The 45,685-nt window shown below is 67.2% G+C and carries 58 protein-coding genes and 2 pseudogenes (1 of these 60 only partly in view); 50 read left to right on the top strand and 10 right to left on the bottom strand.

Annotation, left to right across the window (positions count from 1 at the left end; all coding sequences use genetic code 11):
* The 29 genes from tuf to rplQ form a co-directional block, all read left to right on the top strand.
* The coding region (tuf, locus tag F790_RS0103335) for an elongation factor Tu (RefSeq protein ID WP_019590831.1) at nt 1-1,129 on the top strand (1,129 nt) is incomplete at its 5' end.
* 6 nt (nt 1,130-1,135) lie between these two features.
* A complete protein-coding gene (rpsJ, locus tag F790_RS0103330; RefSeq protein WP_018870684.1) occupies nt 1,136-1,447 on the top strand; it encodes a 30S ribosomal protein S10 in 312 nt (103 codons plus the stop codon).
* 107 nt (nt 1,448-1,554) lie between these two features.
* Nucleotides 1,555-2,199: a 50S ribosomal protein L3 gene (rplC, locus tag F790_RS0103325; RefSeq protein ID WP_026332840.1), complete on the top strand. Its 645-nt coding sequence runs from the start codon at nt 1,555-1,557 to the stop codon at nt 2,197-2,199.
* A 5-nt stretch (nt 2,200-2,204) separates the two neighbouring features.
* Complete coding sequence (rplD, locus tag F790_RS0103320; RefSeq protein ID WP_019590829.1) at nt 2,205-2,810, top strand: 50S ribosomal protein L4; 606 nt, start codon at nt 2,205-2,207, stop codon at nt 2,808-2,810.
* Nucleotides 2,807-3,103 (top strand): 50S ribosomal protein L23, encoded by a 297-nt coding sequence (gene rplW / locus F790_RS0103315; protein ID WP_018870681.1) that lies wholly within the window; start codon nt 2,807-2,809, stop codon nt 3,101-3,103. The genes rplD and rplW overlap by 4 nt, the downstream gene beginning before the upstream one ends.
* A gap of 2 nt (nt 3,104-3,105) precedes the next feature.
* Nucleotides 3,106-3,927 (top strand): 50S ribosomal protein L2, encoded by an 822-nt coding sequence (rplB, locus tag F790_RS0103310; RefSeq protein WP_018946635.1) that lies wholly within the window; start codon nt 3,106-3,108, stop codon nt 3,925-3,927.
* Nucleotides 3,928-3,939: 12 nt separating this feature from the next.
* Nucleotides 3,940-4,212, top strand: coding sequence for a 30S ribosomal protein S19 (gene rpsS, locus F790_RS0103305; protein WP_018870679.1), 273 nt, complete (start codon nt 3,940-3,942; stop codon nt 4,210-4,212).
* Nucleotides 4,213-4,222: 10 nt separating this feature from the next.
* On the top strand, nt 4,223-4,564 hold the full coding sequence (rplV, locus tag F790_RS0103300) for a 50S ribosomal protein L22 (RefSeq protein ID WP_018870678.1): 342 nt from the start codon (nt 4,223-4,225) through the stop codon (nt 4,562-4,564).
* A 2-nt stretch (nt 4,565-4,566) separates the two neighbouring features.
* Nucleotides 4,567-5,247: a 30S ribosomal protein S3 gene (rpsC, locus tag F790_RS0103295; protein WP_018870677.1), complete on the top strand. Its 681-nt coding sequence runs from the start codon at nt 4,567-4,569 to the stop codon at nt 5,245-5,247.
* Nucleotides 5,248-5,257: 10 nt separating this feature from the next.
* Nucleotides 5,258-5,671 carry a 50S ribosomal protein L16 gene (gene rplP, locus F790_RS0103290; RefSeq protein ID WP_018870676.1) on the top strand — a complete coding sequence of 138 codons (414 nt, stop codon included), beginning with the start codon at nt 5,258-5,260 and terminating at the stop codon, nt 5,669-5,671.
* Nucleotides 5,671-5,865: a 50S ribosomal protein L29 gene (gene rpmC / locus F790_RS0103285; protein WP_018870675.1), complete on the top strand. Its 195-nt coding sequence runs from the start codon at nt 5,671-5,673 to the stop codon at nt 5,863-5,865. Before rplP ends, rpmC begins: the two co-directional genes overlap by 1 nt.
* 5 nt (nt 5,866-5,870) lie before the next feature.
* Nucleotides 5,871-6,137 (top strand): 30S ribosomal protein S17, encoded by a 267-nt coding sequence (rpsQ, locus tag F790_RS0103280; protein WP_018870674.1) that lies wholly within the window; start codon nt 5,871-5,873, stop codon nt 6,135-6,137.
* Between the two features lie 22 nt (nt 6,138-6,159).
* The gene (rplN, locus tag F790_RS0103275; RefSeq protein ID WP_018870673.1) at nt 6,160-6,528 is read left to right on the top strand and encodes a 50S ribosomal protein L14; all 369 of its coding nucleotides are present in this window, start codon (nt 6,160-6,162) and stop codon (nt 6,526-6,528) included.
* 7 nt (nt 6,529-6,535) lie between these two features.
* Nucleotides 6,536-6,850 (top strand): 50S ribosomal protein L24, encoded by a 315-nt coding sequence (gene rplX / locus F790_RS0103270; RefSeq protein WP_018870672.1) that lies wholly within the window; start codon nt 6,536-6,538, stop codon nt 6,848-6,850.
* 18 nt (nt 6,851-6,868) lie between these two features.
* Complete coding sequence (gene rplE, locus F790_RS0103265) at nt 6,869-7,408, top strand: 50S ribosomal protein L5 (RefSeq protein WP_018946630.1); 540 nt, start codon at nt 6,869-6,871, stop codon at nt 7,406-7,408.
* 13 nt (nt 7,409-7,421) lie between these two features.
* Nucleotides 7,422-7,727: a 30S ribosomal protein S14 gene (gene rpsN / locus F790_RS0103260; protein WP_018870670.1), complete on the top strand. Its 306-nt coding sequence runs from the start codon at nt 7,422-7,424 to the stop codon at nt 7,725-7,727.
* A gap of 12 nt (nt 7,728-7,739) precedes the next feature.
* Nucleotides 7,740-8,132, top strand: coding sequence for a 30S ribosomal protein S8 (rpsH, locus tag F790_RS0103255; protein ID WP_018870669.1), 393 nt, complete (start codon nt 7,740-7,742; stop codon nt 8,130-8,132).
* Between the two features lie 10 nt (nt 8,133-8,142).
* A complete protein-coding gene (gene rplF, locus F790_RS0103250) occupies nt 8,143-8,673 on the top strand; it encodes a 50S ribosomal protein L6 (RefSeq protein ID WP_018870668.1) in 531 nt (176 codons plus the stop codon).
* A gap of 10 nt (nt 8,674-8,683) precedes the next feature.
* Nucleotides 8,684-9,037, top strand: a complete 354-nt coding sequence (gene rplR / locus F790_RS0103245) for a 50S ribosomal protein L18 (RefSeq protein ID WP_018870667.1) — start codon at nt 8,684-8,686, stop codon at nt 9,035-9,037.
* A 24-nt stretch (nt 9,038-9,061) separates the two neighbouring features.
* Nucleotides 9,062-9,568 carry a 30S ribosomal protein S5 gene (gene rpsE, locus F790_RS0103240; protein WP_018870666.1) on the top strand — a complete coding sequence of 169 codons (507 nt, stop codon included), beginning with the start codon at nt 9,062-9,064 and terminating at the stop codon, nt 9,566-9,568.
* 2 nt (nt 9,569-9,570) lie between these two features.
* Complete coding sequence (gene rpmD, locus F790_RS0103235; RefSeq protein WP_018870665.1) at nt 9,571-9,750, top strand: 50S ribosomal protein L30; 180 nt, start codon at nt 9,571-9,573, stop codon at nt 9,748-9,750.
* A gap of 1 nt (nt 9,751) precedes the next feature.
* A complete protein-coding gene (rplO, locus tag F790_RS0103230) occupies nt 9,752-10,183 on the top strand; it encodes a 50S ribosomal protein L15 (RefSeq protein ID WP_018870664.1) in 432 nt (143 codons plus the stop codon).
* Nucleotides 10,184-10,185: 2 nt separating this feature from the next.
* Nucleotides 10,186-11,538, top strand: a complete 1,353-nt coding sequence (secY, locus tag F790_RS0103225; protein ID WP_019590827.1) for a preprotein translocase subunit SecY — start codon at nt 10,186-10,188, stop codon at nt 11,536-11,538.
* A gap of 15 nt (nt 11,539-11,553) precedes the next feature.
* On the top strand, nt 11,554-11,667 hold the full coding sequence (gene rpmJ / locus F790_RS14120; RefSeq protein WP_018935185.1) for a 50S ribosomal protein L36: 114 nt from the start codon (nt 11,554-11,556) through the stop codon (nt 11,665-11,667).
* 65 nt (nt 11,668-11,732) lie between these two features.
* Complete coding sequence (gene rpsM / locus F790_RS0103220; RefSeq protein ID WP_018870662.1) at nt 11,733-12,089, top strand: 30S ribosomal protein S13; 357 nt, start codon at nt 11,733-11,735, stop codon at nt 12,087-12,089.
* Between the two features lie 21 nt (nt 12,090-12,110).
* The gene (gene rpsK / locus F790_RS0103215) at nt 12,111-12,500 is read left to right on the top strand and encodes a 30S ribosomal protein S11 (RefSeq protein ID WP_018870661.1); all 390 of its coding nucleotides are present in this window, start codon (nt 12,111-12,113) and stop codon (nt 12,498-12,500) included.
* Nucleotides 12,501-12,515: 15 nt separating this feature from the next.
* Nucleotides 12,516-13,136 (top strand): 30S ribosomal protein S4, encoded by a 621-nt coding sequence (gene rpsD / locus F790_RS0103210; RefSeq protein ID WP_018870660.1) that lies wholly within the window; start codon nt 12,516-12,518, stop codon nt 13,134-13,136.
* A gap of 30 nt (nt 13,137-13,166) precedes the next feature.
* A complete protein-coding gene (rpoA, locus tag F790_RS0103205) occupies nt 13,167-14,156 on the top strand; it encodes a DNA-directed RNA polymerase subunit alpha (protein ID WP_019590826.1) in 990 nt (329 codons plus the stop codon).
* A 42-nt stretch (nt 14,157-14,198) separates the two neighbouring features.
* Entirely contained in the window at nt 14,199-14,582 is a 384-nt protein-coding gene (rplQ, locus tag F790_RS0103200) for a 50S ribosomal protein L17 (protein ID WP_018870658.1), read from the top strand.
* A 103-nt stretch (nt 14,583-14,685) separates the two neighbouring features.
* On the opposite strand, the gene uvrA is transcribed toward rplQ, so the two are convergent.
* Nucleotides 14,686-17,538 carry an excinuclease ABC subunit UvrA gene (gene uvrA, locus F790_RS0103195; protein ID WP_026332839.1) on the bottom strand — a complete coding sequence of 951 codons (2,853 nt, stop codon included), beginning with the start codon at nt 17,536-17,538 and terminating at the stop codon, nt 14,686-14,688.
* A gap of 157 nt (nt 17,539-17,695) precedes the next feature.
* On the opposite strand from uvrA, the gene F790_RS0103190 reads away from it, so the two are divergent.
* The 7 genes from F790_RS0103190 (at nt 17,696) to lnt (ending at nt 24,952) form a co-directional block, all read left to right on the top strand.
* The gene (locus F790_RS0103190; protein ID WP_019590824.1) at nt 17,696-19,066 is read left to right on the top strand and encodes an MFS transporter; all 1,371 of its coding nucleotides are present in this window, start codon (nt 17,696-17,698) and stop codon (nt 19,064-19,066) included.
* 114 nt (nt 19,067-19,180) lie between these two features.
* A complete protein-coding gene (ssb, locus tag F790_RS0103185) occupies nt 19,181-19,681 on the top strand; it encodes a single-stranded DNA-binding protein (RefSeq protein ID WP_019590823.1) in 501 nt (166 codons plus the stop codon).
* Nucleotides 19,682-19,712: 31 nt separating this feature from the next.
* Nucleotides 19,713-21,065 carry a tRNA (N6-isopentenyl adenosine(37)-C2)-methylthiotransferase MiaB gene (miaB, locus tag F790_RS13690; RefSeq protein WP_019590822.1) on the top strand — a complete coding sequence of 451 codons (1,353 nt, stop codon included), beginning with the start codon at nt 19,713-19,715 and terminating at the stop codon, nt 21,063-21,065.
* A gap of 7 nt (nt 21,066-21,072) precedes the next feature.
* Nucleotides 21,073-22,044, top strand: a complete 972-nt coding sequence (locus tag F790_RS0103175) for a PhoH family protein (protein ID WP_019590821.1) — start codon at nt 21,073-21,075, stop codon at nt 22,042-22,044.
* The gene (gene ybeY / locus F790_RS0103170) at nt 22,034-22,540 is read left to right on the top strand and encodes an rRNA maturation RNase YbeY (protein ID WP_019590820.1); all 507 of its coding nucleotides are present in this window, start codon (nt 22,034-22,036) and stop codon (nt 22,538-22,540) included. Before F790_RS0103175 ends, ybeY begins: the two co-directional genes overlap by 11 nt.
* Nucleotides 22,530-23,441, top strand: coding sequence for an HlyC/CorC family transporter (locus F790_RS0103165; RefSeq protein WP_019590819.1), 912 nt, complete (start codon nt 22,530-22,532; stop codon nt 23,439-23,441). The genes ybeY and F790_RS0103165 overlap by 11 nt, the downstream gene beginning before the upstream one ends.
* Nucleotides 23,438-24,952 carry an apolipoprotein N-acyltransferase gene (gene lnt / locus F790_RS0103160; RefSeq protein WP_019590818.1) on the top strand — a complete coding sequence of 505 codons (1,515 nt, stop codon included), beginning with the start codon at nt 23,438-23,440 and terminating at the stop codon, nt 24,950-24,952. The genes F790_RS0103165 and lnt overlap by 4 nt, the downstream gene beginning before the upstream one ends.
* A gap of 62 nt (nt 24,953-25,014) precedes the next feature.
* Here the strand turns inward: lnt and F790_RS0103155 are convergent, their stop codons facing one another.
* Together F790_RS0103155 and F790_RS0103150 are read right to left on the bottom strand one after the other, a co-directional pair.
* Nucleotides 25,015-25,584, bottom strand: a complete 570-nt coding sequence (locus F790_RS0103155; protein WP_019589167.1) for a zinc ribbon-containing protein — start codon at nt 25,582-25,584, stop codon at nt 25,015-25,017.
* A gap of 190 nt (nt 25,585-25,774) precedes the next feature.
* Nucleotides 25,775-26,617 carry a DUF2189 domain-containing protein gene (locus F790_RS0103150; RefSeq protein ID WP_018870648.1) on the bottom strand — a complete coding sequence of 281 codons (843 nt, stop codon included), beginning with the start codon at nt 26,615-26,617 and terminating at the stop codon, nt 25,775-25,777.
* A 189-nt stretch (nt 26,618-26,806) separates the two neighbouring features.
* On the opposite strand from F790_RS0103150, the gene leuS reads away from it, so the two are divergent.
* Genes leuS through F790_RS0103110 form a run of 8 tightly spaced genes read left to right on the top strand, consistent with a single transcriptional unit; the run spans nt 26,807 to nt 34,454 of the window.
* A complete protein-coding gene (gene leuS, locus F790_RS0103145; protein ID WP_019590817.1) occupies nt 26,807-29,398 on the top strand; it encodes a leucine--tRNA ligase in 2,592 nt (863 codons plus the stop codon).
* Nucleotides 29,395-29,907: an LPS assembly lipoprotein LptE gene (lptE, locus tag F790_RS0103140; RefSeq protein ID WP_018870646.1), complete on the top strand. Its 513-nt coding sequence runs from the start codon at nt 29,395-29,397 to the stop codon at nt 29,905-29,907. Before leuS ends, lptE begins: the two co-directional genes overlap by 4 nt.
* A gap of 1 nt (nt 29,908) precedes the next feature.
* Nucleotides 29,909-30,943: a DNA polymerase III subunit delta gene (holA, locus tag F790_RS0103135; protein WP_019590816.1), complete on the top strand. Its 1,035-nt coding sequence runs from the start codon at nt 29,909-29,911 to the stop codon at nt 30,941-30,943.
* A gap of 3 nt (nt 30,944-30,946) precedes the next feature.
* Nucleotides 30,947-32,251 (top strand): glutamate-5-semialdehyde dehydrogenase, encoded by a 1,305-nt coding sequence (locus F790_RS0103130; protein ID WP_019590815.1) that lies wholly within the window; start codon nt 30,947-30,949, stop codon nt 32,249-32,251.
* Between the two features lie 21 nt (nt 32,252-32,272).
* Nucleotides 32,273-32,920 (top strand): nicotinate-nucleotide adenylyltransferase, encoded by a 648-nt coding sequence (gene nadD, locus F790_RS0103125; RefSeq protein ID WP_018870643.1) that lies wholly within the window; start codon nt 32,273-32,275, stop codon nt 32,918-32,920.
* 11 nt (nt 32,921-32,931) lie between these two features.
* Nucleotides 32,932-33,336: a ribosome silencing factor gene (gene rsfS, locus F790_RS0103120; protein WP_026279561.1), complete on the top strand. Its 405-nt coding sequence runs from the start codon at nt 32,932-32,934 to the stop codon at nt 33,334-33,336.
* 15 nt (nt 33,337-33,351) lie between these two features.
* The gene (rlmH, locus tag F790_RS0103115; RefSeq protein WP_019590814.1) at nt 33,352-33,822 is read left to right on the top strand and encodes a 23S rRNA (pseudouridine(1915)-N(3))-methyltransferase RlmH; all 471 of its coding nucleotides are present in this window, start codon (nt 33,352-33,354) and stop codon (nt 33,820-33,822) included.
* Between the two features lie 17 nt (nt 33,823-33,839).
* Nucleotides 33,840-34,454: a nucleoside triphosphate pyrophosphatase gene (locus tag F790_RS0103110; protein ID WP_026332837.1), complete on the top strand. Its 615-nt coding sequence runs from the start codon at nt 33,840-33,842 to the stop codon at nt 34,452-34,454.
* Here the strand turns inward: F790_RS0103110 and F790_RS0103105 are convergent.
* The 4 genes and pseudogenes from F790_RS0103105 to F790_RS0103095 all read right to left on the bottom strand — a co-directional run.
* Nucleotides 34,455-35,480: pseudogene (locus tag F790_RS0103105) on the bottom strand (sigma-54 interaction domain-containing protein); the annotation flags it as partial. It lies immediately after the preceding gene.
* A gap of 144 nt (nt 35,481-35,624) precedes the next feature.
* Nucleotides 35,625-35,834: pseudogene (locus F790_RS14985) on the bottom strand (response regulator); the annotation flags it as partial.
* 71 nt (nt 35,835-35,905) lie between these two features.
* Nucleotides 35,906-37,519, bottom strand: coding sequence for a PAS domain-containing sensor histidine kinase (locus F790_RS0103100; RefSeq protein ID WP_019589174.1), 1,614 nt, complete (start codon nt 37,517-37,519; stop codon nt 35,906-35,908).
* A 26-nt stretch (nt 37,520-37,545) separates the two neighbouring features.
* Entirely contained in the window at nt 37,546-37,794 is a 249-nt protein-coding gene (locus tag F790_RS0103095) for a PP0621 family protein (protein WP_019569257.1), read from the bottom strand.
* 107 nt (nt 37,795-37,901) lie between these two features.
* Here F790_RS0103095 and F790_RS0103090 point away from each other — a divergent pair, with 107 nt between their 5' ends.
* A complete protein-coding gene (locus F790_RS0103090; RefSeq protein WP_198004654.1) occupies nt 37,902-38,435 on the top strand; it encodes an RNA pyrophosphohydrolase in 534 nt (177 codons plus the stop codon).
* Nucleotides 38,436-38,458: 23 nt separating this feature from the next.
* Nucleotides 38,459-40,726: a phosphoenolpyruvate--protein phosphotransferase gene (gene ptsP, locus F790_RS0103085; RefSeq protein ID WP_018870635.1), complete on the top strand. Its 2,268-nt coding sequence runs from the start codon at nt 38,459-38,461 to the stop codon at nt 40,724-40,726.
* An 18-nt stretch (nt 40,727-40,744) separates the two neighbouring features.
* On the opposite strand, the gene F790_RS0103080 is transcribed toward ptsP, so the two are convergent.
* Both F790_RS0103080 and F790_RS0103075 read right to left on the bottom strand, forming a co-directional pair.
* Nucleotides 40,745-41,260 (bottom strand): CopD family protein, encoded by a 516-nt coding sequence (locus F790_RS0103080; protein ID WP_019590810.1) that lies wholly within the window; start codon nt 41,258-41,260, stop codon nt 40,745-40,747.
* Nucleotides 41,261-41,322: 62 nt separating this feature from the next.
* Nucleotides 41,323-41,841: a peroxiredoxin gene (locus F790_RS0103075; RefSeq protein WP_019590809.1), complete on the bottom strand. Its 519-nt coding sequence runs from the start codon at nt 41,839-41,841 to the stop codon at nt 41,323-41,325.
* Nucleotides 41,842-41,939: 98 nt separating this feature from the next.
* Between F790_RS0103075 and argC the strand changes: the two genes are divergently transcribed.
* The 4 genes from argC (at nt 41,940) to erpA (ending at nt 44,608) form a co-directional block, all read left to right on the top strand.
* On the top strand, nt 41,940-42,992 hold the full coding sequence (argC, locus tag F790_RS0103070; protein WP_019590808.1) for an N-acetyl-gamma-glutamyl-phosphate reductase: 1,053 nt from the start codon (nt 41,940-41,942) through the stop codon (nt 42,990-42,992).
* Nucleotides 42,993-43,064: 72 nt separating this feature from the next.
* Nucleotides 43,065-43,739: a DUF6776 family protein gene (locus tag F790_RS0103065; protein WP_231384382.1), complete on the top strand. Its 675-nt coding sequence runs from the start codon at nt 43,065-43,067 to the stop codon at nt 43,737-43,739.
* On the top strand, nt 43,736-44,170 hold the full coding sequence (locus F790_RS0103060; RefSeq protein WP_019021390.1) for a polymer-forming cytoskeletal protein: 435 nt from the start codon (nt 43,736-43,738) through the stop codon (nt 44,168-44,170). Before F790_RS0103065 ends, F790_RS0103060 begins: the two co-directional genes overlap by 4 nt.
* A 54-nt stretch (nt 44,171-44,224) precedes the next feature.
* Nucleotides 44,225-44,608: an iron-sulfur cluster insertion protein ErpA gene (gene erpA, locus F790_RS0103055; protein ID WP_018870629.1), complete on the top strand. Its 384-nt coding sequence runs from the start codon at nt 44,225-44,227 to the stop codon at nt 44,606-44,608.
* 65 nt (nt 44,609-44,673) lie between these two features.
* Here the strand turns inward: erpA and F790_RS0103050 are convergent, their stop codons facing one another.
* A protein-coding gene (locus tag F790_RS0103050; protein ID WP_081619202.1) for an anhydro-N-acetylmuramic acid kinase crosses the window boundary here: on the bottom strand, nt 44,674-45,685 show its 3' portion. 101 nt of this gene lie beyond the right edge of the window; 1,012 of the gene's 1,113 nt are visible here — the last part of the coding sequence; its start codon lies off the right edge, out of view; the stop codon is at nt 44,674-44,676.

Raw genomic sequence — 45,685 nt, 5'->3', positions numbered from 1 at the left:
GGACCACGGGAAGACGACGCTGACGGCGGCGTTGACGGTGGTTCAGGCGAAGAAGTACGGCAGCGATGCGCGTGCCTTTGACCAGATTGACAACGCGCCGGAAGAGAAGCAGCGCGGTATCACGATTGCGACGGCGCACGTGGAGTACGAGTCGGACACGCGCCACTATGCGCACGTGGACTGCCCGGGTCACGCGGACTATGTGAAGAACATGATCACCGGTGCGGCGCAGATGGACGGCGCCATTCTGGTGGTTTCGGCGGCGGACGGTCCGATGCCGCAGACGCGGGAACACATCCTGCTGTCGCGCCAGGTGGGCGTGCCGCACATCGTGGTGTTCCTGAACAAGGCGGACATGGTGGACGATCCGGAGCTCCTGGAGCTGGTGGAGATGGAAGTCCGCGATCTGCTGTCGAGCTATGATTTCCCGGGTGACGACACCCCGGTGGTCACCGGTTCGGCGCTGAAGGCGCTGGAAGGTGACGAAAGCGAGATGGGCGCCCAGGCGATCCACAAGCTGGTGGACGAGATGGACCGCTTCATCCCCGAGCCGGAGCGCGCGGTGGACGGTGCGTTCCTGATGCCGGTGGAAGACGTGTTCTCGATTTCCGGTCGCGGTACCGTGGTCACCGGTCGCGTCGAGCGCGGCGTGGTGAAGGTTGGCGAGGAAGTGGAGATCGTGGGTCTGCACGACACGCAGAAGACCACGGTGACCGGCGTGGAGATGTTCCGCAAGCTGCTGGACCAGGGCGAGGCCGGCGACAACGTGGGCGTGCTGCTGCGCGGCACCAAGCGCGACGACGTGCAGCGCGGTCAGGTGCTGTGCAAGCCGGGTTCGATCACGCCGCACACCCAGTTCGAGGCGGAAGTCTACATCCTGAACAAGGAAGAGGGTGGTCGTCACACGCCGTTCTTCAACGGGTATCGGCCGCAGTTCTATTTCCGCACGACGGACGTGACGGGTTCGGTCGAGCTGCCGGAGGGCACCGAGATGGTGATGCCGGGCGACAACGTGAAGATGACGGTGTCGCTGATCAGCCCGATCGCCATGGAAGACGGTCTGCGTTTCGCGATTCGCGAAGGCGGCCGCACCGTGGGCGCGGGCGTCGTCTCCAAGATTATCGAGTAAAGATCCATGGCTAATCAGCGTATTCGAATTCGGCTCAAGGCCTTTGACCACCGTCTCATTGACCGGTCAGCGGCCGAAATCGTGGAAACAGCGAAGCGGACCGGGGCGCGGGTCAAGGGCCCCATTCCGCTGCCGACCAAGCGGGAGTCGTACACGGTGCTGACCTCCCCGCATGTCAACAAGGACGCGCGGGATCAGTACGAGCTGCGTACCCACAAGCGCCTGATGGACATTATGGATCCCACGGACAAGACGGTGGACGCGTTGATGAAGCTGGACCTGGCCGCTGGGGTCAATGTTCAGATTCGACTTAACTAAGCGGAAACTTTCTGTCATAATATTGGGCTTTCCGTGGCCCGGCGTTCGGCGCCGGGCCACGACTTTGGGGCGCAGGGCCGCGCCAGCGATTACGAAGGGGTTGGAAAATGGCTCTTGGACTCATTGGTCGCAAGCTTGGAATGACGCGCGTGTTCACCGAAGAGGGCGCGTCGGTGCCGGTCACGGTGCTCGAGGTGGACAATAATCGCGTGGTCCAGGTGAAGCGTGCCGACAGCGATGGCTACGACGCGGTGCAGGTCACGGCCGGCTCGCGCAAGCCGCAGCGGGTGAACCGCGCGGCGAGCGGGCACTTCGCCAGGGCCGAAGTCGAACCCGGGCGGGGGCTCTGGGAGTTCCACCTCGATGGTGAAGACGCCGAGGGCCTGAGCCCGGGCGACGCGATGACCGTCGATCGGTTCGAAGAGGGCCAGATGGTCGACGTGACCGCGCAGAGCAAGGGCAAGGGTTTCCAGGGGACGGTGAAGCGGCACAACTTCCGCACCCAGGACGCTACCCATGGTAACTCGCTGGCCCATCGGGCGCCGGGATCGATCGGGCAGAACCAGAGCCCGGGTCGGGTGTTCAAGGGCAAGAAGATGGCGGGCCAGATGGGCGCCGAGCGAAAGACCATTCAGAATCTCAGTGTGGTCCGGGTCGATGCGGATCGCGGACTGCTGCTGGTCAAGGGTGCCGTTCCCGGTCCGTCCAGCGCGGACGTGATGATCCGGCCGGCAGTCAAGGCGAAGGGTTGATAACGATGCAGATGACAACAGCCGATACCGGGGCCAGTGTGGAGCTTTCGTCCGCCTGCTTCGAACGCGAGTTCAATGACTCGCTGGTTCACCAGGCCGTGGTGGCGCAATTGGCGGCCGCCCGCCGCGGTACCCGCGCACAGAAGACTCGTTCGCAGGTTTCCGGCGGTGGCATCAAGCCGTTCCGCCAGAAGGGGACCGGCCGTGCCCGTGCCGGTACGATCCGCAGTCCGCTGTGGATTGGTGGCGGCAAGGTGTTTGCGGCCCGCACGCGGGATTTCTCGCAGAAGCTGAATCGCAAGATGTATCGCGCTGCGCTGGCGTCGATCCTTTCCGAGCTGGTGCGGCAGGAGCGGCTGAAGGTCGTTTCCAGCTTTAGCGTGGATAGCGGCAAGACGCGTGATGGCGTCGCCGCGCTGCGTAAGCTCGGGATGGAGTCCGGTCTGGTCGTGCTCGATGCCGAGGATGAGCGGACCGACCGGGCATTGAGGAACGTGCCGCGCGTGGATGTGGCGACCCTGGGCGAGATCGGTCCGGCCAATCTCGTCGGAGCCGAAACCGTGGTGATGACCGAAGCGACCGTGCGTCGGATCGAGGAGTGGTTGGCATGAATGGCCGTCTGATGCAGGTAATCCAGGGCCCGGTGGTGTCGGAAAAAGCGACGATGGCCGGGGAGGTCGGGCAATACGTGTTCAAGGTGTTGCCCGATGCAAGCAAGGCCGAGGTGAAGGCTGCCGTCGAGCAGCTCTTCGAGGTGCGCGTGGAAGGCGTGCGCACGCTGCGGCAGCAGGGCAAGACCAAGCGGTTCGGTCGTCAGTTCGGACGGCGGAATCACTGGAAAAAGGCCTATGTGTCGCTGGCCCCGGGCGAAAGCATTGACATGGGTGAAGGGGAGCAGCTCTGATCATGGCTATTATCAAGACCAACCCCACGTCGGCCGGTCGGCGGCACACGGTGCAGATTCGCGGAGACGGTCTGCATCGAGGCGAACCATATCCGGGCCTGGTCGAAAAGAAGCAGCGGACCGGCGGGCGCAACAACACCGGCCGCATCACCTCGCGGCATATCGGCGGCGGGCACAAGCAGCGCTACCGTACGGTCGACTTCAAGCGGACGAAGGACAATATCCCGGCTCGCGTTGAGCGGCTGGAATACGATCCGAACCGCAGTGCTCACCTGGCGCTTCTGCTGTATCGCGATGGCGAACGTCGGTATATCATTGCGCCGCGCGGGCTGAAGGTCGGGGATACCGTTTCGAGCGGCTCGCAGGCACCGATCCGGCCCGGCAACGCCATGGCGCTGCGGTCCATTCCGGTGGGCACCACAGTGCACGGCATTGAGCTGAAGCCTGGCAAGGGCGCGCAGCTGGTGCGCTCGGCCGGTGGCAGCGCGCAGGTGGTGGCCCGAGAAGGGCAGCTGGCAACGGTCCGGCTCGCGTCCGGAGAGATGCGCCGCATTCAGTCCGAGTGCCGGGCCGTGGTCGGCGAAGTCGGACACTCCGAGCATTCCCTGCGCAAATTCGGCAAGGCCGGCGCACGTCGCTGGCAGGGCAAGCGCCCGACGGTCCGCGGTACGGCGATGAACCCGGTCGACCATCCGCATGGGGGCGGTGAAGGCCGCAACTTCGGTCGCCATCCGGTAACCCCGTGGGGGCGCCCGACCAAGGGCTTCAAGACCCGTAACAACAAACGTACCGACCGCATGATTGTGCGTCGGCGCAAGAAGTAACGGAGCACGAGCATGCCGCGTTCACTGAAGAAAGGCCCGTTCGTTGACCATCACCTGCGCCAGAAGGTGGAAGTGGCGGCGGAAAAGAACGACCGTCGTCCGATCAAGACCTGGTCCCGGCGTTCGATGATCATTCCGCAGATGGTGGGTCTCACCATCGCGGTGCATAACGGGCGGCAGCATGTCCCGGTGCTCATCAACGAGAACATGGTTGGCCACAAGTTGGGCGAATTCGCCGCGACCCGGACCTTCAAGGGTCACATCGCCAACAAGAAATCGCGCTGAGGACGGTTTGATGGAAACGATCGCAAAACTCCGGTTCGCGCGGATGTCGCCGCAAAAGGCGCGGCTGATTGCTGACCAGGTTCGCGGCATGCCGGTGGAAAAGGCGCTGAACGAACTCACGTTCAGCCGCAAGAAACCGGCGGCCATCGTCAAGAAGGTTCTGGAATCGGCCATCGCGAACGCCGAAAACAACGACGGCGCCGACATTGACGAACTGCGCGTGTCGCGGATCCAGGTCGACGAAGGGCCGGTGCTGAAGCGCATGCAGGCCCGCGCGAAGGGCCGCGGCAACCGTATTCTTAAGCGCACGAGCCACGTGATCGTGGGTGTCAGCGAGAAGGGGGCGAAGTAAGCATGGGTAACAAGGTACATCCGACCGGCATTCGCCTCGGCATCTCGCGCCCGTGGTCCGCCACCTGGTATGCGGACGGCGAGGATTTCGGTGATACGCTGAACAACGACATCCAGCTGCGGGAGTTCCTCCTGAAGCGGCTGAGCCATGCGTCCGTGAGCCGTGTCATCATCGAGCGCCCCGCGAAAGCGGCGCACATCACGATTCAGACGGCACGTCCGGGTATCGTGATTGGCAAGAAGGGCGAGGACATCGAGAAGCTGCGCCGCGAAGTGGCGCGCGAGACGGGTCTGGACCAGGGTTCGGTCAAGATCAACATCGAGGAGGTCCGCAAGCCCGAAATCGAGGCCCAGCTGGTGGCCGAAGGTATCGCCCAGCAGCTGGAGCGCCGCATCATGTTCCGTCGGGCGATGAAGCGGGCGGTGGGTAACGCGGTGCGCCTGGGGGCGGAAGGCATCAAGGTGCATGTTTCCGGTCGCCTGAATGGCGCCGAAATCGCCCGGTCCGAGTGGTATCGGGAGGGTCGTGTTCCGCTGCATACGCTCCGGGCGGATATCGACTACGGATTCGCCGAGGCGCGAACGACTTACGGAATCATCGGCGTGAAGGTCTGGATCTTCAAGGGTGAGGTCTTCAGCCTGGAGCCCACCGAAGGCCGCCGCGCCGCGGCCAACGCGAGCTAGGACATAAGCCATGTTGCAGCCAAAAAGAACCAAGTTCAGGAAGCAGTTCAAGGGGCGCAACCGCGGTATGGCGTCCGTGGGCGCCAAGGTGAGCTTCGGCGAGTACGGGCTCCAGGCGGTCGAGCGCGGTCGGGTGAACGCCCGGCAGATCGAAGCCGCGCGGCGGGCGATGGTCCGTCACATCAAGCGCGGCGGCAAGATCTGGATTCGGGTGTTCCCCGACGTTCCGGTAACCAGCAAGCCCCTGGAAGTCCGCATGGGCAAAGGCAAGGGCGGCGTCGAGTACTGGGTATGCAAGGTCCAGCCGGGCCGCATGCTTTACGAGATGGAAGGGGTCAACGAGGATGTCGCGCGCGAGGCGTTTCGACTCGCCGCTGCGAAGCTCCCCGTCAAGACCGTGTTTACGCGTCGGCAGGTGATGTGATGAAAACGTCCGAACTCAGGAACAAGTCCGATCAGGAACTCGGCAGCGAGCTCGAGGCCCTGTACAAGGAACAGTTCGGTCTGCGCATGCAGCAGGCCGTCGGGCAGCTTTCGCGTCCCGACCGCATGAAAACCGTGCGGCGCGATATCGCCCGGATCAAGACGCTGATGAACGAACGCAGAACGGCGGGTTAACGAAGATGAACCAGGAAACGACGAAAACCCAGCGCTCCGTTGTGGGTCGCGTGGTCAGCGACAAGATGGACAAGACCCGCACGGTCGTGGTTGAACGGCGCGTTCGGCACCCGCTGTATGGCAAGTTCATTCGCCGGTCGACGAAGCTCCGCGTCCATGACGAAGAGAACGTGTCGAAGGAAGGCGATCGCGTACGGGTTCGGGAGTGCCGGCCCATGTCGAAACAGAAGCGCTTTGCCCTGATCGAAGTGGTCGGGCGCGACGCGCTGTGAACCGGATCCCGGGAGAACATCCATGATTCAGATGCAGACCGTCCTTGAAGCCGCCGACAATTCCGGCGCGCGCCGCATGCAGTGCATCAAGGTCCTGGGCGGATCCCATCGGCGTTATGCGCGGATCGGGGACGTCATCAAGGTGTCCGTCAAGGACGCCATTCCCCGGGGCAAGGTCAAGAAGGGCGACGTGTACAATGCCGTGGTCGTGCGTACCGCATCCGGTGTTCGTCGTTCCGATGGTTCGGTGATCCGGTTCGACCGTAATGCGGCGGTGCTGCTGAACAGCCAGTACCAGCCGGTCGGGACCCGTATCTTTGGCCCGGTGACCCGTGAACTGCGTGGAGAGAATTACATGAAGATCATTTCTCTCGCGCCGGAAGTGCTTTGAGGACGTCATGAAAAAGATTCGCAAGGGTGACGATGTCGTCGTGATCGCCGGTAAGGACAAGGGCCGGCGCGGCACGGTGATCAAGGTGCAGGACGACAAGGTCCTGGTGCAGAACATCAACATGGCGAAGAAACATCAGAAACCGAATCCCCAGCAGGGCGTCAGCGGCGGCATCATTGAGAAGGAGATGCCCATGCATATTTCGAACGTCATGCTGTACAACCCGGCGACCGCCAAGGGTGACCGGGTCGGGATTCGCACGCTGGAAGATGGCCGAAAGGTTCGGGTTTATCGCTCGAACGACGAGGTCGTGGACGCTTAACTGCAGGAATATCGGTTTATGGAACGCTTGAAAGAAGATTACGAGTCCAGGATCAAGCCGGCCCTGCAGGAGCAGTTCGGTTACGGCAACGTCATGGAGATCCCGCAGGTCACCAAGGTCACCCTGAACATGGGTCTTGGAGACGCGGTTGCTGACAAGAAGATCATCGAGCACGCGATGGGTGACATGACCGCCATCGCGGGGCAGAAGCCGGTCGTGACCCGGGCGCGCAAATCCATTGCCGGATTCAAGATCCGCGACGGGTATCCGATCGGCTGCAAGGTGACGTTGCGGCGCCGCCAGATGTACGAGTTTCTGGATCGTCTGATCAACATCGCGCTGCCTCGTGTGCGCGATTTCCGCGGCTTCAGCCCGAAGGCGTTTGACGGCCGCGGTAATTACACCCTCGGGGTGAAGGAACAGATCATCTTTCCGGAGATCGATTACGACCGCGTCGATCGCCTCCGGGGGATGGACATTACGATTACGACCAGCGCCAAGACGGACGCGGAAGCCCGGGCTCTCCTGGAGGCCTTCAACTTCCCCTTCCGGCAGTAAAGAGGTAAGAGGAATGGCCAAGGTATCGATGGTCCAGCGTGAGCGTAAGCGTGAACGCCTGGCGAAGAAGCACGCCGAGAAACGGCAGGAACTCAAGGCGATTCTCGTCGACGAGAACCGGTCTGGCGAGGAACGTCTGGAGGCGATGAACAAGCTGCAGAAGCTGCCGCGTGACTCCAGTCCCGTGCGGCAGAAGAATCGCTGTGCCGTGACCGGTCGGCCGAAGGGTTACTATCGCCGGTTTGGCCTGGGCCGAAACAAGCTTCGCGAGTACGCCATGAAGGGCGAGATTCCGGGGCTGCGCAAGGCGAGCTGGTAAGGAGAAACCGCCATGATGACCGATCCGATCGCCGACATGCTCACCCGGCTGCGCAATGCACAGCGCGCCGACAAGGAGCAGGTGTCGATCCCGTATAGCAAGAACAAGGAAGCGATTCTGCGTGTGTTCGCGGACGAGGGCTTCATCGCCGATTACCGCTCGGAAGGCGAAGGTGCTCGCAAGGTGTTGATCGCCACCCTGAAATATTTCCAGGGCCAGCCGGTGATCGAAACCGTACAGCGCATCTCGCGGCCGGGGCTGCGGATTTACCGCGGCAAAAACGAGCTGCCCCGCATCAATGCCGGTCTGGGTGTGGCCGTGATCTCCACGCCGCGCGGCGTGATGAGCGATCGCGCCGCACGCGAGATCGGTCAGGGCGGCGAAGTGCTCTGCAAGATCTACTGAGGACGATTCGATGTCTCGCATTGCAAATCTGCCGCTGGAGCTGCCCAACGGGGTGTCCCTCGATCAGCAGGGCGACCGCATCACGGTCAAGGGGCCCAAGGGGGAGATTTCCCTCTCCGTCCCCGAGACCGTGCTGGTCTCCGTCGAGGACAATACCGTGACCGTTCAGCCCAGCGAGAAGGCGAAGACCTACGCGATGGCCGGAACCATTCGGTCGCTGCTCGGCAATCATGTCCATGGCGTCAGCCAGGGCTTCGAAATCGTGCTGGAGCTGGTCGGGGTTGGATACCGGGCACAGGTTCAGGGCAAGAACCTGAATCTGACCCTCGGATTTTCACATCCGATCGACTTCTCGATTCCGGAAGGCGTGACCGTCGAGGCGCGTTCGCCCACCGAAATCGCGGTGCAGGGGCATGATCGTCAGAGCGTCGGCCAGGTGGCCGCCGATATCCGCGCGCTGCGTCCCCCGGAGCCCTACAAGGGCAAGGGCGTGAAGTACAAGGACGAGCGTATCCAGCGCAAAGAAGCCAAGAAGAAGTAGGTAGGCACCAGTGGACAAGAAACAGGCCAGAATCAAGCGGGCACGTCGGGCGCGGTACAAGATTCGCGAGCAGGGCGTTCACCGTCTCTGTATCCATCGCACGCCGCGGCACATGTATGCACAGCTCATCGCCCCCAATGGCGACAATGTGGTGGCCGCGGCCTCCACGGTCGAGAAGGACCTGCGTGATGCGGGTACCTACACCGGGAATGCGGATGCTGCCGCGCGCGTGGGTCAGAAGATTGCCGAGCGTGCGCGCCAGGCGGGTATCCAGGAAGTCGCATTCGACCGTTCCGGCTTCCGCTTCCATGGTCGGGTGAAAGCCCTGGCCGATGCTGCCCGCGAGGGCGGGCTCCAGTTCTAGCAGACGGACCCAGCGGAGATAACAATGGCACGTAATGATGTAAGTGAAGCCACCGATGGGCTCCAGGAAAAGCTGATCGGCGTCAACCGAGTCGCCAAGGTCGTCAAGGGCGGCCGGCAGTTCCGGTTCGCCGCGCTGACCGTGGTGGGCGATGGCGAAGGCCGTGTCGGCTTCGGTTATGGCAAGGCGCGCGAGGTCCCGCAGGCGATTCAGAAGGCGATGCAACAGGCGCGCCTCGAGATGCGGGATGTGGCGTTGCAGGAGGGCACCCTGCACTACGCCGTGAACGGACGCCACGGGGCGGCGAAGGTCTACATGCAGCCGGCATCCGAGGGTACCGGTATCATCGCCGGTGGCGCGATGCGCGCGGTCCTGGAGGTCGCGGGCGTCAAAAACGTGCTGGCGAAATGTGTCGGATCCCGCAACCCCATCAACGTGGTGCAGGCGACAATCAACGGACTGGCCATGGTGAACTCGCCCGAACTGATCGCGGCGAAACGCGGCAAGTCGGTCGAAGACGTGAAGAGCTGATCATGAGCAAACTCAAAGTCAAACTCGTGCGCAGTCCGGCGAATCGGATCCGCAGCCACAAGGCGACGGTTCGGGGGCTCGGCCTGCGCAGGATGCACAGTACCTCGGTGATCGAGGCGACGCCCGAGAATCTGGGGATGGTGCGCAAGGTGCGCTATCTCCTGGACGTAGAGGAAGTCTGAAATGCGACTGAATGAGATTGCGAGTCCGCAGGGTGCCCGTAAGGCCGGGAAACGGGTCGGTCGCGGTATCGGCTCCGGCCTGGGAAAGACCGGCGGACGTGGCCATAAAGGGCAGAAGTCTCGCTCCGGCGGGTTCACCAAGACCGGCTTTGAGGGTGGCCAGATGCCCCTGCAGCGTCGGCTGCCCAAGGTCGGCTTCCGCTCGCGTCGCCAGGCCGAAACGGCCGAAGTGCGCCTGAACGAACTGAACCGCGTTGGCGGCGAGGTCAGTCTGGAGACGCTGAAGCAGGCGGGTGTGATCCCGGCTGAGGCGCGTGCGGCGAAGATCTTTGCCTCGGGCGAGGTGTCCGGCGCGGTCACCGTCCGTGGTGTCCGGGTCTCCAGGGGTGCGCGCGCGGCGATCGAGGCCGCGGGCGGCAGCGTCGAGGTCTGATAATGGCGCGCGGACCGGCAGCCCGAGCGGGTGGTGGAGGCGGACTGACCGGCTTCACCGAGTTGCGCAAACGCCTGCTGTTCGTGCTGGGCGCGCTGGTGGTTTATCGGATCGGGACGTTCATTCCGGTGCCGGGCATCAATCCGGTCGCGGTTCAGCAGTTCTTTGAACAGCAAAGCGGCACCATCCTGGACATGTTCAACATGTTCTCCGGTGGTGCGCTGGAGCGACTGTCGGTCTTCGCGCTTGGCGTGATGCCGTATATCTCGGCGGCCATCATCATGCAGCTTCTGGCCGCGGTGGTGCCGTCTCTGCAGCAGCTGAAAAAGGAAGGGGAAGCCGGCCGCCGAAAGATCACCCAGTACACCCGGTATGGCACCGTGGTGCTGGCTCTGTTTCAGAGTATCGGGATCGGTATCGCGCTGAACGGGCAGACCATACAGGGCATGCCCATGGCGCTGAATCCGGGTCCGATCTTCATCTTTACGGTGGTTGTGTCGCTCGTTACGGGAACGCTGTTCCTCATGTGGCTGGGTGAACAGATCACGGAACGGGGCATTGGCAACGGCATTTCGATCATTATCTTCGCCGGGATCGTGGCGGGGCTGCCGGGCGCGATTGGCGGAACCCTGGAACTGGCGCGGACGGGCGAACTGGCTGCTGCCTTCGTGGTGATCCTGCTGATCCTGGCCCTGGCGGTGACCGCGTTCGTGGTCTTCGTGGAGCGCGGCCAGCGGCGAATCACGATCAACTATGCCAAACGGCAGGTGGGTCGCAAGATGGTGGGTGGACAGTCGTCCCACCTTCCGTTGAAGCTGAACATGGCGGGGGTGATCCCGCCGATCTTCGCGTCGAGTATCATCCTCTTCCCGTCGACGCTGGGTCAGTGGTTCGGACAGGCCGAAGGGATGGACTGGCTGCGGGAGATCTCGACCACGCTGGCGCCCGGACAGCCGTTGTACGTGGGCTTTTATGCCGCGGCGATCATATTTTTCTGTTTCTTCTATACCGCGCTGGTATTCAATTCGCGGGACACGGCGGAGAACCTGAAAAAACAGGGTGCGTTCATCCCCGGGATCCGTCCCGGTGTGCAGACGGAGCGCTACATTGACGGGGTGATGACCCGGCTGACAGCGGTGGGCGCGGTGTACATCACCGCAGTGTGTCTGCTGCCCGAGTTCCTCATCCTGTACTGGAACGTGCCGTTCTACTTCGGCGGTACGTCGCTGCTGATCATCGTGATCGTGGTCATGGACTTCATGGCGCAGCTGCAGTCGCACCTGGTATCGCATCAGTATGAAGGCCTGATGAAGAAGGCGAATCTCAAGGGTTTCGGCGGGACCGGGATCCGCTAGCACAGGAGAAGGAAAATGAAGGTACGCGCATCCGTTAAGCCGATTTGCCGCAACTGCAAGGTGGTGCGTCGCAACGGGACCGTCCGTGTGATCTGTACGGAAGCCCGTCACAAGCAGCGCCAGGGCTGAGCTTGGCCGCTGACCGAAACGCTGATACTATAGTCGGCTTTGCCGAATCTTGATGGAGAAGTTGGATGGCTCGCGTCGCTGGAATCAATATTCCTGATCAGAAGCATACGGTGATCGCACTGACGTCGATCTATGGCATTGGTCCCACGCGTGCCCGGCATATCTGCGATTCCGCCGGGGTGCGTCCGGAGATGAAGGTGAGGGATCTCACCGATGCCGAGGTGGATGCGCTGCGGGCCGAGGTCGACAAGTTCCCGGTTGAAGGGGACCTGCGGCGCGAGATCAGCATGAACATCAAGCGGCTGATGGATCTCGGTTGCTACCGGGGCGTGCGCCATCGTCGCGGCCTTCCGCTGCGCGGGCAGCAGACGCAGACCAACGCGCGCACCCGCAAGGGCCCGCGGCGTCCGATTCGCAAGTAACACGACTGGGAATACAGGTTAATGGCACAAGCGCAGACCCGGACCAAGAAAAAGGTCCGCAAGAACATCGCCGAGGGCGTCGCGCATGTCTATGCGACGTTCAACAACACGATCATCACCATCACCGATCGCCAGGGCAATGCGATCAGCTGGGCGACGTCCGGCGGGTCCGGCTTTCGCGGTTCACGCAAGTCGACGCCCTTTGCCGCGCAGGTGGCGGCCGAGCGCGCCGGCAATGCAGCGGCGGAGCACGGGGTGAAGAACCTGGACGTCGAGGTCCGCGGCCCGGGGCCGGGGCGCGAGTCGGCGGTGCGTGCGCTGAATAACGCGGGTTTCAAGATCACGAACATCAGTGACGTGACACCGATCCCGCACAATGGTTGCCGGCCGCCCAAGAAGCGGCGCGTCTGAGGCTGGAGTCGAATTATGGGTCGTTATATTGGACCGAAGTGCAAACTGAGTCGTCGCGAGGGTGCCGATCTCGGTCTGAAAAGCCGGGCGCGCGCACTCGAGACGAAGTGCAAGCTGGATCAGCCGCCGGGGCAGCATGGCGAACGCCGCACGCGGCTTTCGGATTATGCGGTCCAGCTGCGGGAGAAGCAGAAGCTGCGCCGGACGTACGGTGTGCAGGAAAAGCAGTTTCGTAACTACTACCACAAGGCTGCGCAACGAAAGGGTTCGACCGGCGAGAATCTCCTGAAGCTCCTCGAAGGCCGTCTGGATAACGTGGTCTATCGCATGGGCTTCGGCTCGACGCGCTCCGAAGCGCGCCAGCTGGTGGCGCATCGCGCGATTCTGGTCAATGGCCGGGTTGTAAACGTGGCGGCCTATCAGGTTCAGCCGGCGGATGTCGTCAGTGTTCGCGAGAAGGCCCGCAAACAGGTTCGGATCCAGGATTCGATGACCCTGGCCGAGCAAAGCGGTCTGCCCGAGTGGGTGGAGGTCGACAGCAGCAAGTTCGAGGGCACCTTCAAGGCGGTGCCGGATCGTGCGGATCTGCCGGCCGACATCAACGAGTCGCTCGTCGTCGAGCTTTATTCGAAGTAACCGCCAGCGGGCATTTCGCCGGGAGCATCAATGCAAGCCAACGAACTGGTCAACAAGCAGCAGATCGAGGTCGAGTCCGAGGCGCGGAATCAGTCGCGCGTGGCGCTCGAGCCGCTGGAGCGGGGATTCGGGCACACGCTCGGCAATGCGCTGCGGCGGGTGCTGCTGTCTTCGATCCCGGGTGCGGCGATCGTCGAAGCCCGCATCGAGGGCGTGCTGCACGAGTACACGACCATTGAGGGTGTGCAGGAAGACGTCGTGGACATCCTGCTTAACCTGAAGGGTGTGGCGCTGCGCATGCATGCGCGGGATGAGTCGACGCTCACGCTGAAGAAAAAAGGGCCGTGTACCGTGACCGCCGCGGACATCCAGATGGACCATGACGTGGAAGTGGTCAATCCGGAGCACGTAATCGCCACCATCAACAAGGACGTTGAGCTGGACATGACGCTGACGGCGCGGACGGGGGAAGGCTACGAGCCGGTCACCGCGCGCCAGAGTGGCGGGGAGACGGACGAGACCGGGATTGGTCGTCTGCAGCTGGACGCGACGTTCAGTCCGATTCGGCGTGTGGCGTATCGGGTGGAAAGCGCCCGCCTGGCCCAGCGTACGGACATGGATCGGCTGGTGCTGGAGCTGGAAACGAACGGGGCCATCGCTCCGGACGATGCCGTTCGGCAGGCAGCGACGATCCTTCAGGGGCAACTTGCGCCGTTCGTCGATCTGCAGGAAGAGGCCGCCGAAACCGCGACCGGTGGTGCCAGCGCGGTGGATCCGGTGCTGCTGCGCCCGGTGGACGAGCTGGAGCTGACAGTGCGCTCGGCGAACTGCCTGAAGGCCGAGAACCTGTACTACATCGGTGATCTGGTCCAGCGTACGGAAGTGGAACTGCTGCGTGCCCCGAATCTCGGCAAGAAGTCGCTGACCGAGATCAAGGATACGCTGGCGACCCACGGGCTGTCCCTGGGCATGCGGCTGGAAAACTGGCCGCCGCCGGGTCTGCGGGACGAGAACGAGTAATCAGTGGGCGTCACACGCCAATAGCATTCAGAGGATAGTCCAATGCGTCATCGTCATTCCGGCCGGCAGCTCGGCCGCAACAGTTCGCACCGCAAGGCCACCATGCAGGCGCTGACGAATGCGCTGTTCCGGCACGAACTGATCAAGACCACGCTGCCCAAGGCGAAGGAGCTTCGCCGGGTAGCCGAGCCGTTGATCACCCTGTCGAAGAATGACAGCGTGCATGCGCGGCGCGAGGCCTTCTCCCGCCTGCGGGACAAGGAAACCGTGGGCAAGCTGTTTACCCAGCTGGGCCCGCGTTACCAGGAACGTCCCGGGGGGTATCTGCGTATCCTCAAGTGCGGGTTCCGCGCAGGAGACAATGCGCCGATGGCCTACGTGGAGCTGGTGGACCGTCCGATGCCGGACGAGGAAGAGGCAGCCTGACGCCACGTCGGCCGTCGCTGTGAGAAGAGGCCGCCCTTCGGGGCGGCCTTTTTTCGTTTCGGGGGGGTAGTCTGGTCCGCGGCCCGAGTTTGCGCCGGCCGCGTCAGGCAGGGGCATCCTCGGTGGTGGGCCAGGGTGTGAGCATCGGGCCGAGGAAGTGGCCGGTATGGCTTGCGGGGGTGGCCGCGACGGTTTCGGGTGTTCCGGCGACGATCAGCTGCCCGCCCCCGCTGCCGCCCTCGGGACCGATGTCCACCAGCCAGTCGGCCGTCTTGATGACGTCCAGGTTGTGTTCGATGACCACGATGGTGTTGCCGTGGTCGCGCAGGCGATGGAGGACGCGAAGCAGCTGGGCGATATCCTCGAAGTGGAGACCCGTGGTGGGTTCGTCGAGGATGTAGAGGGTCTTGCCGGTGTCGCGTTTGGACAGTTCGCGGGCGAGCTTGATGCGCTGGGCTTCGCCGCCGGAGAGGGTGGTGGCGTTCTGCCCGAGCTGGATGTAGGAAAGCCCGACCTCCATCAGCATTTCGAGCTTGCGATGGATAACGGGGACCGGCTGGAAGAAGTCCAGCGCTTCTTCCACGGTCATTTCCAGGACTTCGTGGATGTTCTTCCCCTTGTAACGAACCTCGAGGGTCTCGCGGTTGTAGCGCTGGCCGCGGCATACGTCGCAGGGCACGTAGACGTCCGGGAGGAAATGCATCTCGACCTTGATGACGCCATCACCCTGGCAGGCCTCGCAGCGCCCACCGCGCACGTTGAAGGAAAACCGGCCGGGCTTGTAACCGCGTGAACGGGCCTCGGCGGTGGCGGCGAACAGCTCCCGGATGGGGGTGAACAGGCCGGTGTAGGTCGCGGGGTTGGATCGTGGCGTGCGGCCGATCGGGCTCTGGTCGATGTCGACCACCTTGTCGATTCGTTCAAGCCCTTCGATGCGGTCGTGTTCGGCGACCGGATGCCGCGCGTTGTGCAGGGTGTTGGCCGCGGCGGGATACAGGGTGGCGTTGACCAGCGTCGACTTTCCGGAACCGGAGACCCCGGTCACGCAGGTGAACAGCCCCAGCGGGAATTCAAAGTCGCCGCCGCGCAGATTGTTGCCGCGCGCGCCGCGTACCCGAAGCGTATGGTCCGGATCGGCGGCGTGGCGCTGTTCGGGGATCGCGATACTGCGCCGTCCGGAGAGGTAGGCGCCGGTCAGGGAATCTTCGCTGGCGGCGATCTCGGCGGGCGTGCCCGCGGCCACGACTTCGCCGCCATGGCGGCCGGCCCCGGGCCCGATGTCGAGGACATGATCGGCTTCGCGGATGGCGTCCTCGTCATGCTCCACCACGATGACCGTGTTGCCGAGGTCGCGCAGGCTGGCCAGGGTGTTGAGCAGGCGCGCGTTGTCCCGCTGGTGCAGGCCGATGGAGGGTTCGTCGAGGATGTACATCACGCCGACCAGTGCCGAGCCGATCTGTGACGCCAGGCGGATGCGCTGGGCTTCGCCACCGGAGAGGGTTTCGGCGGAACGATCCAGCGTCAGGTAGTCCAGACCGACATCCACCAGGAAACCGAGCCGGGCGGCGATCTCGCGGACGATTTTTTCCGCGATGCGTGCGAAACGCCCCGGCAGCTCGAGGTCGCCGAAGAAGGCCTGGGCGCCGGCGACGCTCATGTGCGTGATCTCCGGCAGGGTGTGGCCCTTGACGAACACGTTGCGCGCGGCGGCATTGAGACGCGTGCCATGGCACGAGGGGCAGGGCTGCTCGTTGAGATAGCGCCCCAGTTCCTCGCGCACGGCCGCCGAATCGGTCTCGCGATAACGCCGTTCGAGGTTGGGGATGATGCCCTCGAAGACCCGGTGGTCGGTGCGCAGGCGCCCGTTCGCGGCCGGGGTGCTCAGGGGGATCTCCTCGGCACCGGAGCCGTGCAGGATCACGGCCCGGACCTCCGCCGGCAGGTCCTTCCACGGCGTCTCCACATCGAAGCCGTAGTGGCGGGCCAGGCTGTTCAGGAGGCTGAAGTACCAGGCGTTGCGGCGATCCCAGCCGCGAACCGCGCCACCGGCCAGGCTGACCTCGGGCTGGGCGACCACACGCTCGGGGTCGAAGTACTGGTGCACGCCCAGGCCGTCACAGGTGGGGCAGGCACCGGCGGGATTGTTGAAGGAGAACAGGCGCGGTTCCAGTTCGCGCAGCGCATAGCCGCACACCGGGCAGGCGAAGCGGGCCGAGAAGGTCATCGGTTCGCGTTCCGGCTGGTCCATCCAGGCGACCAGTGCCAGGCCGTCGGCCAGCTCGGTCGCGGTCTCGAAGGATTCGGCCAGGCGCTGCCGCAGGTCCTCGCGGACCTTGAAGCGGTCGATGACGATCTCGATGTTGTGCTTGCGTTTGGGGTCCAGCTCGGGCAGGGCGTCCAGTTCGTGGATCTCGCCGTTGATGCGCGCACGCAGATACCCGTGGGCACGCATGGATTCCAGCAGCTTGTGGTGTTCGCCCTTGCGGTCGCGCACCACCGGCGCCAGCAGCATCAGCTTCTCGCCTTCGGGCATCTCCAGTACCTGGTCGACCATCTGCGAGATGGTCTGTGCGGCCAGGGTCTCGCCGTGATCCGGACAGCGCGGCTCGCCGGCGCGGGCGAACAGCAGGCGCAGGTAGTCATAGATCTCGGTGATGGTGCCGACGGTCGAGCGGGGGTTGTGCGAGGTGCTTTTCTGCTCGATGGAGATGGCCGGGGACAGACCGTCGATCTGGTCGACATCCGGTTTTTCCATCATCGACAGGAACTGCCGCGCGTAGGTCGACAGGCTCTCGACGTAGCGTCGCTGGCCCTCCGCGAACAGGGTGTCGAAGGCCAGCGACGATTTTCCCGACCCCGAGACCCCGGTGATCACGATCAGCCGCTCGCGCGGCAGTTCGATATGCAGGTCCTTGAGGTTGTGGGTGCGCGCGCCGCGGATCTGGATGTTCTGCATCATGGGACGACGGATACTCCGGAGTCGTTGGGAAGGGCAGCCGGCGGCTGCCAGCCGGCCATGGTAACACCCGGTCACGGCCCGCCGGAGGCCCGGGGCTCTGGTAGACTCCCGTCCGCGTTCGTTCACCGGCGTGCCATTCAGGAGTCCTGACCACATGAATGCCCGCGAGTTGCGAGCCACCTCCGGACTGGCGGCCATCTACGGCGTGCGCATGGCCGGCCTGTTCCTGATCCTGCCGGTGTTCATGCTGCACGCCGACGACATCCCGGGTGCCACGCCGCTGCTCGCCGGGCTGGCGCTGGGGATCTACGGTCTGACCCAGGCGGCCCTGCAGATTCCGTTCGGTCTGCTCTCCGATCGCCTCGGCCGCAAGCCGCTCATCGCGGCCGGCCTGGGCCTGTTCGTGCTCGGCAGCCTGGTGGCGGGACTGGCGGAGGATATCCACGGGATCATCCTTGGCCGGGCCCTGCAGGGAGCGGGTGCGGTGGCCGCAGTGGTGCTGGCGCTGACCGCCGACCTGATCGCCGAGGAACGCCGGACCCGGGCGCTGGCGGTGATCGGCCTAACCATCGGGCTCACGTTCACCGTCTCGATGGCACTGGGGCCGCTGCTCGATCGCGGCGTCGGTCTTTCCGGCATTTTCCTGGTTGCGGCGGGGCTGGGGGTGCTGGCACTGCTGATCCTCCTGTTGTGGGTCCCGTCGCCGGGTCGAATGCGCCAGCATCCGGACATGGTCCCGCAATGGGCCATGCTGCCGCGGGTGCTGGCGGACCCGGAGCTCGCGCGGCTCAATGCCGGGATCTTCATCCTGCATCTGGTGCTGGCGGCCAATTTTCTGGTGCTGCCGACGTACCTGGTGGCGGGGGCCGGCCTGCCGGCGGCCGAACACTGGGCCTTCTACCTGCCGGTGTTGCTGGCCGGCTTTGCGTTGATGCTGCCGGGGGTCATCCTCGGCGAGCGGCGCAGGCGCATGCACGGCGTGCTGCTGCTGGCGATTGCCCTGCTGGTGCTCGTGCAGACCGGCCTGGCCCTGGCTTTCCATCTTGACGGCGGCGTTTGGTGGCTGGCGCTGTTGATGGTCGGCTTTTTCGCGGCCTTCAACCTGCTGGAGGCGGGGCTGCCCGCGATGGTGTCGCGCGCGGCCCCGCTGGCCCACAAGGGCACCGCGATGGGCGGGTTCGCGACCGCCCAGTTCCTCGGGATCTTTGCCGGTGGCGCGCTGGGCGGGGTGCTGCTGGGTCTGGGCGGGCCCGTGACGGTCCTGCTGGCCAGTGTGCCGGCGCTGGTGATCTGGCTCTTGCTGGCTCGCGGGGGCAGCCCGGAGCATTACGTGACCCGGACGCTCGCGGTGCCGACGGTCTGGGAGGGGCAGCCGGGGAGGCTGCTGAGTGAACTGCGCGGCTGTCCCGGCGTGGCCGAGGTCGCGCTGTCGCCGGATGCAGGCTCGGTTTATGTGCGTCTGCATCCCGATGTGCAGGCGGACGGATCGCTGCGGGAACGCCTGGAGCGCGGTCCGGCCGGGTGAAGCCCGCGCTCGCGCCGCGCGGCGACCCGCGTCACGCGGGCGGGTTCTGTTGCGCCCGTCAGCGCCTGCTACACTATCGACTCGATTAACCCGTGCCCGACACAAGGAGTTCCCATGGCCCGCGGAGTCAACAAGGCGATCATTCTCGGCAACCTCGGTGCCGACCCCGAAAAGCGCGAAACGCCCGGCGGGGCGACCGTCACCAACTTCCGCGTGGCCACCACGGAGCAGTGGACCGACAAGCAGAGCGGGGAGCGGCGCGAAAACACCGAATGGCACCGGGTCGTGATGTTCGGCCGTCTGGCCGACATCGCCGCGCAGTATCTGTCCAAGGGCTCCCAGGTGTACATCGAGGGCCGGATCCAGACCCGCAAGTGGCAGGGGCAGGACGGTCAGGATCGCTATACCACCGAGATCGTCGCCAGTGACATGCAGCTGGTCGGTGGACGCGGCGGCGGTGGCGCCGGCGGTGCCGCCGGCGGTGCCGCTGCCGGTGGTGGCTACGGCGGTTACGACCCGGGCCCCGGTGGCGGTGGCGACGGCTTCGGGGGCGGTTCGTCCTCCCCGTCGTCCGGTCCGGGCGGCTCCTTCGATGACGATGACGTCCCGTTCTAAAAGGCACATCAGCTGAGGTGGCCGACACGCAATGACCCGCAAGATCTACATCCAGACCCACGGCTGTCAGATGAACGAGTACGACTCCGACCGCATGCTGGACGCCCTGAAGGCGGACGGCGGCGCGGAGCGTACAGAGGATCCCGAACAGGCCGATGTCCTGCTGCTGAACACCTGTTCGATCCGCGAGAAGGCCCAGGAGAAGGTCTTCTCGCTGCTGGGCCGCTGGCGCGCGATCAAGGAGCGCCGGCCGGGGATGGTGATCGGGGTCGGCGGCTGTGTGGCGAGTCAGGAGGGCGAGGTCCTGCGTCAGCGCGCGCCGTACGTGGATCTGGTGTTCGGGCCGCAGACCCTGCACCGCCTGCCGGAGATGATCCGCGAGGCGCAGCGGGCGCGGGCCCCGGTGGTGGACATCTCGTTCCCCGAGATCGAGAAGTTCGACCGCCTGCCCGAACCGCAGGCCGAGGGCCCCACGGCCTTCGTCTCGGTGATGGAGGGCTGTTCCAAGTACTGTTCGTTCTGCGTGGTGCCCTATACCCGCGGTGACGAGATCTCGCGCCCCTTCGACGACGTGATCGCCGAGGTGGTGGCGCTGGCCGAGCAGGGGGTGAAGGAGATCAACCTGCTGGGGCAGAACGTCAATGCCTATCGCGGTCCGATGGAGGACGGCGACACGGCCGATCTTGCGCTGCTGATCCACTACGTGGCGGCGGTGGACGGGATCGAGCGCATCCGCTTCACCACCTCGCATCCGGTAGAGTTCTCCGACTCTCTGATCCAGGCCTTCGCCGACGAACCCAAGCTGGTCAGCCACCTGCATCTGCCGGTGCAGAGCGGCTCCGACCGGATCCTGGCGCAGATGAAGCGCGGGCACACCATCCTCGAGTACAAGGCGAAGATCCGTCGCCTGCGCGAGGCGCGCCCGGACCTGGATCTGTCGTCGGATTTCATCGTCGGTTTCCCCGGCGAGACCGACGCCGATCACCGGGCGACCATGGACCTGATCGAGGAACTGCACTTCGATTTTTCCTTCAGCTTTATCTACAGCGCGCGTCCGGGCACGCCGGCGGCTTCGCTGCCCGACGACGTCCCCATGGCGGTGAAGAAGGCACGGCTGGCGGAGCTGCAGGCCGTCATCGAACGCCACGGCCGCGAGCGCAACGAGTCCATGGTGGGGGGGATCGAGCCGGTACTGGTGGAGGGCCCGGCGAAGCGCAATCCGGACGAGCTGGCCGGGCGCACCGCCAACAACCGCATCGTGAATTTCCCCGCCGACCCGTCCCTGATCGGGCAGATGGTGTCGGTGGAGATCACCGAGGCCCTTGCCCACTCCCTGCGCGGGCGCCGGGTGGTCGAACCCGTTGCCGCCGCCGCGACCGCCTGAACCCGGCATGGCAAACCGACTGGATTTCACCCTGGAACCGGGCGACCAGGAGACCCTGGCCCGTCTGTCCGGCCCGCTGGATGCGCACCTGCGTCTGATCGAGAACCGTCTGGGCGTCGCCGTCCACAACCGGGGGCCGCGCTTCAACCTCACCGGGCCCAGCGCCGCGGTGGATGCCGCCGGCGCGCTGATCCACGATCTGCATCGCATGGCGCAGGAGGAGCCGGTCTCCCTGGAGCAGGTCCACACCGCCCTGCAGGAAGCCAATGTCGAGGCCCTGGCCGACAGCTCATCCGACACACCCGATCCGGTGCTGCGGCTGAAACGCGCCGCGATCCGCGGGCGCGGTCCGCGCCAGTCGCGGTATATCGCCGGGATCGGTCGCAACGACCTGACCTTCGGCATCGGCCCGGCAGGCACCGGCAAGACGTTCCTCGCGGTGGCCGCGGCGGTGGCCGCGCTGGAGCGGGACCGCGTCCAGCGCCTGGTACTGGTGCGCCCGGCGGTGGAGGCCGGCGAGCGCCTGGGATTCCTGCCCGGGGACCTGGCGCAGAAGATCGATCCCTACCTGCGGCCGATGTACGACGCCCTGTACGAGCTGATGGGATTCGATCAGACCGCGCGCCTGATGGAACGCCAGGTGATCGAGGTCGCGCCGCTGGCCTACATGCGCGGGCGCACCCTGAACGAGGCCTTCATCATCCTCGACGAGGCGCAGAACACCACCGTCGAACAGATGAAGATGTTCCTCACCCGCATCGGCTTCGGCTCGACCGCGGTGGTCAACGGCGATGTGACCCAGGTGGACCTGCCGCGCGGGCAGCATTCCGGCCTGCGGCATGCGATCCGCATCCTCGAGGGCGTGGAGGGCGTCGGCATCCACCACTTCCGCGGCGAGGACGTGGTCCGCCATCCGCTGGTGCAGCGCATCGTGCAGGCCTACGATGCCCACGAAGAGGAGCGTGGCGATGACGCTTGAGGTCGCGGTGCAGTATGCAGTCCCGCGGGCCGGAGTGCCCGCGGCGCGGCGTCTGCATGCCGCCGCCCGCGCGGCCTGGCGCGGCGAGGCCGCGACCGGCGTGACCCTGCGGATCGTGGATGCCGACGAGGGGCGCGAGCTGAACCGGGCCTTTCGTGGTCGTGACCGGGCCACCAACGTGCTGTCGTTCCCGGTGCCGGAGGACATGCCGCTCCCGCCGGAGGCCGGCCCGGGCGGTCTCGGCGATATCGTGCTGTGCGATCCGGTGCTGCAGCGCGAAGCGCGCGAGCAGGGCAAGCCGGTGGCCGACCATTACACCCACATGGTGGTGCACGGGATGCTGCATCTGCAGGGGTTCGATCATCAGGACGCTGACGAGGCGGCCGAGATGGAGGCCCTGGAAACCGCGATCCTGGCCGGCCTCGGACTTGCGGACCCGTACCGCGTGCCGGAGACCCGGTGCGCGGGCGGTGCACGGAGTGTTCATGGCGCCTGAGCCCGGGGCCGCCACTGGCGGGTTGTCGCTGTGGCGGCGCCTGCTGGAGCCGCTGCTGCGCCGTCTGCGGCGCGAGCCGCGCAGCCGGCGGGAGCTGGTCGAGACCCTGCGCGGGGCGCAGGAGCGCGAGCTGCTGGATCCCGAGGCGCTGACCATGCTGGAGGGCGTGCTCAATGTCGCCGACATGCAGGTGCGCGACATCATGATCCCGCGCGCGCAGATGGAGGTGGTGCGCCGCGATGCCCCGCTGTCGGAATTTCTGCCCGACGTGGTGGCGTCGGCCCACTCCCGGCTTCCGGTGGTCGGCGACCATCGCGACGAGGTGGTCGGGATCCTGCTGGCCAAGGACCTGCTGCGGTTCTTCGGGGATCCGGACGACGCGGCCTTCGACATGCAGGAAATCCTGCGCCCGGCGGTGTTCGTGCCCGAGAGCAAGCGCCTGAACGTACTGCTGAAGGAATTCCGCCTGAGCCGCAATCACATGGCCATCGTGGTCGACGAATACGGCGGGGTCGCCGGGCTGGTGACCATCGAGGACGTGCTGGAACAGATCGTCGGCGAGATCGAGGACGAGCATGACGTCGAGGACTATCTGACCCAGATCATGCAGCACCCAGGCGGGCGCTACACCATCAAGGCGCTGACCCCGCTGGACGAATTCAACGCCTATTTCCAGACCGCCTACGACGAGGATGCCTTCGATACCGTGGGCGGGCTGCTGCTGTCGCATTTTGCGCATGTGCCGCACCGCGGCGAGACCCTGACCCTGGATGGCATGGAATTTCGCGTGCTGCGGGCGGACAATCGCCGGCTGCATCTGGTGGAGATGCGTCTGGTGGGGCCGACACCCGCGGAACCCGCCTCCGGGGGCGACACCGCTTCGGAGGAGGCGCCGCGATGAGCGGGCTGCCGCTGCCCGACCTGAGCGGCCGCCGGGTCGGTGGTCTGCTGGCCCTGCTCGCGGGGGCGTTCGCGGTGCTGGCGTTCGCGCCGGTGGGGCTGTTCACCGCCGCGCCGCTGGCGCTGGCGGTGTGGTTCGGGCTGCTGGTGCGGGTGCAGGGACGGCCACGCCGTGCCGCGTGGTTCGGCTGGCTGTTCGGGCTCGGATTCTTCGGCGCCGGCACGTCCTGGATCTTCAACAGTCTGCTGGTGTTCGGCCAGGCCCCGCTGGTCGTGGCCAGCGTGATCACGGTGGCCTTCGTGCTGGTGATGGCGCTGTACCCGGCCTTGTTGAGCGCGCTGGCCGCGCGCTTCCTCCCGCTGCACCGGATGGAGGGCATCCTGGCGCTGGCGGGCGGGCTGGTGCTGCTGGAACTGGCGCGCTCCTGGCTTTTTTCCGGGTTCCCCTGGCTGCTGTTCGGCCATGCCACGCTGGAGACGCCGCTGGCGTCCTGGCTGCCGCTGGGCGGCGAGCTGGCAGCCAGCCTGATGGTGGCGCTGATCGCCGCCGGGCTGGTGCTGGCGGCCGGGCGGCGTTCGCGCGGCATCGGCGTGGGGCTGGTGGCGGGCGTGGTGGTGGTCTCCGCGGCCCTGCTGCCGTTGCAGTGGACCGAGCCCGACGGCGAGCCGGTCAGCGCGACGCTGGTGCAGGGGAGCATCGAGCAGGAGCGCAAATGGGCCCCGGACGGTATCCGGCACTCGCTGGAAGTGTATCGCGAGCTGACCGCGCAGGCCGAGCCGGCGGATCTGGTGGTGTGGCCGGAAACCGCGATCCCCGCGCTGACCGGCGAGGTGGCCGGGGCGCTGGAGCAGGTGGCCGCGGAGCTGCCGGGCGAGGACGCGCAGCTGGTGACCGGGCTGTTCGACGGCCACCGCGACGGGGATATCCATAACGCGATCCTGACCTACCCGGGCGGGGCGGCCTACCACAAGCGGCAGCTGGTGCCGTTCGGCGAGTACATCCCGCTGCGCGAGCAGCTTGCGTGGCTCGACCGGCTGCTGATGATCCCGATGTCCGATCTGGCCCGGGGGGAGGATGACGGACGGATCACGCTGGCGGGGCGCACCGCCGGGGCAAGCATCTGCTACGAATCGGCCTATGCCCGGCACATCCGTTCCGCGCTGCCGGAGGCCGGCTTCCTTGTCAACGTGTCCAACGATGCGTGGTTCGGCGACAGCCTGGCGCCGGCCCAGCACCTGCAGATCGCGCGGGTGCGGGCGGTGGAGACCGGACGTCCGATGCTGCGCGCGACCAATACCGGGGTATCCGCACTGATCGATGCGGACGGCCGCCTGATCGATGCCACGCCGCTGTTCGAGCCGACGACGCTGCATGGCGAGATCCAGCCCCGCAGCGGCATCACCCCGGCCGCGGCGATGGGCGAGGGGCCGGCGGTGCTGGCCGCACTGGTGCTGGTGGTGCTGGGCGCGGCGGTCGGTCGGCGGCGGACCGGCGCCGAAGACCAGGACTGACCGCCGCCCCGGGTTTGCTCGACCCGGGTTCCTCCACCCGACTACCCCCCGCTCCACGGAGGTCAGCCGGCGTCCGCCTCCGGCGGCGGTCCCCGACGAAACGCCGTGTGGTGACACTGCGCGCAGGGCGGGATGCGCCCGACCTTCTCCATGTGCAGCGGGTGTCCGCAGTGCTTGCAGACCAGTTCCCCGGGGCCCGTAATCTCGCCGGTGTGCCATTCGCCCATCACCTGTGCGCGGGCCGTCAGCTCGGTGATCTCCACCCGGGTGCGATCGGCGATGCGCTCGAGGGCGTTCTTGATGCTGGCCTCGATCAGGCCGATATCGATGCGCAGCCAGCTGCGCCAGTCCTCGCTGCGTGCGTCGATGTAGGCACCCAAGTCCTGCAGGTCGCGCTGCAGGTACTCCATCACCTCGTGGGCCTCTTCGCGCGTCAGGTCGGTGGCATTATGTACCCGGTCGCGTGCGCCCTCGAGCGCCTGGCTGATGGCCTTGCCGGTGCGTTCCTCCAGTTTCTCGAGGTCCTCGGTGACCTCGTGCAGCATGCGGTGGTAGGCATCGCTCAGGCGCGATTCGCGTTCATGCTGGTCCTCTTCCTGCCCGCCCTCGGGATTCCTGTTCTTGTCGCTCATCGGCATCACTCCGGATTCATCGGTGCTCGGAGGTACGTTAGCACGAGCATGCCCCGAAACGGGCGCGCGGCCGGGTCTTCCTGTCGCCCGTAGACAGAACGGGGCGCATCCCCCGGCCGGGCGTGCGCCCCGTGGAGTGATACCCCGTTACCCGCCGACGCGTCCGTGAGTGCCGGTAACGGGGCCTGCGTCAGGTCGTCGGTGCCGCCTCCTCCGGGGGTTCGACCAGGTCGCGGTAGGCGTGCCACATGGCGTAGCCCAGCCAGGGGAACACGACGATCAGGGCCAGCAGAGCGGTGGCCACCGAGACTGCGAACAGAACGGTGATCAGCGCGGCCCAGATCAGTGTGGCGGCCGGGCTGGTGCGCAGGGCCTTCAGGCTGGTGCCCATCGCCGTCATGAGTCCGGTCCGGCGGTCCAGCAGGGTCGGGATCGTGACCACCGAGAGCGCCAGAACCACGACCGCGAGAGCGGCACCGGCGACGACCAGGCCGGCCAGCGAGATCAGTCCGCTGGTGCTGCCCAGCAGGACCGGAAGGGCCTCGTGCAGCGGGCCCAGGAGTCCGGCGTGGCCGACGTTGAGGACCCCCATCCACAGCCACACGAAGGCGGTCCAGGCCAGGAAGATCGAGGCCAGCAGGGCGGCGAAGGCCCAGATGGCACCGCCGGTTGCCTCCAGCGCGCCGAAGCCCGAGCGCAGGCCGACGGTCTCGCCCCGTTCGATGCTCCGGGCCAGGCCGTTGAGGCCGGTGGCGAGGACAGGTCCGACCAGAAGGAAGCCCGTGAGGGCGGCGACCCCGGCCCACGGCCAGGACCAGAGCACACCCATGATGACGGCTCCGATCGCGGTCACCATCAGGCCGTGCAGCAGTCCGGCCGGGGCATGCCGCAGGTCGTTCCAGCCGGCACTCAGCCAGCGCAGCGGGCGGCCGGCCTCGATCCGGCGTACGCCGGGCGTCGCCTCCTCGTACCCGTGGCGGGGGCGGATTTCGGAAAGGTCGTCCGGATAACGGCGCTGGATCAGGGAGATCATGCTGCACCTCCTTCGCATCGGTCGATGCGTCAAGGGTATGTATCCTGAAGTCTAGATGGCCGTGCGCGGCGTTGCGGTTGCGCGCGACGGAACCATTCGGCAGATCCGGGACTGTCTGGAAGGGGGGCGGGGTGACTGGTATTCTGCGCGGTTCTTCGTTCGCGGCGGCAAACAGCACAGGTGAGGCCCATGCAGGAGCATTATTCCCCGGAACAGGTGGAGACCGAGGTCCAGCGTCGCTGGGACGAGACCGGCTGTTTCCGGGCGCGGGAAGATGCCGCGGGAGAACCCTTCTACTGCCTGTCGATGTTCCCGTACCCGTCGGGCAAGCTGCACATGGGGCATGTGCGCAACTACACCATCGGCGACGTGATCGCGCGGTTCCAGCGCATGCAGGGCAGGAGCGTGCTGCAGCCGATGGGCTGGGACGCCTTCGGCCTGCCGGCGGAGAACGCGGCGATGCAGAACAATGTGCCGCCGGCGACATGGACGCGCCAGAACATCGAGCAGATGCGCACCCAGCTCCAGCGCCTGGGCTTTGCCTATGACTGGTCGCGCGAGTTCGCGACCTGCGATGCCGATTATTACCGTTGGGAGCAGTGGCTGTTCGTGCGCCTGCTGAAGAAGGGCCTGGTTTATCGCAAGAAGGCGACCGTGAACTGGGACCCGGTGGATCAGACCGTGCTTGCCAACGAGCAGGTGATCGAGGGGCGCGGCTGGCGCTCCGGCGCGCCGGTCGAGCGCCGCGAGCTGCCGCAGTGGTTCCTGCGCATCACCGACTACGCAGACGAGCTGCTGGAGGCCCTGGACGACCTGGACGGCTGGCCGGATCAGGTGCGCACCATGCAGCGCAACTGGATCGGGCGTTCCGAGGGTGTGGAGCTGGAGTTCGCGGTGGAAGGCGGCGAGCCGCTGAACGTGTTCACCACGCGCCCGGATACCCTGTTCGGCGTCAGCTACATGGCGCTGGCGCCGGAGCATCCCACGGTGCAGGCGCTGGCGCAGAACGATCCGGAACTGGCTGCGTTCGTGGACGAGTGCGGCCAGGGCGGGGTGGCCGAGGCGGACCTGGCCACGATGGAGAAGAAGGGCCGCGCGCTGGGCTTCACCGCCCGCCACCCGCTGACCGGCGAGGATGTCCCGGTGTGGGTCGCCAACTTCGTGCTGATGGAATACGGCACCGGCGCGGTAATGGCGGTGCCGGCACACGACGAGCGCGACCACGAGTTCGCGACGCAATATGGCCTGCCGATCCGCCAGGTGATCGCCCCGGCCGACGGGGGCGAGTGCGACGTGCAGGTCGCCGCGTTCACCGAACCCGGCGTGCTGGTGAACTCGGGCGATTTCACCGGGCAGGACTCGGAGGCCGCGAAGGCCGCGATCGCCGATCATCTGGAGCAGGCCGGACTGGGCCGGCGCCGGCGCAACTACCGTCTGCGCGACTGGGGCATCTCGCGCCAGCGCTACTGGGGCTGCCCGATCCCGGTGATCCACTGCGACGACTGCGGCGCGGTGCCGGTGCCGGAAGAGGATCTGCCAGTGCGCCTGCCGGAGGACGTGATCCCGGACGGGGCCGGCTCGCCGCTGGCGCGCATGCCGGAATTCTACGAGGCGACCTGCCCGCAATGCGGCAAGCCGGCACGCCGCGAGACCGATACCTTCGACACCTTCTTCGAGTCCAGCTGGTACTTCGCCCGCTACGCCTGCGCCGACAACGACACGGCGATGCTCGACGAGCGCGCCGATCACTGGCTGCCGGTGGATCAGTACGTCGGCGGGATCGAGCACGCGGTACTGCACCTGCTGTATGCGCGCTTCTTCCATAAACTGCTGCGCGACGAGGGGCTGGTGGGCTCCGACGAGCCGTTCACCCGGCTGCTGACCCAGGGCATGGTGGTGGCGCCGACCTTCTACCGCGAGCGCGGCGATGGCGGGAAGGACTGGATCAACCCCGCCGACGTGGAACTGGAGCGCGCCGAGGATGGTTCGGTGAAAGCCGCACATCATCGCGAAGACGGGCAGCCGGTGGCGATCGGCGGCATGGAGAAGATGTCCAAGTCGAAGAACAACGGCGTGGACCCGCAGGCGCTGATCGAGCGCTTCGGGGCCGACACCGCGCGGCTGTTCACCATGTTCGCCGCCCCGCCGGACCTGTCGCTGGAATGGTCGGACTCCGGCGTGGAGGGCGCGCAGCGCTTCATCCGCCGCCTGTGGCGCGCGGTGCGCGAACATGTCGGGGGCCCGGCGGCGTCGCCGCTGGATCCCGAAAACCTGTCCGAACCGGCGGCCGAGCTGCGGCGCAAGCTGCACGACACCATCGCCAAGGTCACCGACGACATCGGTCGGCGCCAGACCTTCAATACCGCGGTGGCGGCGAACATGGAGCTGCTGAACGAGCTCGGGCGGCTGCCGGAGGAGGCCGAGGGCGCCATCGCGGTCCGCCAGGAGGTGCTCGAAGGCATCGTGCGCATGCTGGCCCCGATCATTCCGCACGTGACCCAGGTGCTGTGGGAGGCGCTGGGCCATGACGGGCTGGTGGCCGATACCCGCTGGCCGCAGGTCGACGAGGCCGCCCGTCAGGCCGCCCGCGAGACCCTGGCGGTGCAGGTCAACGGCAAGCGCCGCGCGGAGATCGCGGTACCGGCCGGCGCGGACCGCGAGAGCGTGGAGCGTATCGCGCGGGAAGACGAAAACGTCCAGCGCCATCTCGAGGGGCAGGGCATTGTGAAGGTGATCGTGGTCCCCGGACGCCTGGTGAATTTCGTGGTCAAGCCGCAATGACCCGGTTCCTGCCGCGTCTGCTGGCGGTGCTCGTGCTGACGGCCTCGCTGGCCGCCTGCGGGTTCCAGCTGCGCGGCACCGGGGGCTGGCCGGCGGAACTGGACCCGGTGGAGATCCGCGGCCTGCAGCCGCGCGACTCGCTGTACCAGGAACTGGCCCGGGGCCTGCGTGCCTCCGGGATCGAGATCGTGGACGAGCGCCCGGAAGAGCGGGGCGCGACCCTGGAGATCCGCTCGGTGGACGATTCGCGGCGCGCGCTGTCGGTGTCCGATCAGGCGCGGGTCAGCGAGTACGAACTGACCCGCAGCCTGCGCGTGCGTCTGCGCCCGGCCGATGGTGAAGCGATGGACCTCGAACCGCTGCGTGCGTCGCGCACTTACGTCTATGACGAGACCGCCGTACTCAGCCGCTCGGAGCGCGAGGAGGACCTGCGGGCCACCATGAACCGCGATCTGGTCGCCCTGCTGCAGCGTCGGGTGCGGGCGCTGACCCGCGAGGACGGTGACTGAGATGGCTGCCGTGGATCCGGCCCGCCTCGGCCCGCTGCTGCAGAAGGGCGTGGCCCCGCTGTACATGCTGCTGGGCGAGGAACCGCTGCAGACCATCGAGGCCGCCGATGCGATCCGGGCCGCCGCCCGTGAGCAGGGTTTCGACGAGCGCACGGTGCTGGATTTCTCCGCCCAGTCCGACTGGTCGGCCCTGGATGCGGCGCTGCGTGACCGCTCGCTGTTCGCCAGCCGCACGCTGGTGGACCTGCGTCTGGCGACCGGCAAGCCCGGGCGCGAGGGCGGGGAGAAGCTGAAGGCCTGTGCGGCGGCGCCGCAATCCGACACCGTGCTGCTGTTGCAGCTGCCGCGCCCGGACCGCGACATGCGCCGGGCCGCCTGGTTCAAGGCCATGGAGTCGGCCGCGGTGGTGGTGCATGCACGGCCGGTACCCCCGGATCGCCTGGGCGGCTGGATCCGCGAACGCCTGGCCCGCCACGGGCTGCGGATTACCGACGAGGCCCTGCAGCTGCTGGCGGCCCGGGTGGAGGGCAACCTGCTGGCGGCGCGCCAGGAGATCGAAAAGCTGGCACTGGCCGGGGTGCGGGAGATCGATCTCGAGACCCTGTCCGAGTCTACCGCGGATGCCGCGCGCTTCGACCTGTTCGGCCTGTCGGCAGCCGCCCTGCGCGGCGAGACCGGCCGCGCCCTGCGCATGCTGGAGGGGCTGCTGGACGAAGGTCAGCCGGAGCCGCTGATCCTGTGGGCGCTGGCGCGCGATGCCCGGCTGCTGGTACAGGCCCTGGAACGCCGGGCCGCCGGGGCGAACGACCGCGACGCCTTCCAGGGCAGCTTCGGCGAGCAGCAAAAGGCCCTGCGCCTGGCGGCGGGACGCCTGGACGTGGCGCGGGCGCGTGACATCCTGTGCCTGGCCGCCCGCGTGGACCGGGTGATCAAGGGGCAGGAATCCGGCAGCCCGCGGCGGCTGTTGCTAGACTTGGTGGCCCGGATCGCCGGGCAACCGCTCACCCTTTCCGTGCCCGAACTCGAGACCGTCTGAACCATGAATGCCGTGACCGACGAAGACAACGCCATCGACGCCGACCTGTTCGAGCGCATGCAGGCCCTGGGCCGCGCCGCCCGCGCGGCCTCGCGCCACATGGCCGAGGCCGAACCGGGTGCCAAGAACGCGGCGCTGCAGGCCATCGCCGAGGGGATCGCCGAGCGTCGCGCGGAGCTGGCCGAGGCCAACGAGCGCGACCTGGAGGCGGGTCGTGCCCGCGGGCTGGACGCGGCGATGCTGGACCGTCTGGCGCTGACCGATGCGCGCATCGACACCATGATCGAGGGCTGCCGGCAGGTCGCGGGTCTGCCGGATCCGGTGGGTACCATCTCCGACATGGCCTATCAGCCCAGCGGGATCCAGGTGGGCCAGATGCGGGTGCCGCTGGGGGTGATCGGTATCATCTACGAGTCGCGGCCCAACGTGACCATCGACGCGGCGGCGCTGTGCCTGAAGTCGGGCAATGCGGCCATCCTGCGCGGGGGCTCCGAGGCGGCGCATTCCAATCGCGCGCTGGCCGGCATTATCCAGTCCGGACTGGCGGCGGCGGGGCTGCCGCGCGAGGCGGTGCAGATCGTCGACACCACCGACCGTGCCGCGGTGGGCGCGCTGCTGCGCATGCCCGAGTACGTGGACGTGATCGTGCCACGCGGCGGCAAGGGGCTGATCGAACGCATCAGCCAGGAGTCGCAGATCCCGGTGATCAAGCATCTGGACGGGGTGTGCCACGTGTACGTGGACGCCGCGGCGGACCCGGACAAGGCGCAGGCGGTGGCGGTGAACGCCAAGACCCATCGCTACGGCACCTGCAACACCATGGAGACCCTGCTGGTGCACGCCGACCGTGCCGAGGGATTCCTGCCGGCGGTGGCGGCCGAACTGGACGGGCTGGGGGTCAGCCTGCGCGGCTGCGCCCGCACCCGCGCGGTGCTGGCCGACGGCGGGCCGGAGGTCGCCGAGGCTGGCGAGGAGGACTGGGCGGCCGAATACCTGGGGCCGATCCTGGCGATTCGCGTGGTCGATGATCTGGACGCGGCGATCGAGCACATCAACACCTGGGGGTCGCACCACACCGACAGCATCGTGACCGAAAACTGGGGGCATGCGCGGCGCTTCCTGCGCGCGGTGGATTCCAGTTCGGTGATGGTGAATGCTTCCACCCGCTTCGCCGACGGCTTCGAGTACGGGCTGGGCGCGGAGATCGGGATCTCCACCGACAAGCTGCACGCGCGCGGGCCGGTGGGGCTGCACGGCCTGACCACCCTGAAATACATCGTGTTTGGCGACGGCCATGTGCGTGACTGAGCGCGGCGGGAAGGTGGCGGCTTGATCGGGATCCTCGGCGGGACCTTCGACCCGATCCATTTCGGTCATCTGCGCCCGGCGCTGGAGGTGCAACAGCACCTGGGGCTGGAACGGGTGCACTTCGTGCCCTGCCACGTGCCGCCTCATCGCGCCAGTCCCGGGACTTCGGGCGAGGACCGCCTGGCCATGGTGGAGCGCGCGGTGGCCGGTGTGGAGGGTTTCGTCGCCGACCGGCGCGAGCTGGACCGCACCGGGCCGTCCTACACCGTGGACACCCTGCTGACCTTCCGCCGGGAGCTGGGTGACGATGTGCCGCTGGTGCTGATCATGGGCATGGATGCCTTCGCCGGCCTGTCGTCCTGGCACCGCTGGGAGACCCTGTTCGAGCTGGCGCACGTGGCGGTGTCGCATCGCCCCGGAAGCCCCGCCTCGCAGGACCTGGGCGACGGCCCGGGAGGCGCGGTCACTGACGATCCCGCCGTGTTGCGGGCGAGTCCGGCCGGCCGGGTGTACTTCCAGCCGGTGACCCAGCTGGATATCTCCGCTACCGCCATCCGGGCCCAGCTGCGCGAGGGGACCAGCCCCCGCTTCCTGCTGCCCGGGGCGGTCGAACGCTACATACAGGAGCGCGGGCTTTACCGGTCCGCCGCAGGAAACGCATCGATATGACATCCGAGACCATGAACAGCGAACAGTTGCTGGAGCTGACCATCGAGGCGCTCGAGGACATGAAGGCCCGCAACATCCGCAGCATCGACGTGCGCGGCAAGACCACCCTGGCCGATTTCATCGTGATCGCCTCGGGGACCTCCGGGCGCCACGTGCAGTCCACCGCCGAGAACGTGGCGACCGAGGCCAAGCACCGTGGCATCCAGCCGCTGGGCGTGGAGGGCCAGGAGGGCCAGGAATGGGTCCTGGTCGATCTCAACGACGTGATCGTCCACGTGATGCTCCCCGAGACCCGCGATTTCTACAACCTGGAAAAGCTGTGGCTGGCCGAGGAAGAGGCCGCGGAGGGGGACGGGGCCGATGGCGGCATGGAGGATGATCCCGGCCTGCAGCGGGTCCGCCGGCTGCGCGGCTGAAGCGGAGCGCCGGCGATGCGTCTGCATCTGATCGCCATCGGCCGCCGCATGCCCGACTGGGTCGCCTCCGGCTTTGCCGAATACCGGGACCGGCTGCCCCGCGAATGGGGTTTCCAGCTGCACGCACTGGCGACCCCGGCGGGTTCGAAATCCATGGACGCCACGACCCGCCTGCGGCGCGAGGGCGAGGCCCTGCTCAAGGCGGTGCCCGGGGGTGCCCGGATCATCACCCTGGATGAACGCGGCCGTGAGGTGGACACCCGCGGACTGGCGCAGCGTCTGGCAGGCTGGCAGGACGACGGGCGCGACGTCGCGCTGCTGATCGGCGGCGCCGACGGCCTGGATACCACCGTGCGCGAGCGGGCCGAGTGGGCCTGGTCGCTGTCGCCGCTGACCTTCCCGCACATGCTGGTGCGGGTGCTGGTGGCGGAGCAGCTCTACCGCGCCTGGTCGTTGCTCAACAATCATCCCTATCACCGCGCCTGAGTCGCGCGGCGTCCGCCATGTCCTTTGCCGCTCCCGGAAACCGCCCCGACGCCTTGCCCCTGCTGCTGGCCTCGGCGTCTCCCCGCCGGCGTGAACTGCTGACGCAGATCGGCGTGGTGCATGAGGTGGCCGCGATGGATGTGGACGAGACCGCTGCGCCCGACGAGGAACCCGGTGCCCTGGTCGAGCGTCTCGCGGGGGTCAAGGCGGAAGCCGCGCGTGACCACGCCCGCCGGGGGCAGTGGGTTCTGGCGGCGGATACGGTCGTGACGATCGACGGGGAGGCGCTGGGCAAGCCCGCGGACGAGGCTTCGGCCGCCGCCATGCTGCAGCGGCTGTCCGGCCGCGAACACCGGGTGATTACCGGCATGGCACTGCTGCGCGATGACGGCCCGGTGTGCACCGGGCGCGGCGAGACGCGGGTATGGATGCGCCCGCTGGACGCGCGCGACATCGCGGCCTACTGGGCCAGCGGCGAGCCGCGCGACAAGGCGGGGGGTTATGCCCTGCAGGGGCGGGGTGCAGCCTTTGTCGAACGCATCGACGGTTCCTGCAGCAACGTGATCGGCCTGCCCCTGTTCGAGCTGGAGCAGTGGCTGAACGACCTGGAGGGCCCGCCCGCCCGTGCCTGACTATTCGATTCCGAGTTTCTTCAGACGGTAGCGCAGCTGGCGGAAACTGAGCCCCAGTAACCTCGCGGCCGCGGTGCGGTTGCCGCCGGTCTGGTGCAGGGCGGTCTCGATCGCCTGGCGCTCCTGGTCGGCGAGGTGATCATCCAGACCCACATCCTCGTAGCGGATCGACGGCGGGGTGCGGCGCTCCTTCACCCCGGGGGGCGGGGTGCCCGGGTTGTCTGCGCCGGGGCCGGCGCGGCGGTCCCCGTCGTTGTGCTCCGGGGTCGGGGCGGTGGCCGGAAGATCGATGTTCTCGGCGTGGATCGCCGCGCCCTCCGCGAGGGTGGCGGCGCGCTCCAGGATGTTCTCCAGCTCCCGCACGTTGCCCGGGAAGGGGTGGCGCTCCAGCAGCTCCTGCGCGTCCGGCGCGAGTTCGCGGGCCTCCAGGCCCCATTGTTCGGCGATTCGCTGCAGCATCACGGTGGCCAGGCCGGGAATGTCGCCGTCGCGTTCGCGCAGCGGCGGGACCCGCAGTTCGATCACGTTGAGACGGTAATAGAGGTCCTGGCGGAAACGGCCTTCGCGCACGGCGCGCTCGAGGTCGTGATGGGTCGCCGACAGGATGCGCACGTCCACCGGAATCTCCCGCGAGCCGCCGACCGGCTTGATCGCGCGCTCCTGGATCGCGCGCAGCAACTTGACCTGCATCGCCAGCGGCAGGTCGGCGACCTCGTCCAGGAACAGGGTGCCGCCCTCGGCCGCCTGGAACAGCCCGGGGTGGTCCTGGGTGGCCCCGGTGAAGGCGCCCTTGCGGTGGCCGAAGAACTCGCTCTCCATCAGTTCCGCCGGGATCGCGCCGCAGTTCACCGGCACGAAGGGGCGGTCGGCGCGCGGCCCCAGCCGATGGATCTCGCGCGCCACCAGTTCCTTGCCGGAACCGGATTCTCCGGCGATGAACACCGGCGCCTGGGAGCGCGCCAGCTTGCGTATGGTGGCGCGCAGTTTCTGCATGGGTTCGGAGTCGCCCAGCAGCGGGCTGTCGGGGTCTTCGGTCGCGCTGCAGCGGGTCGGCGTCGAGCCGCACGCCGCCTCCGTGGCCGGCGCGGATTCCATGCGCAGGGCGCTGTCGATCAGTTCGCGCAGCTGCTTGAGGTCGACCGGCTTGCTGACGAAGTCGAACGCGCCCAGCTTGAGGGCCTGCACCGCCGTATCGACACTGCCGTGTGCGGTGATGACCGCCACCGGCAGCTCCGGGCGGGTGGTCTGGATGTGACGCACCAGGTCCAGCCCGTCCCCGTCCGGCAGGCGCATGTCGGTCAGGCAGAGGTCGAAGTCCCGCTGCGCCAGCAGCTGCCGTGCCGGGTCCAGCGCGCCGGTCGTTTCGGCCTCCAGGCCCATGCGCGCGAGGGTGATCTCCAGCAGTTCGCAGATGTCGGGTTCATCGTCGACAACCAGCACGTGCTTGATGCTCATGACGCCGATCCCTGGTGTTGTTCGTCGGGGGCAAACAGGATGCGGAAGCAGCCCCCGGAGGGTGCATGCGCGTATTCCAGCGAGGCCCCGTTGTTTTCGCACAGCATGCGCGAGATGTACAGGCCCAGGCCGGAGCCGCCGGAATGGCCGGAGACGAAGGGCTCGAACAGCTCCTTCTCGGTTTCCGGATCGATGCCGGGGCCGGCGTCCAGCACGTCGAGGCTGACCACGCGGGCCACCTGGCCGGAACCACCACGCAGGATGATGGGCGGGCTGTCGGGCCGGTCGTGCCCGCCGTGCACCCGGGCATTGCCGCACAGGTTCCACAGCACCTGGTTGAGCTGCGACGGGTCGAACAGCACCACGGAGTCGGCGGGTTCCACGTTCACGTGCAGTGATTCCCGCGGTATCTGCAGCGCACTGCAGAATTCCTCGGCGAAGCGTTCGAGCTCGTCGCGCAGGTTGAGCCGCTGGCGTTCGCCCGATTCGCGACGCGAGAGGCTGAGGACGTTGGCGATCAGGCTGTTCACGCGGTCGCTCTGCTTGTCGATGATCGCCAGCAGGCGCTGGTCGGGTGCCGAAAGGTCGGGCGATTCGCGCAGCAGCTGGGCGCTGTGGGAGATCGCGCCCAGCGGGTTGCGGATCTCGTGCGCGATACTGGCGGTCAGGCGCCCGAGGGCCTGCAGCTTGCTTGCCTGGGCCTGGCGGCGCAGTTCGGCGGCGTCTTCCAGGATCAGCAGGGTACCCTGATCGCCCTGGTTGCCCAGCGGGGCGAGGCGGACCTGCAGGGCCGGCTGTTCCTGGTCGCCGGGCAGGTGGCGGGTGCGGCTGGCCGGCCCGGTTTCTTCCTGCCATTCGCGCACGGCCCGGGCCAGGCGCGGCGAGATCGACGACAGGTGTCGACCCGGGCGGGGCGGGAGGAGCTGGCGCGCCGCCTCGTTGATGGAGCGGATGTAGCCCCGGGGATCGATTGCCACCACGCCGGCGCTCATGCGCGCGATGATCTGGGCGTTGAGTTCCGCCAGGCTGGCGAGATCGACCTCCTGCTGTTCGACCTGGGCGCGGCTTTCGTCGGCCCGCCGGCTGAAATGATGGGCCAGCAGGGTGCCGGCCAGCAGCGCGGCCCCCAGCAACCCGGCCTGGGTCAGGCTGTCGAGATCGCCCAGCGTGATCAGGATGGCGAGGCCTTCTGCCCCCAGCAGGCCGGCGGTCACGGCAGCGGCCAGCGGGAGCCCCAGGCGACCCGCCGACAGCAGGGCGGTGGCCATCACCGCGGGGATCAGCAGCAGGCCGATGCCGGTGTGGACGCCCCCGGCAACCACCATCAGGGCGAGCAGGCCCGCGGCATCCCCGGTGCCGCCCAGCAGGATCATGCGGCGGAACTGTACGACGCGCTCGGGTTCGCGGTTGCAGTGTTCGGCAAACGTCGCCATGAATACCGAGAACACCAGGTAGCCGCCGGCCAGTGCCGGATAGACTTCGGGGACCGCGGGGGCCACGCCCACCGGCAGGCCCGGGAACAGGCCCATCAGGAGCAGGACCAGTGCGACGAACACCCGGTACAGGGCGTACAGACGACTGGAGCGCTGGGTGTCGCTGTCGATGACCATCGATCAGGGGTTCCCCGTGACGGTGGTCAGCCGCGGCCGGAAGGTCCGGCGTCGGCATGTTGCCGCGAGCAGTAGCAGAGGTCGCCGTCGCAAACCGCCTGGTCCTCTGGCACGTGTACCCCGCAGTGGGCACAGCGGACCATGGCGCCACTTTCGCGCAGGCTTTCCGGAGGTTCGTCGCGGCGCACGCGGCGGCGCTCGCCGCTGGAGCGCACGAGGGTGCGTACGGCGAGAAAGATGGCAACGATGGCAATGATCAGCAGGAGCAGCCTCATGCCGCGAGTCTAAAACAATGTGCACCCGCATGCCTTCCGCGGGTCTTTGCCGCATTGCAGGGGGTGTGGAACAATGCGGGTAAACGAGAAGCGTCTGGTTGCGGCAAGTGATTGATTGCGATGGATTTCGTCCCAATGTAGGCATCATCCTGTGCAACCGGGAGCGGCAGTTGTTCTGGGGCAAGCGCGCGGGTCAGGACGCCTGGCAGTTTCCGCAGGGCGGCATCCGCACCGACGAGACGCCGGAAGAGGCCCTGTTCCGTGAACTGCGCGAGGAGACCGGGCTGCTGCCGGAGCATGTGGAACTGCTGGGCAGCACCCGACGGTGGCTGCGCTACAGGCTGCCGGAACGCATGATCCGGCGGCATCGCAACCCGGTGTGCGTGGGGCAGAAACAGCGCTGGTTCCTGCTGCGCATGACGGGCGAGGAGAGCAATGTAATGCTGGATGCGATGGATACGCCGGAGTTCGATTCATGGTGCTGGATTGACTACTGGCGGCCGGCGCGCGAAGTGGTGCACTTCAAGCGCAATGTCTACCGCCGGGCGCTGTGCGAACTGGTGCCACTGATGTTCCCCGAGCTGCAGCGCGAAGGCGATGCGGCACCGCCATCCTGCAATCCGCCCGCGGTGCCGCGTTGAACGCCCCCGTGAACCCGCCCTCCATGCTGCAGGTCCTGCGCCGCGTGGTGCAGGAGGTCAATGGTGCGGCGGACTTCTTCGAGGCCCTGCACATCATCGTGACCCGGGTGAAGGCGGCGCTGGATATCGATGTCTGCTCGATCTACCTGAAGTCGCCGAGCTCCGGGCGCCTGGTGCTGATGGCCTCGGAAGGCCTGCATGCCGAATCGGTGGGGCAGGTGGAGATGGACCCGTCGGAGGGGCTGGTCGGGCTGGTCGCGTCACGCGCGGAGCCGGTCAACCTCGACAGCGCCCAGGACCATCCGCGGTTTCGCTATTTCCCGGAGACCGGCGAAGAGCGCTTTCTCGCCTTCCTGGGCGTGCCGATCATCCACCAGCGCAGCATGCTGGGGGTGCTGGTGGTGCAGCAGCGCGAGGCCCGCCGGTTCGACGACGAGCACGTGTCCTTCCTCATCACCCTGGCCGCGCAGCTGGCCGGGGCGATCGCCTATGCCGAATTCAACGACGAGATCTCCAGCGAGACCCCGCTGATCGGTCACCAGAACGTGGAGGCCACGGGGATCCCGGGGTCGCCGGGCGTGGCCATCGGGCATGCCGTGGTGGCCTATCGGCTGGCGGACCTGGATTCCATCCCCGATCGCGAGGGGGCCGGCCCGGAGGCCGAGCTGGAACGCTTCCGCCAGGCGGTCAGCGATACCCGCGACGAGATCCAGGACCTCAAGCAGCGCATGGGCGAGGCCCTGGGGCCGGACGAGCAGGTGCTGTTCGACGCCTACCTGATGCTGCTGGGCTCGGATTCCCTGGTGCACAAGACCGAGGGCCGGATCTCCGCGGGCCAGTGGGCCCCGGCGGCGCTGCGCGACACCGTGCGCGAGAGCGTGCGGGTGTTCGAGGACATGGAGGACCCCTACCTGCGCGAACGCGCGGCGGATGTGCGTGACCTCGGACGCCGCGTGCTGTCGCATCTGCTGCCGGCGGATCGCAGCCAGGACGAGTTCCCCGACGGCGGGATCCTGGTGGGGGATGACCTGACCGCATCGCATCTGGCCGAGGTGCCGATCGAGCGTCTGGGCGCGATCGTGTCCGCGCAGGGCACCGGCTCCTCGCACATCGCCATCCTGGCGCGGGCGCTGAACGTGCCCGCGGTGATGGGGGTGTCGGATCTGCCGGTGGGGCGGCTGGAGGATCGCGAGATCCTGGTGGACGGCTATCGCGGCCGGCTGTTCGTGAACCCGAATGCCGAGCTGCGCGCGGAGTTCGAACGCCTGGTGCGCGAGGAGCGCGAGCTGGCCGAGGATCTGCGCGCGCTGGCCAGGGATCCCGCGGCGACCCGTGACGGCCACCCGGTGCCGGTGCTGGCCAACTCCGGCTTGCTGGCGGACATCAAGCCTTCACTGGAATCGGGTGCCGAGGGCGTCGGGCTGTACCGCACCGAGGTCCCGTTCATGATCCGCGACCGTTTTCCCGGCGAGGAGGAGCAGGTCCGGCTGTACGAACAGATCGTCGCCTCCTTCGACCCGATGCCGGTGACCCTGCGGACCCTGGACATCGGCGGGGACAAGGCGCTGCCGTACTTCCCGGTGCAGGAAGACAACCCCTTCCTCGGCTGGCGCGGCATCCGTATCTCGCTGGACCACCCGGAGATCTTCCTGACCCAGCTGCGGGCGATGCTGCGGGCGAGCCGCGAGCACGACAACCTGCAGATCCTGTTCCCGATGATCTCGGCGCTGGACGAGCTCAAGGGGGCGATGGCCCTGCTCAACCGGGCACGCGAGGAACTGCTGGACGAGGGCTACCGCATCCCGATGCCGAAGGTCGGGGTGATGGTGGAGGTCCCCGCCGCGGTGTACCTGGCGGAGACCCTCGCGCGGCGGGTGGACTTCCTGTCGGTGGGCACCAATGACCTGGTGCAGTACCTGCTGGCGGTGGACCGCAACAACGCCCGCGTCGCCAACCTCTACGACACCCTGCATCCGGCCTGCATCCGTGCGCTGGAAGCGGTCGCCGAGGGGGCGCACCGGGCCGGCAAGCCGGTCTCGGTGTGCGGCGAGATGGCGGCGGATCCGGCGGCGGTGATCCTGCTGGTGGGGATGGGGATCGACAGCCTGAGCGTGAGCGTCTCGGCGATCCCGCGGGTGAAGTGGGTGATCCGTTCGTTCTCCACCGATCGTGCCGAGGCCCTGCTGGCGCAGTGCCGGCTGCTGGAAAACCCGGAACAGATCCGCTCCCTGCTCAACAATGCGCTGGTGCAGGCCGGGCTGGGCGGGCTGGTGCGCGCCGGCAAGACCTGACCCGCCGACGCGGTTGCGTCAGTTCCGCGCGCGGCGCCAGGCGGCCACCGCGGCCGAGATCACGAACAGCAGCAGGATGGCGCCGATGCCGATCAGGGCATCGGTGATCGAGCGGTTGACGGCCAGGATCACGATGCCCACCAGTGCCGGGACCGGCAGTTCATTGAACCAGCGATACCAGGTGTGGCCGCGGGTGTTGCGGTCCGCGGCGAAGTCCGCCACCAGCTTGCCGCACCACAGGTGATAGGCGATCAGCGCCGCGATCAGCGTGAGCTTGAAGTGCATCCAGGGCTGTTCCAGGTGCACCGGCACCAGAGCCAGCATGATGCCGCCGAAGATCACCGTGATGATCCCCCCCGGTGTCATGATCCCGTAGAACAGCTTGCGTTCCATGACCTTGAAGCGCTCGTTGCCGGGCGCGTCCTCGGTCATTGCGTGGTACACGAAAAGCCGCGGCAGATAGAACAGCCCCGCGAACCAGGTGACCATGAAGATCAGATGAAGGCTGAGGAACCAGGAGTAGGCGTCGTGCATGGTGGCGTCCTTGTTGCGCCCGCAGCGGCGTTACGGGCCGGGTGTCCGACGCGGGCGCCGGCTCAGGAGAGCCAGCGCTCCAGATGGTCGCGGATCTGGTCGAAATCGGGTTCGCCGAGCTTCTGGTAAACGATCCGTCCGCGGGGCGACACCAGGAACGTGGTCGGTGTCAGGCGAACCCCGCCCCAGGTGCTCGCCAGGTCGCCGGCCTCGTCGTGGATGACGGTGTAGGCGATCTCGCGATCCTCGCTCATCGAGCGTACCCGGCTTTCGCGGTCGTGTGCCATGGCGATGGCCACGATATCGAATCCGCGGTCACGGAAATCGGCGTGCAGTTCATTGAGGGTGGGGATTTCGCGGATGCATTCCGGGCAGTCGGTGGCCCAGAAGGAGATCAGGACCGGGCGGCCGTCATAGTCGTCGAGTGACACCGCCTCGCCTTCGAGATTGCTGGCGGCGAAGCCGGGGGCTTCGCGCACGCCATCGCCGGTGGTGATCCACGCCGCGCCGACCGCGATCAGCACAAGGATGATGAAGACGCCGCCGATCGCGGCCTTGCGGTCCAGTTTGAGCTTGCTCATGTTTCCGGTTCCCGTGACTCGTCAAGGAGGCGTTGTTACTGACCTCGAAATGCGTACCGCGTTCCGCCGCGGGGCGCGAGCCGGTATCATGCCGCAGCATGACTTCCGTAACCAACAACAAGCCCACCCGTGTCGGGGTGGTCGGGGCCACCGGCTACGCCGGCGTCGAACTGTTGCGCATCCTCGCCGGACATCCGGCGGTGGAGCTTCACGCGGTGACCTCGCGCAGCGAGGACGGCACCCCGGTCGCCGATCTGTTCCCCAGTCTGCGCGGGGTGCTGGATGCGGTCTTCCGGGCCCCGGAGCCGGAGCTGCTGGCGGAGTGCGATGTGGTGTTCTTCGCCACGCCGCACGGCGTGGCCCATGCGATGGCCGGCGATCTGCTCGCGCGCGGCGTGCGCGTGATCGACCTGTCGGCGGACTTCCGCATCCGCGATCCCGAGCTGTGGAGCCGGTGGTACGGCCAGCCGCACGGGGCGCCGGAATACCTGGGCGAGGCGGTGTACGGCCTGCCCGAACTGCACCGCGGACGCATCTCCGAGGCGCGTCTGATCGCCGTGCCGGGCTGCTACCCCACCGCGGTGACGCTGGCCCTTCTGCCCTTGCTCGAGAACAACCGGGTGGATGTGTCCGACATCATCGCGGATGCCAAGAGCGGGGTCAGCGGAGCGGGCCGGCAGGCGCGTATCGGCGGGCTGTTCGCCGAGGTGCAGGAGAATTTCCGCGCCTACGCCAGCGGCGGACACCGGCACTGGCCGGAGATCCACCAGACGCTGGCGGAGGTGGCCGGCGCGGACGTGGGGCTGATCTTCCAGCCGCACCTGGTGCCGATGACGCGCGGGATCCTGGCCACTCTCTATCTGCGTCCGCTGGATGACGGCGACTGGGAGGCGCTGTTCCGGGAACGCTACGCCGGCGAGCCTTTCGTGGATGTCATGCCGTCGGGGTCGCATCCGGAGACTGCGTCGGTGCGGGGGACCAACCAGTGTCGTCTGGCTCTGGCCACGCCGCCGCACAGTGGCCGCCGCATGGTGATTTCGGCCATCGACAACCTGGTCAAGGGTGCGGCAGGGCAGGCCGTGCAGAACATGAATCTGATGCTGGGACGCCCGGAAACGGAGGGGCTGGAACTGGTTCCGGCCTTCCCTTGATCCATGCGATGGCGACGGCGTCCGCGGGTTCCCGCCCCGCGACGGTTGCGGGGGCACCCCCTGCGCCGCGCGGTGGCGCCCGTTCTCGTGCTGATGATGGTGGGTGCAGCGGGCGTATGGTGGTGGTTGAACGCCGGAGTGCCGCAGTCGACGGAGGTGACCCGTGAGCGGGACGCGCGTCTGCTCGAACTGCAATCGGCCTTGCAGGAACTTGCGCAGGAGCGTGATGCGGCCGTGCGCGAGCGGCTGCGCAGCGAGCGGCACCGTGAGGTGGTCGAGGCGGAACTCGCGGCCTGCCGGCGCGATGCCGAAGCCCGCGAAGCCGAACTGCTGGTGCTGCGCGAAGAGCTGGCGTTCTACCAGCGGCTGGCGGACGATGCCGGAGGCGACCGCATCGGGCTGCGCAATATCGCGGTGCACGAGACCGGCATCGAGGGTGAATACGAACTGATTTTCCAGGTGCACCGCGCCGGTCTGCGCGGAGAGGTCCCGGTGAGCTGGGACCTGGAGCTGGAAGGCGAACGCGACGGGGAGCGCGTGAGTCAGGGGACCGATGACCTGGGGCCGGACCTGCAGTCCGGGCGCAGCTTTGATCTGCGATTCCTGCGCACGGTCCGGGTGCGCCTGGTGCTGCCGGAGGGTTTCGGCCCGCAACGGCTGTCCATTAGAGTGGATCCCGAAGAGGACGGGCCGGACCGGATCGAAGAAACAAGAGGATGGGCCGCGGCCCGGAGGGCGAGTGAATGATGGGACGCAAGCGCAGGCAACGGGCCCGCCGGGTCGACACCCTGATCGGCGAGAACACCGCGATCCACGGCGACCTGGAATTCAGCGGCGGGCTGCATCTTGAAGGCCGGATCGTCGGAGACGTGCGGGCTTCGACCGACGGCTCCGCGGTGCTGGTGGTCGACGAGAAGGGGCAGATCGAAGGGCAGGTCGCGGTGCCGCATCTGGTACTGAACGGCAGTGTGCGCGGCGATGTCCATGCCGGAGAGCACGTGGAGCTGGGCGAGAAGGCGCGGCTGGAGGGGAATCTCTATTACAGCGTGCTGCAGATGGCGGAAGGCGCCTCGGTGGACGGACAGCTGCGGCGCCGGGATGCGGACGCCGCGCTGGAAGGCGAGGCACCATTGACTGCCCTGACCGATGACACGCTTACGACGCGTAACGATTCTTGACTCCGGCGGTCAGACTTCATAGCTTGGCAACGAAATGATCACAGGAGACACCGCATGTCCGAAACGATGACGTCCAACGCGCAGGCCGAGACGGATGACATGGACATCCCCAGCCCGCTGGTGTTTACCGATGCCGCCGCAAGCAAGGTGAAGGGGCTGATCGAGGAGGAGAACAACGACAACCTCAAGCTCCGCGTCTTCGTCAGCGGTGGCGGCTGCTCCGGTTTCCAGTACGGCTTCACCTTTGACGAGACCGTCGGCGATGGCGACACCGTGGTCGAGAACGGCGGGGTGACCCTGCTGATCGATCCGATGAGCTTCCAGTACCTGGCCGGCGCCGAGATTGACTACACCGAAGGCCTCGAAGGCGCCCAGTTCGTGATCCGCAACCCGAACGCGACCACCACCTGCGGCTGCGGTTCCAGCTTCTCGGTCTGACCCGGCGGCCAGATCCGCGCACTACAGGCCCGGTCCGGCAACGGACCGGGCCTTTTTCATGCCATTTATCCCCCGGGGATCACGCACCCGAGGATGCGGGGGCCGCGGGCCCCGGTGACCGCCGGCAGGTTTCCGCTCTGATGATGCAGGGTCCGGAACGCCAGCCATGCAAAAGCGGCGCCTTCGACCTGTTCCGCCGGAATGCCGCAGGCATCGGTGAGTTCGATCCGGGTCTGCGGCAGGGCGGCCGCGAGCCGTTCCAGCAGAAAGCCGTTACGCGCGCCCCCTCCGCAGATCAGTACGTCTTCCGGTGCGTTGCCCGGTCGCACGAGTTCCCGGGCGATCGCGTGTGCCGTCAGCTCGGCCAGGGTTGCCTGCACGTCCGCCGGCTTCGCGGTGGACAGCGTTTGCCCGCCTCGAGCCACGAGCCACGCGGGCGAAAAATGTTCGGGCCCGGTGCTCTTGGGCGGCGGACGCTGGAAGTAGGGGTCCGCCAGCAGGGCCTGCAGCAGTTCCGGGTGCACCTGCCCGGTGCGCGCCCATGCCCCGTCCGCGTCATATTGGCAGCCCCGGTGGTGCCGCACCCAGTGATCCAGCAGGGTGTTGCCGGGGCCGCAGTCGTGGCCGCTGACCTCGCCGTCAGGTGGCAGCCGGGTCACGTTGCTGATGCCACCGATGTTCACCACCGCCCGGTCATGACCCGGCTGCGCGAAGCGGGCCGCGTGGAACCCGCAGGCCAGCGGTGCGCCTTCTCCGCCGGCGGCGATGTCCCGCTGACGGAACATAGCCACCGTATCCACGCCGGTTCGCTCGGCGATCCGGAACGGGTCGCCGATCTGCCACGAAAACGCCGGTTCTGCATCGGGGGCGTGATGGAGCGTCTGGCCATGGCTGCCGATCCCGCGGACATCGCCCGGGGTCAGGCCCTCCGCCCGGAGCAGCTCCGTGGCCGCGCGCGCGAACTGCTCGCCGACCCGCGCATCCAGGGTGCCCGCGGTCACCGCGCTCAGCTCCGACTGCTCCACCGCCGCGGCCAGATCCATCGCGAGACTGGCCGGATACGCGCGGTGGTGATGT

The sequence above is a fragment of the Thioalkalivibrio sp. ALE20 genome, from assembly GCF_000381405.1.
In the GTDB taxonomy this organism is placed as follows: Bacteria; Pseudomonadota; Gammaproteobacteria; order Ectothiorhodospirales; family Ectothiorhodospiraceae; genus Thioalkalivibrio.
Note: the sequence above shows the minus strand (reverse complement) of the source record. Positions and strands in the feature narration are given on the sequence as shown.

Excerpts from the sequence above, each read along its gene's own strand:
- rpsD (WP_018870660.1), top strand. The coding sequence starts at position 12,516 with ATGGGTCGTTATATTGGACCGAAGTGCAAACTGAGTCGTCGCGAGGGT.
- miaB (WP_019590822.1), top strand. The coding sequence starts at position 19,713 with ATGACCCGCAAGATCTACATCCAGACCCACGGCTGTCAGATGAACGAG.
- rpsS (WP_018870679.1), top strand. The coding sequence starts at position 3,940 with ATGCCGCGTTCACTGAAGAAAGGCCCGTTCGTTGACCATCACCTGCGC.
- rplF (WP_018870668.1), top strand. The coding sequence starts at position 8,143 with ATGTCTCGCATTGCAAATCTGCCGCTGGAGCTGCCCAACGGGGTGTCC.
- rplV (WP_018870678.1), top strand. The coding sequence starts at position 4,223 with ATGGAAACGATCGCAAAACTCCGGTTCGCGCGGATGTCGCCGCAAAAG.
- F790_RS0103130 (WP_019590815.1), top strand. The coding sequence starts at position 30,947 with ATGAATGCCGTGACCGACGAAGACAACGCCATCGACGCCGACCTGTTC.
- rpmD (WP_018870665.1), top strand. The coding sequence starts at position 9,571 with ATGAGCAAACTCAAAGTCAAACTCGTGCGCAGTCCGGCGAATCGGATC.
- F790_RS0103155 (WP_019589167.1), bottom strand. The coding sequence starts at position 25,584 with ATGAGCGACAAGAACAGGAATCCCGAGGGCGGGCAGGAAGAGGACCAG.
- lnt (WP_019590818.1), top strand. The coding sequence starts at position 23,438 with ATGAGCGGGCTGCCGCTGCCCGACCTGAGCGGCCGCCGGGTCGGTGGT.
- rplQ (WP_018870658.1), top strand. The coding sequence starts at position 14,199 with ATGCGTCATCGTCATTCCGGCCGGCAGCTCGGCCGCAACAGTTCGCAC.
- rpmC (WP_018870675.1), top strand. The coding sequence starts at position 5,671 with ATGAAAACGTCCGAACTCAGGAACAAGTCCGATCAGGAACTCGGCAGC.
- rlmH (WP_019590814.1), top strand. The coding sequence starts at position 33,352 with ATGCGTCTGCATCTGATCGCCATCGGCCGCCGCATGCCCGACTGGGTC.
- rplO (WP_018870664.1), top strand. The coding sequence starts at position 9,752 with ATGCGACTGAATGAGATTGCGAGTCCGCAGGGTGCCCGTAAGGCCGGG.
- rplB (WP_018946635.1), top strand. The coding sequence starts at position 3,106 with ATGGCTATTATCAAGACCAACCCCACGTCGGCCGGTCGGCGGCACACG.
- secY (WP_019590827.1), top strand. The coding sequence starts at position 10,186 with ATGGCGCGCGGACCGGCAGCCCGAGCGGGTGGTGGAGGCGGACTGACC.
- rpsJ (WP_018870684.1), top strand. The coding sequence starts at position 1,136 with ATGGCTAATCAGCGTATTCGAATTCGGCTCAAGGCCTTTGACCACCGT.
- uvrA (WP_026332839.1), bottom strand. The coding sequence starts at position 17,538 with ATGCAGAACATCCAGATCCGCGGCGCGCGCACCCACAACCTCAAGGAC.
- rpsE (WP_018870666.1), top strand. The coding sequence starts at position 9,062 with ATGGCACGTAATGATGTAAGTGAAGCCACCGATGGGCTCCAGGAAAAG.
- leuS (WP_019590817.1), top strand. The coding sequence starts at position 26,807 with ATGCAGGAGCATTATTCCCCGGAACAGGTGGAGACCGAGGTCCAGCGT.
- holA (WP_019590816.1), top strand. The coding sequence starts at position 29,909 with ATGGCTGCCGTGGATCCGGCCCGCCTCGGCCCGCTGCTGCAGAAGGGC.
- erpA (WP_018870629.1), top strand. The coding sequence starts at position 44,225 with ATGTCCGAAACGATGACGTCCAACGCGCAGGCCGAGACGGATGACATG.
- rsfS (WP_026279561.1), top strand. The coding sequence starts at position 32,932 with ATGAACAGCGAACAGTTGCTGGAGCTGACCATCGAGGCGCTCGAGGAC.
- rpsH (WP_018870669.1), top strand. The coding sequence starts at position 7,740 with ATGATGACCGATCCGATCGCCGACATGCTCACCCGGCTGCGCAATGCA.
- rpsC (WP_018870677.1), top strand. The coding sequence starts at position 4,567 with ATGGGTAACAAGGTACATCCGACCGGCATTCGCCTCGGCATCTCGCGC.
- rpsK (WP_018870661.1), top strand. The coding sequence starts at position 12,111 with ATGGCACAAGCGCAGACCCGGACCAAGAAAAAGGTCCGCAAGAACATC.
- F790_RS0103080 (WP_019590810.1), bottom strand. The coding sequence starts at position 41,260 with ATGCACGACGCCTACTCCTGGTTCCTCAGCCTTCATCTGATCTTCATG.
- ptsP (WP_018870635.1), top strand. The coding sequence starts at position 38,459 with ATGCTGCAGGTCCTGCGCCGCGTGGTGCAGGAGGTCAATGGTGCGGCG.
- rpsN (WP_018870670.1), top strand. The coding sequence starts at position 7,422 with ATGGCCAAGGTATCGATGGTCCAGCGTGAGCGTAAGCGTGAACGCCTG.
- F790_RS0103190 (WP_019590824.1), top strand. The coding sequence starts at position 17,696 with ATGAATGCCCGCGAGTTGCGAGCCACCTCCGGACTGGCGGCCATCTAC.
- F790_RS0103165 (WP_019590819.1), top strand. The coding sequence starts at position 22,530 with ATGGCGCCTGAGCCCGGGGCCGCCACTGGCGGGTTGTCGCTGTGGCGG.
- rpoA (WP_019590826.1), top strand. The coding sequence starts at position 13,167 with ATGCAAGCCAACGAACTGGTCAACAAGCAGCAGATCGAGGTCGAGTCC.
- F790_RS0103100 (WP_019589174.1), bottom strand. The coding sequence starts at position 37,519 with ATGGTCATCGACAGCGACACCCAGCGCTCCAGTCGTCTGTACGCCCTG.
- argC (WP_019590808.1), top strand. The coding sequence starts at position 41,940 with ATGACTTCCGTAACCAACAACAAGCCCACCCGTGTCGGGGTGGTCGGG.
- rplN (WP_018870673.1), top strand. The coding sequence starts at position 6,160 with ATGATTCAGATGCAGACCGTCCTTGAAGCCGCCGACAATTCCGGCGCG.
- ssb (WP_019590823.1), top strand. The coding sequence starts at position 19,181 with ATGGCCCGCGGAGTCAACAAGGCGATCATTCTCGGCAACCTCGGTGCC.
- rpmJ (WP_018935185.1), top strand. The coding sequence starts at position 11,554 with ATGAAGGTACGCGCATCCGTTAAGCCGATTTGCCGCAACTGCAAGGTG.
- F790_RS0103095 (WP_019569257.1), bottom strand. The coding sequence starts at position 37,794 with ATGAGGCTGCTCCTGCTGATCATTGCCATCGTTGCCATCTTTCTCGCC.
- F790_RS0103175 (WP_019590821.1), top strand. The coding sequence starts at position 21,073 with ATGGCAAACCGACTGGATTTCACCCTGGAACCGGGCGACCAGGAGACC.
- rplW (WP_018870681.1), top strand. The coding sequence starts at position 2,807 with ATGAATGGCCGTCTGATGCAGGTAATCCAGGGCCCGGTGGTGTCGGAA.
- rplE (WP_018946630.1), top strand. The coding sequence starts at position 6,869 with ATGGAACGCTTGAAAGAAGATTACGAGTCCAGGATCAAGCCGGCCCTG.
- ybeY (WP_019590820.1), top strand. The coding sequence starts at position 22,034 with ATGACGCTTGAGGTCGCGGTGCAGTATGCAGTCCCGCGGGCCGGAGTG.
- rplC (WP_026332840.1), top strand. The coding sequence starts at position 1,555 with ATGGCTCTTGGACTCATTGGTCGCAAGCTTGGAATGACGCGCGTGTTC.
- F790_RS0103110 (WP_026332837.1), top strand. The coding sequence starts at position 33,840 with ATGTCCTTTGCCGCTCCCGGAAACCGCCCCGACGCCTTGCCCCTGCTG.
- F790_RS0103060 (WP_019021390.1), top strand. The coding sequence starts at position 43,736 with ATGATGGGACGCAAGCGCAGGCAACGGGCCCGCCGGGTCGACACCCTG.
- rpsM (WP_018870662.1), top strand. The coding sequence starts at position 11,733 with ATGGCTCGCGTCGCTGGAATCAATATTCCTGATCAGAAGCATACGGTG.
- rpsQ (WP_018870674.1), top strand. The coding sequence starts at position 5,871 with ATGAACCAGGAAACGACGAAAACCCAGCGCTCCGTTGTGGGTCGCGTG.
- rplD (WP_019590829.1), top strand. The coding sequence starts at position 2,205 with ATGCAGATGACAACAGCCGATACCGGGGCCAGTGTGGAGCTTTCGTCC.
- F790_RS0103075 (WP_019590809.1), bottom strand. The coding sequence starts at position 41,841 with ATGAGCAAGCTCAAACTGGACCGCAAGGCCGCGATCGGCGGCGTCTTC.
- rplX (WP_018870672.1), top strand. The coding sequence starts at position 6,536 with ATGAAAAAGATTCGCAAGGGTGACGATGTCGTCGTGATCGCCGGTAAG.
- F790_RS0103150 (WP_018870648.1), bottom strand. The coding sequence starts at position 26,617 with ATGATCTCCCTGATCCAGCGCCGTTATCCGGACGACCTTTCCGAAATC.
- rplP (WP_018870676.1), top strand. The coding sequence starts at position 5,258 with ATGTTGCAGCCAAAAAGAACCAAGTTCAGGAAGCAGTTCAAGGGGCGC.
- lptE (WP_018870646.1), top strand. The coding sequence starts at position 29,395 with ATGACCCGGTTCCTGCCGCGTCTGCTGGCGGTGCTCGTGCTGACGGCC.